The sequence below is a fragment of the Streptomyces sp. NPDC018947 genome, from assembly GCF_044390505.1.
Taxonomy (GTDB): Bacteria; Actinomycetota; Actinomycetes; order Streptomycetales; family Streptomycetaceae; genus Streptomyces.
On the sequence record NZ_JBIRZD010000007.1, the window covers coordinates 1 to 57,671 of the forward strand.

41 protein-coding genes, 2 tRNA genes and 1 riboswitch (1 of these 44 running past the window's edge) are annotated in these 57,671 nt (G+C 73.2%); of the genes, 15 read left to right on the forward strand and 28 right to left on the reverse strand.

What is annotated here, in order from left to right:
• Positions 1 to 355 precede the first annotated feature (355 nt).
• Positions 356 to 904: a MarR family transcriptional regulator gene (locus ACH499_RS15050; protein WP_356207358.1), complete on the reverse strand. Its 549-nt coding sequence runs from the start codon at positions 902 to 904 to the stop codon at positions 356 to 358.
• A 137-nt stretch (positions 905 to 1,041) separates the two neighbouring features.
• Here ACH499_RS15050 and ACH499_RS15055 point away from each other — a divergent pair, with 137 nt between their 5' ends.
• The gene (locus tag ACH499_RS15055; RefSeq protein ID WP_399016423.1) at positions 1,042 to 2,319 is read left to right on the forward strand and encodes an MFS transporter; all 1,278 of its coding nucleotides are present in this window, start codon (positions 1,042 to 1,044) and stop codon (positions 2,317 to 2,319) included.
• A gap of 53 nt (positions 2,320 to 2,372) precedes the next feature.
• On the opposite strand, the gene ACH499_RS15060 is transcribed toward ACH499_RS15055, so the two are convergent.
• Together ACH499_RS15060 and ACH499_RS15065 are read right to left on the reverse strand one after the other, a co-directional pair.
• Positions 2,373 to 4,022: a SpoIIE family protein phosphatase gene (locus tag ACH499_RS15060; protein WP_399016048.1), complete on the reverse strand. Its 1,650-nt coding sequence runs from the start codon at positions 4,020 to 4,022 to the stop codon at positions 2,373 to 2,375.
• A gap of 175 nt (positions 4,023 to 4,197) precedes the next feature.
• Complete coding sequence (locus ACH499_RS15065) at positions 4,198 to 5,568, reverse strand: NAD(P)/FAD-dependent oxidoreductase (RefSeq protein ID WP_356207352.1); 1,371 nt, start codon at positions 5,566 to 5,568, stop codon at positions 4,198 to 4,200.
• Positions 5,569 to 5,942: 374 nt separating this feature from the next.
• Here ACH499_RS15065 and ACH499_RS15070 point away from each other — a divergent pair, with 374 nt between their 5' ends.
• Both ACH499_RS15070 and ACH499_RS15075 read left to right on the forward strand, forming a co-directional pair.
• Positions 5,943 to 6,731, forward strand: coding sequence for a TetR/AcrR family transcriptional regulator (locus ACH499_RS15070; RefSeq protein ID WP_399016050.1), 789 nt, complete (start codon positions 5,943 to 5,945; stop codon positions 6,729 to 6,731).
• Positions 6,732 to 6,970: 239 nt separating this feature from the next.
• The gene (locus ACH499_RS15075) at positions 6,971 to 8,833 is read left to right on the forward strand and encodes a sigma-70 family RNA polymerase sigma factor (protein ID WP_399016052.1); all 1,863 of its coding nucleotides are present in this window, start codon (positions 6,971 to 6,973) and stop codon (positions 8,831 to 8,833) included.
• Positions 8,834 to 9,138: 305 nt separating this feature from the next.
• Here the strand turns inward: ACH499_RS15075 and ACH499_RS15080 are convergent, their stop codons facing one another.
• Positions 9,139 to 11,274: an asparagine synthase-related protein gene (locus tag ACH499_RS15080; RefSeq protein ID WP_399016055.1), complete on the reverse strand. Its 2,136-nt coding sequence runs from the start codon at positions 11,272 to 11,274 to the stop codon at positions 9,139 to 9,141.
• A gap of 710 nt (positions 11,275 to 11,984) precedes the next feature.
• Between ACH499_RS15080 and ACH499_RS15085 the strand changes: the two genes are divergently transcribed.
• The 4 genes from ACH499_RS15085 to ACH499_RS15100 all read left to right on the forward strand — a co-directional run bounded on the left by ACH499_RS15085 (position 11,985) and on the right by ACH499_RS15100 (position 17,389).
• A complete protein-coding gene (locus tag ACH499_RS15085) occupies positions 11,985 to 13,409 on the forward strand; it encodes an MFS transporter (protein WP_356207396.1) in 1,425 nt (474 codons plus the stop codon).
• Positions 13,410 to 13,481: 72 nt separating this feature from the next.
• Positions 13,482 to 14,702 (forward strand): L-2-hydroxyglutarate oxidase, encoded by a 1,221-nt coding sequence (lhgO, locus tag ACH499_RS15090; RefSeq protein ID WP_399016057.1) that lies wholly within the window; start codon positions 13,482 to 13,484, stop codon positions 14,700 to 14,702.
• A gap of 505 nt (positions 14,703 to 15,207) precedes the next feature.
• Entirely contained in the window at positions 15,208 to 16,026 is an 819-nt protein-coding gene (trmB, locus tag ACH499_RS15095) for a tRNA (guanosine(46)-N7)-methyltransferase TrmB (protein ID WP_399016059.1), read from the forward strand.
• Between the two features lie 10 nt (positions 16,027 to 16,036).
• The gene (locus ACH499_RS15100) at positions 16,037 to 17,389 is read left to right on the forward strand and encodes a PrsW family intramembrane metalloprotease (RefSeq protein WP_399016062.1); all 1,353 of its coding nucleotides are present in this window, start codon (positions 16,037 to 16,039) and stop codon (positions 17,387 to 17,389) included.
• Between the two features lie 40 nt (positions 17,390 to 17,429).
• On the opposite strand, the gene ACH499_RS15105 is transcribed toward ACH499_RS15100, so the two are convergent.
• From ACH499_RS15105 to ACH499_RS15135, 7 genes are all read right to left on the reverse strand, one after another.
• Positions 17,430 to 18,374: an aldo/keto reductase gene (locus ACH499_RS15105; protein ID WP_399016064.1), complete on the reverse strand. Its 945-nt coding sequence runs from the start codon at positions 18,372 to 18,374 to the stop codon at positions 17,430 to 17,432.
• A 149-nt stretch (positions 18,375 to 18,523) separates the two neighbouring features.
• Entirely contained in the window at positions 18,524 to 19,555 is a 1,032-nt protein-coding gene (locus ACH499_RS15110) for a M23 family metallopeptidase (RefSeq protein WP_399016066.1), read from the reverse strand.
• A gap of 11 nt (positions 19,556 to 19,566) precedes the next feature.
• Positions 19,567 to 19,723, reverse strand: a riboswitch (cyclic di-AMP (ydaO/yuaA leader).
• 224 nt (positions 19,724 to 19,947) lie between these two features.
• Positions 19,948 to 21,183, reverse strand: a complete 1,236-nt coding sequence (locus ACH499_RS15115; protein WP_356199200.1) for a PP2C family protein-serine/threonine phosphatase — start codon at positions 21,181 to 21,183, stop codon at positions 19,948 to 19,950.
• 165 nt (positions 21,184 to 21,348) lie between these two features.
• Positions 21,349 to 21,422 (reverse strand) — tRNA-Met (locus ACH499_RS15120).
• A 95-nt stretch (positions 21,423 to 21,517) separates the two neighbouring features.
• Positions 21,518 to 23,386 carry a tetratricopeptide repeat protein gene (locus ACH499_RS15125; protein WP_356199577.1) on the reverse strand — a complete coding sequence of 623 codons (1,869 nt, stop codon included), beginning with the start codon at positions 23,384 to 23,386 and terminating at the stop codon, positions 21,518 to 21,520.
• 232 nt (positions 23,387 to 23,618) lie between these two features.
• A tRNA-Met gene (locus tag ACH499_RS15130) sits at positions 23,619 to 23,692 on the reverse strand.
• 74 nt (positions 23,693 to 23,766) lie between these two features.
• Positions 23,767 to 26,730 (reverse strand): UPF0182 family protein, encoded by a 2,964-nt coding sequence (locus ACH499_RS15135; RefSeq protein ID WP_356199902.1) that lies wholly within the window; start codon positions 26,728 to 26,730, stop codon positions 23,767 to 23,769.
• Between the two features lie 164 nt (positions 26,731 to 26,894).
• Here ACH499_RS15135 and ACH499_RS15140 point away from each other — a divergent pair, with 164 nt between their 5' ends.
• Positions 26,895 to 27,437 carry a PPA1309 family protein gene (locus ACH499_RS15140; RefSeq protein WP_356199579.1) on the forward strand — a complete coding sequence of 181 codons (543 nt, stop codon included), beginning with the start codon at positions 26,895 to 26,897 and terminating at the stop codon, positions 27,435 to 27,437.
• A 42-nt stretch (positions 27,438 to 27,479) separates the two neighbouring features.
• Here the strand turns inward: ACH499_RS15140 and ACH499_RS15145 are convergent, their stop codons facing one another.
• The 4 genes from ACH499_RS15145 to ACH499_RS15160 form a co-directional block, all read right to left on the reverse strand.
• On the reverse strand, positions 27,480 to 28,574 hold the full coding sequence (locus ACH499_RS15145) for a PDZ domain-containing protein (RefSeq protein WP_399016069.1): 1,095 nt from the start codon (positions 28,572 to 28,574) through the stop codon (positions 27,480 to 27,482).
• 49 nt (positions 28,575 to 28,623) lie between these two features.
• The gene (locus tag ACH499_RS15150; protein ID WP_356199582.1) at positions 28,624 to 28,788 is read right to left on the reverse strand and encodes a hypothetical protein; all 165 of its coding nucleotides are present in this window, start codon (positions 28,786 to 28,788) and stop codon (positions 28,624 to 28,626) included.
• A gap of 162 nt (positions 28,789 to 28,950) precedes the next feature.
• The gene (locus ACH499_RS15155) at positions 28,951 to 29,412 is read right to left on the reverse strand and encodes a molybdenum cofactor biosynthesis protein MoaE (protein ID WP_356199584.1); all 462 of its coding nucleotides are present in this window, start codon (positions 29,410 to 29,412) and stop codon (positions 28,951 to 28,953) included.
• Between the two features lie 98 nt (positions 29,413 to 29,510).
• Positions 29,511 to 30,632 carry an SDR family oxidoreductase gene (locus ACH499_RS15160; protein ID WP_356199586.1) on the reverse strand — a complete coding sequence of 374 codons (1,122 nt, stop codon included), beginning with the start codon at positions 30,630 to 30,632 and terminating at the stop codon, positions 29,511 to 29,513.
• A gap of 193 nt (positions 30,633 to 30,825) precedes the next feature.
• On the opposite strand from ACH499_RS15160, the gene ACH499_RS15165 reads away from it, so the two are divergent.
• Positions 30,826 to 32,265: a zinc-dependent metalloprotease gene (locus tag ACH499_RS15165; RefSeq protein ID WP_356199588.1), complete on the forward strand. Its 1,440-nt coding sequence runs from the start codon at positions 30,826 to 30,828 to the stop codon at positions 32,263 to 32,265.
• Positions 32,262 to 32,783, forward strand: a complete 522-nt coding sequence (locus tag ACH499_RS15170; protein ID WP_356199589.1) for an NUDIX hydrolase — start codon at positions 32,262 to 32,264, stop codon at positions 32,781 to 32,783. The genes ACH499_RS15165 and ACH499_RS15170 overlap by 4 nt, the downstream gene beginning before the upstream one ends.
• Before the next feature lie 74 nt (positions 32,784 to 32,857).
• Here the strand turns inward: ACH499_RS15170 and ACH499_RS15175 are convergent, their stop codons facing one another.
• The 4 genes from ACH499_RS15175 to ACH499_RS15190 form a co-directional block, all read right to left on the reverse strand.
• Positions 32,858 to 33,613: an AIM24 family protein gene (locus tag ACH499_RS15175; RefSeq protein ID WP_399016073.1), complete on the reverse strand. Its 756-nt coding sequence runs from the start codon at positions 33,611 to 33,613 to the stop codon at positions 32,858 to 32,860.
• Positions 33,614 to 33,630: 17 nt separating this feature from the next.
• A complete protein-coding gene (locus tag ACH499_RS15180; RefSeq protein ID WP_077796505.1) occupies positions 33,631 to 34,311 on the reverse strand; it encodes an AIM24 family protein in 681 nt (226 codons plus the stop codon).
• Positions 34,312 to 34,324: 13 nt separating this feature from the next.
• Positions 34,325 to 36,028 carry a TerD family protein gene (locus tag ACH499_RS15185; RefSeq protein WP_399016076.1) on the reverse strand — a complete coding sequence of 568 codons (1,704 nt, stop codon included), beginning with the start codon at positions 36,026 to 36,028 and terminating at the stop codon, positions 34,325 to 34,327.
• 136 nt (positions 36,029 to 36,164) lie between these two features.
• Positions 36,165 to 36,761: a M48 family metallopeptidase gene (locus ACH499_RS15190; RefSeq protein WP_356199594.1), complete on the reverse strand. Its 597-nt coding sequence runs from the start codon at positions 36,759 to 36,761 to the stop codon at positions 36,165 to 36,167.
• 233 nt (positions 36,762 to 36,994) lie between these two features.
• On the opposite strand from ACH499_RS15190, the gene ACH499_RS15195 reads away from it, so the two are divergent.
• Together ACH499_RS15195 and ACH499_RS15200 are read left to right on the forward strand one after the other, a co-directional pair.
• Complete coding sequence (locus tag ACH499_RS15195; RefSeq protein WP_399016080.1) at positions 36,995 to 38,206, forward strand: TOMM precursor leader peptide-binding protein; 1,212 nt, start codon at positions 36,995 to 36,997, stop codon at positions 38,204 to 38,206.
• Positions 38,199 to 39,596 (forward strand): ABC1 kinase family protein, encoded by a 1,398-nt coding sequence (locus ACH499_RS15200; protein WP_399016082.1) that lies wholly within the window; start codon positions 38,199 to 38,201, stop codon positions 39,594 to 39,596. Before ACH499_RS15195 ends, ACH499_RS15200 begins: the two co-directional genes overlap by 8 nt.
• A 108-nt stretch (positions 39,597 to 39,704) precedes the next feature.
• Here the strand turns inward: ACH499_RS15200 and ACH499_RS15205 are convergent, their stop codons facing one another.
• From ACH499_RS15205 to ACH499_RS15220, 4 genes are all read right to left on the reverse strand, one after another.
• A complete protein-coding gene (locus ACH499_RS15205) occupies positions 39,705 to 40,028 on the reverse strand; it encodes a hypothetical protein (RefSeq protein ID WP_356199598.1) in 324 nt (107 codons plus the stop codon).
• Positions 40,025 to 40,393, reverse strand: a complete 369-nt coding sequence (locus tag ACH499_RS15210; RefSeq protein ID WP_356199600.1) for a WhiB family transcriptional regulator — start codon at positions 40,391 to 40,393, stop codon at positions 40,025 to 40,027. Before ACH499_RS15210 ends, ACH499_RS15205 begins: the two co-directional genes overlap by 4 nt.
• Positions 40,394 to 40,568: 175 nt before the next feature.
• Positions 40,569 to 40,901, reverse strand: coding sequence for a hypothetical protein (locus tag ACH499_RS15215; RefSeq protein WP_356199601.1), 333 nt, complete (start codon positions 40,899 to 40,901; stop codon positions 40,569 to 40,571).
• Positions 40,902 to 41,066: 165 nt separating this feature from the next.
• Complete coding sequence (locus ACH499_RS15220; RefSeq protein WP_356199603.1) at positions 41,067 to 43,268, reverse strand: ATP-dependent DNA helicase UvrD2; 2,202 nt, start codon at positions 43,266 to 43,268, stop codon at positions 41,067 to 41,069.
• Between the two features lie 178 nt (positions 43,269 to 43,446).
• On the opposite strand from ACH499_RS15220, the gene ACH499_RS15225 reads away from it, so the two are divergent.
• Entirely contained in the window at positions 43,447 to 43,689 is a 243-nt protein-coding gene (locus ACH499_RS15225) for a mycoredoxin (protein ID WP_356199605.1), read from the forward strand.
• Between the two features lie 84 nt (positions 43,690 to 43,773).
• Here ACH499_RS15225 and nudC read toward each other — a convergent pair whose 3' ends face one another.
• The 5 genes from nudC to ACH499_RS15250 all read right to left on the reverse strand — a co-directional run bounded on the left by nudC (position 43,774) and on the right by ACH499_RS15250 (position 54,152).
• A complete protein-coding gene (nudC, locus tag ACH499_RS15230; protein WP_356199607.1) occupies positions 43,774 to 44,730 on the reverse strand; it encodes an NAD(+) diphosphatase in 957 nt (318 codons plus the stop codon).
• 163 nt (positions 44,731 to 44,893) lie between these two features.
• Entirely contained in the window at positions 44,894 to 46,306 is a 1,413-nt protein-coding gene (locus ACH499_RS15235) for a dipeptidase (protein ID WP_399016087.1), read from the reverse strand.
• Positions 46,307 to 46,316: 10 nt separating this feature from the next.
• Entirely contained in the window at positions 46,317 to 49,979 is a 3,663-nt protein-coding gene (locus tag ACH499_RS15240) for a UvrD-helicase domain-containing protein (RefSeq protein WP_399016090.1), read from the reverse strand.
• 118 nt (positions 49,980 to 50,097) lie between these two features.
• A complete protein-coding gene (locus ACH499_RS15245; protein ID WP_399016092.1) occupies positions 50,098 to 53,499 on the reverse strand; it encodes an ATP-dependent helicase in 3,402 nt (1,133 codons plus the stop codon).
• A gap of 266 nt (positions 53,500 to 53,765) precedes the next feature.
• Positions 53,766 to 54,152 carry an MGMT family protein gene (locus ACH499_RS15250; RefSeq protein ID WP_356199614.1) on the reverse strand — a complete coding sequence of 129 codons (387 nt, stop codon included), beginning with the start codon at positions 54,150 to 54,152 and terminating at the stop codon, positions 53,766 to 53,768.
• Positions 54,153 to 54,337: 185 nt separating this feature from the next.
• Here ACH499_RS15250 and ACH499_RS15255 point away from each other — a divergent pair, with 185 nt between their 5' ends.
• Both ACH499_RS15255 and ACH499_RS15260 read left to right on the forward strand, forming a co-directional pair.
• On the forward strand, positions 54,338 to 57,076 hold the full coding sequence (locus ACH499_RS15255) for a lysylphosphatidylglycerol synthase domain-containing protein (RefSeq protein WP_399016094.1): 2,739 nt from the start codon (positions 54,338 to 54,340) through the stop codon (positions 57,074 to 57,076).
• Between the two features lie 83 nt (positions 57,077 to 57,159).
• A protein-coding gene (locus ACH499_RS15260; protein WP_356199617.1) for an alpha/beta fold hydrolase crosses the window boundary here: on the forward strand, positions 57,160 to 57,671 show its 5' portion. Its footprint extends 1,036 nt past the window's final position; only the first 512 of its 1,548 coding nucleotides appear in the window; the start codon lies at positions 57,160 to 57,162; its stop codon lies beyond the right edge, outside the window.

Here is a 57,671-nt window from a genome sequence, read left to right on the forward strand (position 1 = left end):
TTTCCAGGTTCCCGCTTTCGCGTTTCCCTTTCCGGCGGTTCCGACTCTATCAGATCCTTTCGGGCTCTGATTCCCCGTCAGAAGGGGTTGTCTTCGCGGCTGTTGGGCCGTTCCGACGTCCCAAACCTTAGCGGACTTTCCCGGCGTTTCCCAATCGGTGTCGAGTGGGTCGCAGAGTCCCGTCGGAAATTGAATTCGGACACGCCGAAACAGTCCCGAGGGAGAGTCGTGCTGGTGGTGTGGGGTGCCGCTGTCGCGGCGGAAGTCGTTGCCGGAGAACCGTTACGGCTCGGTGGCAACCCGGAGAACCTTACGGATCCACCAGGGGGCTGTCAAGCATCCCTGTCAAGATCTTTTAATCGAGGTCGCTGAGCCGGCCGCCGGCGTCGGGCTGGGCGTGCTCGACCCTGCGCAGAAGGCGGGTGAGGACCTCGCCGAGGGTGGTCCGCTCCTCGGCCGAGAGGTCCTGGAGGAGGTCCCCCTCGAAGACCGTGGCGAGGCGCATGGCCGCCATCCACTTCTCGCGCCCCTCCGCCGTCAGCTCGACGATCACGCGGACCCGGTTCGTCTCGTCGCGCTCCCGGGTGACCAGACCCTCCGCCACCATGCGGTCGATGCGGTGCGTCATGGCGGCCGGGGTCAGGCCGAGCCGCTTGGCGAGGTCGCCGGGGCCGAGCTGATAGGGGGCTCCGGACAGGACGAGAGCCTTCAGGACCTCCCAGTCGGTGTTGCTGATGCCGAGCTCGGCGGTCTGCCGTCCGTACGCGACGTTCATGCGCCGGTTGAGCCGGGAGATGGCCGAGACGATCTTCTCCACCTGGGGGTCGAGGTCCTGGAACTCGCGCTGGTAAGCGGCGATCTGTTCTTCGAGTGGCGGCTCGCCGGCGCCGGAGGTGTCGCCCATGGCCGCAGTATGGCACGCCCTTGCTTTGCCTTGAAGTCCTTCGTTATGTACTCTTTAGCTTCGAACTTTAGCTTCTAAGTCTTCAGCTCTAAGGGCTGGAGCTGGCGACCCAAGAGAGGGTGAACGTGACCAGGGCAATGGGCGCCGCGATGCGCCGGATCCACGTGGGCAACGCACTCAGCGCGTTCGGACTCGGCTTCACCGTCCCCTACCTGTACGTCTATGTGGCGCAGGTGCGGGGACTGGGTTCCGTGACGGCGGGTCTCGTGCTCGCCGTCTTCGCCGTGGCCGCGCTGATCGTCCTGCCGTTCGCCGGACGGGCCATCGTCCGGCGGGGTCCGTTGCCGGTGCTGCTGGCCGCCCTGGTCACCGCCGCGATCGGTGCGCTGAGCCTTGGTCTGGCGGCCACCGCGACCACGGTACTGGCGGCCGCCGCCGCGCTGGGTGCGGGCCAGGCCGTGATGCAGCCGGCGCTCGCCACGATGATCGTGGACTGCTCCTCGTCGGAGACGCGGTCACGGGCCTTCGCCATGCAGTTCTTCCTGCAGAACCTGGGGCTCGGCGTCGGTGGTCTCATCGGCGGCCACCTGGTCGACACCACGAGTGCCGCGTCCTTCACCCTGCTGTTCGCCATCGAGGCGGCGATGTTCCTGCTGCTGGTCGTGGTGATGGCGACCGTGCGGACGCCGCGTGCGCCGCACGTGGGTGACGCGCCGGGGCAGTCCGCCGGCGGGAGCTGGAAGCAGCTCCTGGGCAACCGCGCCATGGTCCAGCTCTGCGTGCTCGGTTTCGTGCTGTTCTTCGCGTGCTACGGACAGTTCGAGTCCGGCCTGAGCGCGTACGGCGTCGAGGCCGCCGGTATCTCGACCTCCGCACTGGGTACGGCGCTGGCGGCGAACACGCTGATGATCGTGGTCGCGCAGTTCGCGGTGCTGAAGTTCGTCGAGCGGCGGAAGCGGTCCCGTGTGATCGCCGCCGTGGGTCTGATCTGGGCCGTCGCGTGGGCGGTGGCCGGATACGCCGGGCTCGGGCACGGCAGCCAGACGATGGCGACGGCCGCGTTCATCTCGACGTACGCGCTGTTCGGACTGGGTGAGGCGATGCTGTCGCCGACGCTGGCGCCGCTCGTGGCCGACCTGGCGCCGACCGGGATGGCAGGGCAGTACAACTCCGCCTTCGCCCTGGTGAAGCAGCTCGCGCTGGCCATCGGGCCCGCCGTGGGCGGGCCGCTCGGTGCCTCGCTGCACGCTCCGTACATCGTGGCGTTCCTGCTGTTCTCGCTGGGCATCACGGTGCTGGCGCTGCGGCTGGGGCGGCAGCTCACGGACGTGCAGAACCAGCCGTCGCTGGCGCGGAGCCGGGTGGTCACGCAGGGCGGGGCGCCGGCCGGCGCCGTGGCGACCGCGGAGGTGTGAGCGAGGCCGTGACGGGCCGGTGCCCGTCACGGCTCACGGCTGGTACGCCGCGCTCACGTGCCCTGCTGCGGCAGGAGGAATTCGCACCAGACCGCCTTGCCGCCTCCCGGGGTGCGTCTCGACCCCCAGTTGGAGGCGATCGTGGCGACGATGGCGATGCCCCGGCCGGACTCGTCCGCCGGTTCCGCGCGCCGGCGCCGCGGCAGGTGGTCGTCGCCGTCGGTGACCTCGATGATGAGCCGGCGGTCGGTGCGGCGCAGGCGCAGCCGCATCGGGGGCGTCCCGTGCTGGAGGGAGTTGGCGACCAGCTCGCTGGCGGCCAGGACGCCCAGGTCGTGCAGGTCCGCGGGGAAGCGCCAGCTCGTCAGGACGCCGGAGGCGAAGGCCCGCGCGCGGGGAGCCGCCTCCACGCCGCCGAGCAGCTCCAGTGCGGCGTTGCGGAACAGCTCGGCCTCGGCGCCCTTGCGGGCGGGGTGCTGGAGGACCAGGACGGCGACGTCGTCGTCGTGGTCGGGGGTGACGCCTGACGAGCGGACCAGGCGGTCGCACATCACCTGGGGGCTGCCGGTCGCACCGGCCAGGGCGCGTTCGAGCGCGGCGATGCCCTCGTCCAGGTCCTCGTTGCGGCGTTCCACCAGGCCGTCGGTGTAGAGGACGGCGGTGGAGCCGGGGGTCAGGGAGATGGTGCCCGACGCGTGCATCCAGCCGCCGGTGCCGAGCGGGGGCCCGGTGGGTTCGTCGGCGCGCTGGACGGTGCCGTTCTCGTCGCAGACCAGGATGGGCAGGTGCCCGGCGGAGGCGTACACCAGCCGGCCCTCGTTGGGATCGTGGATGGCGTAGACGCAGGTGGCGATCTGGTTGGCGTCGATCTCGGTGGCGAGGCCGTCGAGGAGCTGGAGCACCTCGTGCGGGGGCAGGTCGAGGCGGGCGTAGGCCCGTACGGCTGTGCGGAGCTGGCCCATGACGGCCGCCGCGCGGACGCCCCGGCCCATGACGTCGCCGATGACCAGGGCGGTGCGTCCGCCGCCGAGGGTGATCACGTCGTACCAGTCGCCGCCGACCGCGGCCTCGGTGCCGCCGGGGTGGTAGGTGGCGGCGACGCGCAGGTCGTCGGGCTCCTCCAGTCCCTGGGGGAGCAGGGACCGCTGGAGGGTGACGGCGGTCTCGCGCTGGCGGCGTTCGCTCGCGCGGAGGCGTTCGGCGGCCTCGGCGTGGTCGGTGACGTCGGTGGCGAAGACGAGGACGCCGCGGCCGCCGTCGCCCTCGGTGACCGGCGTGCAGGTGAAGGTGTAGGACCGGCCGTCGGTGGCCTTGCGGGACTTGAGGGTGCGGGACCGGCCGCTGCGCTGCACCTGGTCGAGCAGCGGGAAGAGGCCGAGTTCGTCGAGCTCGGGGAGTGCCTCGCGGGCCCGGCTGCCCAGGGGGCGGGTGCCGAAGGCCGTGGCGTAGGCGTCGTTGACGTAGGAGATGCGGTGGTCGGAGCCGTGGAGGAGGGCGACGAGGGCGGGAACGCGGTCGAGGACGTCGCGCGCCGGCAGGTCGTCGACCGCCGGGACGGGCGGGGCCTCGTCGGTGAGCTGCTCGGCGCGGGCGGTGGGCACGGAGCCGTCTGCCCGCCGGTCCGGGGAGAGCGTCGTGTCGGTCCGCGCTGCGGCGCGGCGCTGCGTTCCGGGGAGTCGGGCGCTCCAGCGCGTGAAGTTCACGAATCCTTGCCTCGTGTAGTCGTCGGCGGCCGGTACCGGAACCGGCAGGGCCCGGGAGCCGCGCGGGGTGAGCGGCGGCCCGCCCGCGGTAATGGATCAGTCTGGCAGGGTGCCGACCGGGCCGACATCCGTCAGACGCCGGGCCGGTGCGGGGAGTTCCTGAGTCCGGTCAGGACTACCCCTTCGGGTTGCGCGGGGGTTCCTGGGAAGGCTTTCCACCGGCCGCGAGTTCGAACTCGGCGCGGGGATGTTCGAGTGACCCCAGCGAGACGATCTCCCGTTTGAAGAGTCCGGCGAGGGCCCATTCGGCCAGGACGCGGGCCTTGCGGTTGACGGTGGGGACCCGGCTCAGATGGTAGGCGCGGTGCATGAACCAGGCCGGGTAGCCCTTGAGCCTGCGTCCGTAGACGTGGGCGACGCCCTGGTGGAAGCCGAGGGAGGCGACGGAGCCGACGTACTTGTGGGCGTAGGTGTCGAGGGGCTCGCCGCGCAGGGCGTGGGCGATGTTGTCGCCGAGGACCCGGGCCTGGCGGACGGCGTGCTGGGCGTTGGGGGCGCACTCCCCGCCCGGCGCGGCGGTGACGTCGGGGACGGCGGCGGCGTCACCGGCGGCCCAGGCGTGGGGGGCGCCGTCGACGGCCAGTTGGGGGGTGCAGCGGAGCCGGCCGCGGTCGTTCAGGGGCAGATCGGTGGCGGCGAGCAGGGGGTGGGGTCTGACGCCGGCCGTCCAGACGACCGTACGGGTGGGGAAGCGGGCGCCGTCGCTGAGGACGGCGACGCGGTCCGCGCAGGATTCCAGGCGGGTCTCCAGGCGTACGTCGATGTTGCGGCGGCGCAGTTCGGTGACCGTGTAGCGGCCCATGTCCTCGCCGACCTCGGGCAGGATCCGGTCGGAGGCCTCGACGAGGATCCACTTCATGTCCTCGGGCGTGACGTTGTGGTAGTAGCGGACGGCGTAGCGGGCCATGTCCTCCAGTTCGCCGAGCGCCTCGACCCCGGCGAAGCCGCCGCCGACGAAGACGAAGGTGAGGGCGGCGTCGCGGAGAGCGGGGTCGCGGGTGGAGGAGGCGATGTCGAGTTGCTCGAGGACGTGGTTGCGCAGGCCGATCGCCTCCTCGACGGTCTTGAAACCGATGCCGTGGTCGGCGAGGCCGGGGACGGGCAGGGTGCGCGAGACCGAGCCGGGCGCGAGGACCAGTTCGTCGTACGTCAGCCGGCGGGGCCCGGTGCGCTCGTCCTCGGTGGCGAGGGTGCTGACGGTGGCGGTGCGGCCGGCGTGGTCGATGCCGTCGGCCTCGCCGACGACGACGTGGCACCGGCCGAGGACGCGGCGCAGCGGCACGACGACGTGGCGCGGGGAGATGGAGCCGGCGGCCGCCTCGGGGAGGAACGGCTGGTAGGTCATGTAGGGGTCGGGGGAGACGACCGTGACCTCCGCTTCGCCGCGCTCCAGTTCCCCCTTCAGGTTCCGCTGCAGCCGCAGGGCCGTGTACATCCCGACGTAGCCGCCGCCGACAACGAGAATGCGCGCACGTTCCTTCACCATCCCATGACGCACCCGCCGCCTGCGTTTGTCCACAGCCCCGGCAATTTGTGTGACCGGAGGCCGCTGCGGCCCCGGGTTGGCCGGATCCTCACGGTCGGCAGTGGCCGCGCAGGTCAGCGGGGGTGGAGCCGTGCAGGGAAGGGGGCATATTCCGGGCGTATACGACCCGTACTCCGATCGGGGGGCGCTCCGTGCGGAACCTGCCCCTTCTGAATTGACTCCCGCTCAACTATGTTCGTCCCACGGGGTGTAGGGGATGTGCTCAGGGGGGGTCCGCGACGGGCGGTCCGCCGCACCGGGTCCGTCCCGTGGCACCCGGCTTTCAATGGCGGGGAGAGTCTCCGGGGGGAGACGTCATTACCGGGGGATTGTCTATGCATGTTCAGGGCTCTCATTGGTCGTCCGCTGTCGCGCCCGGCGGTGCGGTGAGCACGGCGACGGGCGGCGGACGCGGGGACGGGTTGCGTACGGCGCCCCTGCGTGTGGACGCCCAGCGAAATCTGGAGCACGTGCTGCGCGCGGCGCGCGAGGTGTTCGGCGAGCTGGGGTACGGCGCGCCGATGGAGGACGTGGCGCGGCGCGCCAGGGTCGGGGTCGGCACGGTGTACCGGCGCTTCCCGAGCAAGGACGTGCTGGTGCGGCGGATCGCCGAGGAGGAGACGGCCCGGCTCACCGATCAGGCCCGGGCGGCGCTCGGGCAGGAGGACGAGCCGTGGTCGGCGCTGTCGCGGTTCCTGCGCACGTCGGTGGCCTCGGGTGCCGGGCGCCTGCTGCCGCCGCAGGTGCTGCGGGTGGGGGTGTCGGACGAGGGTGACGGCGCGTCCGCGGCCGGTGAGCCCCGGGTGCCGCAGCAGCGGGTGCAGCCGGGCTCCGGTGAGCTGCGGCTGGTGCCCGAGGAGGCGGCCCAGGCCGTCGCTCCGCCCGCCGGGACCTCCGTCGGCGCGGAGGACGACCACGGCGCGGCGGCGCTGCTGGAGGTGGTGGGCCGGCTCGTGGATCGCGCGCGTGAGGCGGGTGAGCTGCGGCCGGACGTGTCGGTGTCGGACGTCCTGCTGGTGATAGCCACGGCGGCGCCGGCGCTGCCCGACGCGGCCCAGCAGGCGGCGGCCTCGGCACGCCTGCTGGACATCCTGCTGGAGGGCCTGCGCTCGCGTCCCGCGTGATCCCGGGCGCTGCGGGGCGGGGCCACGGTCCCGTCCCGCACCCGGGGGAGCGGGCCTCGCCGCCGACGCCGGCTCCTTCCCGCCGAAACGGGGCCCTTTCCCCGAACGGGTGACCGTCATCCCCGCACCGTGGCAGGAGTCCACGGACGGGTGACCGCCCATCGCGCGGGTTTCTGACCAAAAGCCGATATGGCACGCTGGCCCGGTGTTCGGGTGGGCAGGCGGCGGGGGCTTCCGCGATGAGCGTTGACGGGCGGGACGGAGCACACGGTGACGGACCCGGTGAACCTCCACGGGTGCCGGGCCCGGGCGGCCCCGCGAGCGTCCCGCGGCAGGGCGGTGTCCCGGCCCAGCGGGGGCTGCACGAGGACAGCCTGCTGCCGCCGCCGCGCGAGACGCCGCCGTCCGACGCCGAGCTGATCGTCCTGTTGCGCTCGGGCGACGACACGGCCTACGCGGAGCTGTACCGACGCCACGCGGACGCGGTACGCCGGTACGCGCGCACGTGCTGCCGGGACGCGCACACCGCGGACGACCTCACCGCCGAGGTGTTCGCCCGGGTGCTCCAGGCGGTGCGCGGCGGTTCCGGCCCCGAGCACGCCGTACGCGCGTATCTCCTGACGGCGGTCCGGCGCGTCGCCGCGGGCTGGACGCAGTCGGCCAAGCGTGAGCATCTGGTCGACGACTTCGCGGTGTTCGCCGCGCAGTCCGCGCGCTCCGCCAAGCCGGCGGACGACGACACCCTGGAACTGGGCGCCGATGTGCGCGCCATGCACCGGGCCGAGCAGTCCATGGCCATGCGGGCGTTCCGGTCGCTGCCCGAGCGGTGGCATGCCGTGCTGTGGCACACCGAGGTCGAGGACGAGTCGCCGAGCGAGGTGGCGGTGCTCTTCGGGCTGGACGCCAACGGCACCCGCGTACTCGCCAGCCGTGCCCGCGAGGGCCTGAAACAGGCCTATCTCCAGGAGCACGTCAGCGACGCCATGGCCGCCGACGAGGAGTGCGCCCGCTACACCGACCTGCTCGGCACGTACGCCCGCGGCAGGCTGCGCACCCGGGCGGAGCGGGGGCTGCGCAAGCACCTGGAGGAATGCGCCAGGTGCCGGCTGGCGGCCATCCAGATCGAGGAGGTCGCGAGCGGCATCCCGGCCGTGGTCCCGGTCGCGGTCATCGGCTGGTTCGGCGCCGCCGGGTACGCCAAGGTGGCCGGGCTCGTCGCCGGAGGCGCGGGCGCGGCCGGCGCCGCGGCCGCGGCGGGAGGCGGCACGGCGACCTCGGAGGGCCTGGGCGCACCGGTGAAGGCCGGCATCACGACCGGTGTGGTGGCCGTGGCCGCCGCGGCGGCGCTGGTCTTCGCCCTGACGGGCAACGAGGCCCCGCCCAAGACCCCCGCGAAGGCGGCCCCGCCCGCCTCCTCCCCCGCGGCACAGCCGACCCCACCCACCCCCACACCCCCGAACCACACCCCCCGCCCCCCGGCGGCACCCCCCGCACCGTCCCCCACCCCCGCACCCTCCCGTCCCTCGGCGCCCTCCCCCGCCCCGGCCCCACCCCAGAAGCCCACCCCGAAACCGACCTCGCCCACACCCCCGAAGCCCACCCCGTCCCCCACTCCCTCCCCGACCCCGTCTCCGACAGAGCCACCGCCGCCACCGCCGCCGCCCGCCCCGACCGTCTACCGGTGGAGCGAACTGCCGTACGACATCACCGGCGACGGCACGGGCCCCGAGATGCGACTCGCGGAGAGCACCTGGGTGTGGCAGCGCTCCGCCCTGTCCGTCGACGACCGCCGGTACCCGCACGGCGTCACCGTCCACGGCCGCTCCTCCGTCACGATCGACCTCAACCGCACCTGCTCGTCCTACGACGCGCTGGTCGGGGTGGACGACCTGACGGCGAAGCTCGGCAAGGTCCACTTCTCCGTTGAGGCCGACGGCGTACGACTCTGGAACTCCGGAATGATCAAGGGCGGCGACGTGCCCGTACCGGTCCACGTGGACATCACGGGCCGCGCAACGATCCGGCTGGTGGTCGAACCGCACAGTCCCGTGGACACCATGGCGCTGGCGGACTGGGTGGAGTCCCGGTTCACCTGCGCGTAGGGAGACGACGGTCAGCCGCGTACGGCGGGAAGGGGACGGGTCGGGGGGTGTCCGCCCGCAGTGGTTGGCGCGTCAACGCCGACACATCTCGGCCAACCGATTCCGCGCCGTTCCGAGGACGGACACCCCCCCCGACCCGTCCCCGACCCACAAGACCACCGAACGCGCACCGCGCACCCCCACCGGAGCCGCACAGGCCGCCGCAGGCACCCCACCAAGCACCGAACCCCCACAGGCCCCGCAGGAACACCACGCACCGAACCGGCCCAAGCCGCCGCAGGCACCCGCTGGCACCCCCGGTCGCCCTACCCCCGCCGCACCACAGCCCCCGCCCCGCCCAGCGCCCCCCGCTGAGGCGCGATCCCCGCGGGCACCGCCCGCTGCCGCGCCGGCGTCCCGGTCCAGCAGGTCCCGCGCCGGGCGAGCAGCCGCCGCAGCCACAGCTCGAGGGAGACGAGCCCGGCCAGCCCGTCCAACGGCAACGGCTCCCCCGCGGCCGCCCCGCGCACCGCCTCGCGCACGACCCGCGCCTCGACCAGCCCCGCCTCCGCGAGCAGCGGCGTGTCGAAGAGCGCCAGCAGCGAGTCGGCCGCGCCCCGCAGCCCCGCCCGCGCGGCGGACACCGCCAGCGCCTGCGTCGGCGCCCCCCACCCGCTCGGCAGCCCGCTCACCCCGGCCCCCTCCAGCACCGACCGCAGGATCGCCGCCCGCGCCCCGGGCTGGACGCGCAGCGCCTCCGGCAGCGCACGGCAGGCCCGTACGACCTGGTTGTCGAGGAACGGCGCGTGCAGCCGCTGGAAGCGGATCTCGGCGGCCTGCTCCAGCACCCGCACCTCGGCCGCCTGCCGCGCGAGCGCAGCCCGCGCCCGGAAGTCACCGGGCCGCTGCCCCGGCCCGATCCCGGACCGCTGCGTCGACGCCTGGAGGCGAACCGATACTTCAGCGAGCGCCTCTCCGGTCAGCCACCGCGCCGCCGGCCCGGGCCCGGCCCAGGTGAGCACGGCGAGCGACGCCTCCATGGCCCCGCCGGCACCCCCGCCCGAGCCGCCGAGTTCGTCGAAGCGCCGCCGCAGCAGCCGCTCGGCGAGCCCCTCGACGCCCGCCCGGTAGGACGTACGGGACAGCCGCCGGGCGGCGGCGTACACGCGCGCGGGCACCAGCACCGAGCCGTCCGCCCTGGCCATGGCGGCGACGGGCCGTACGAGATGGCGCCGCTTGCGGTCCATCAGCAGGTCGGCCAGCCGCGCCGGATGGGCGTCCAGCACCTGCCGGGCCCCGTACCCGGTGAAGTGGTCCGCGCTGCCCGCGGCCAGCCGTGCCCGGTGCCGGGCCGCCGAGACCAGGCAGGAGCCGGGTTCGTCCGTCAGGGGAACGTCGAGCGCGGCGTACGGCAGGACGTCCTCGCCGCCCGTGACGACGACGTGGTGCAGCCGCGGGTTGGCGGCCAGTACGCCCGCCCGTTCCAGCTCGGACTCCCGCCCGCCGACGGCCAGGTCGTTGAAGGTGACGGCGAGCAGCCGCTCCCCCGCCCCGGTGCCGTGCCCGAGCAGGGTCCCCGGCATCCCCGGCAGCCCGGCGGCGAGCAGCGCGAGCGTTCCCGAGGCGGGGCCGCCCGACAGGTCGGCGCCGATGCCGGGCACCGGCATCCCGCGCGCCGCGCGCCGTTCGGCGGGCCCCATGCCGGGCACCGGACCCGGGTCGATGCCGTCCCCGGGGACGTGCCGGGGCGCGGCGAGGCGCGTCCGCACGGCTTCCACCAGCGCGTCGCGCACGCCGTCCACGGCCCGGTCGGGGTCCGCGGCGGGCGCCGCGACGGCGAGCGAGGCCACGGGCTCGTATCCGGCGATCTCCCTCGCCCCGGCGCGCAGGATCAGCGCGTGCCCCGGCGGAATGCGCTTCACGCCGTCGTACGGGGTGGAGTCGTCCAGCGCGGCCGGTACGTCGGGGGCGGCGAGCAGCGCGGCGAGGTGGCCGAAGTCGAGGTTGGCCTCGACGAGGTCTGCGAGGGGCAGCGCGGCGGTGGCGTAGGCGGTGCCGCCCGCCCAGGCGGTGTGGAAGACGGGGCGTGCGCCCGCGAGATCGCCGCAGACGGTGATGCGGCGGCCGACCTGGACGACGGCGGTGTAGCTGCCGGGCCAGGCGGTCAGGTGCCGCAGTGCTCCTCCGCGTGCGGCGAACAGCCCCACCCGGAGCTGCTCGTCGGTGGCGCCGCAGATGCCGAGGACGGCGATCCGGGTCTGGGGGTCGGCCGTGACGACGCGCACCTCGTCGGGCCGCCAGTCACCGACCGCCCACAGGGGGTCGGGGTCACCCCACAGGAGCTGGGATCCCACGGGCTGCACCGTCTCACCGTCGTACCCGGTGGCACCGGCGGAGCCGCCGGCCCCCGCGCTCCCCGCGGCTCCCACGGCGGTGCTGCTCCACCCCACCAACCACCGCATCGACGCCTCCACAGGCTGGGGAACCAGTGCACCGTACGAACTGGTTCCCCATGCTGCCATGAAGGGCACGCCGCGGAGCGTCGGCGGAGCCGTGTGTGCTCCCATGAATGCGCCCCCGCGGCTCCCCTCGCGAGGGCGCCAACTCCCGCCCGCCGCGCTCCGGTCGGGGAGCGAAGGCCGCTGGAGGGGTTCGATCGGCGACGCGAATGCGCCCCCAGAACGCGCCCCTTGACTACCCAACGCGCCCTCAAGTTCCGTGGTGAGGGCGCTGAAGCACCCCTCCATCGGGGGTGATTTTCGGCCAAATCGACGTCACACAGACAGTTTTGAACACGCTCCGTGCAGGTTCTGCGCACTGCCGGGCGTCGCGCAGTCCGGGAGACGGGCCACGCCTCCCGGACCGGTCCGCCGCCCGCGGGGATGTAGGCGGCGGCGTCCCCCAGCCCACTGGACCCAGTACAGCGGGCCGGCCCACGCACCGCCATGGAACCGCTCCCCCGATGGCCGGAGAAGAGCGCACGGGCGGGCGCACGGCCACACACCGGGAGCACGCCGCCACCGTCCGTACAGGAGGCGGACTTCCGTACGGACCACAATCCCGCCATCCGGAACAATGCCTCTTAACGCATGGGATGCGGCGAACTACGCTGGGTTTACGAATGCCGCGTGGTTATGCCAGCGCGGCAGCCGTCTGTGTCGAGGGGTGACGCATGTCCAGGGAGCAACGCGGGCCGAACGAAAAGCTCGGCGCCGTTCTCGCCCTCGCGGGAATCAGCAACGCAGGACTGGCCCGGCGCGTCAACGACCTCGGCGCGCAGCGGGGCTTGACCCTTCGCTACGACAAGACGTCGGTGGCGCGCTGGGTGTCGAAGGGCATGGTGCCGCAGGGTGCGGCGCCGCACCTCATCGCCGCCGCCATCGGCCAGAAGCTCGGGCGCCCGGTGCCGCTGCACGAGATCGGCCTGGCGGACGCGGATCCCGCCCCCGAGGTGGGCCTCGCGTTCCCGCGGGACGTCGGCCAGGCGGTCAAGTCCGCCACCGAGCTGTACCGCCTCGACCTCGCCGGCCGCCGGGCCGGCTCCGGCGGCATCTGGCAGTCGCTCGCCGGATCGTTCGCGGTGAGCGCGTACGCGACGCCCGCCTCGCGGTGGCTGATAACCCCGGCCGACAGTTCGGTGGCGCGCGAGGCGAGCCCGGCCGAGGGCTCCGGCGCACCGCTCAAAGTCGGCCACAGCGATGTGCAGAAGCTGCGGGAGGCCGCCGAGGACGCCCGGCGCTGGGACTCCAAGTACGGCGGCGGGGACTGGCGTTCGTCGATGGTCCCCGAGTGCTTACGCGTCGAGGCGGCACCCCTGCTGCTCGGCTCCTACTCCGACGAGGTCGGCCGCGCCCTGTTCGGCGCCTCGGCCGAACTGACCCGCCTGGCCGGCTGGATGGCCTTCGACACCGGCCAGCAGGAGGCGGCCCAGCGCTACTACATCCAGGCCCTGCGCCTGGCCCGCGCGGCGGCCGACGTCCCCCTGGGCGGATACGTCCTCGCCTCCATGTCCCTCCAGGCCACCTACCGCGGCTTCGGCGACGAGGGCGTGGACCTCGCCCAGGCCGCCCTGGAACGCAACCGCGGCCTGGCCACGGCCCGCACGATGAGCTTCTTCCGCCTGGTCGAGGCACGCGCGCACGCGCGCGCGGGTGACGCACCGGCGGCGGGCGCCGCCCTGAAGGCCGCCGAGAGCTGGCTGGAACGCGCCCGACCGGGCGACAACGATCCGTCCTGGCTGGGTTTCTACTCCTACGACCGGTTCGCCGCCGACGCGGCCGAGTGCTACCGCGACCTGAAGGCACCACGCCAGGTGCGCCGCTTCACCGAGCAGGCCCTGTCGAAACCGACGGAGGAGTTCGTACGCTCGCACGGACTGCGGCTCGTCGTCTCGGCGGTGGCCGAGCTGGAGTCCGGCAACCTGGACGCGGCCTGCGAGCAGGGCGTGCGGGCGGTCGAGGTCGCCGGGCGTATCTCCTCGGCCCGTACCACCGAGTACGTGAGGGATCTCCTGCACCGCCTGGAGCCCTACGGCGACGAGCCCCGCGTGGCCGAGCTCCGTGAACGCGCCCGCCCGCTCCTGGTGACCCCGGCCTGACCCCGCGCCCACGGGTTTGAGGGCATTGTCAGTGGCGCAGTGCACTATCGGAGCCGGGAGGTGGGCCGGGAGATGGAACGAGTGCGGACCGGCATCGCGTACGACTGCGACGTGCTGGTGATCGGCGGCGGGATCGTCGGCCTGTCGACGGCGTACGCGATCACCCGCGCCGCGCCGGGGACGCGCGTGACGGTGCTGGAGAAAGAGCCGGGCCCGGCCCGCCACCAGACGGGCCGCAACAGCGGCGTGATCCATAGCGGCGTCTACTACCGCCCCGGCTCGCTGAAGGCCCGCTACGCGGTGCGGGGCGCCGCCGAGATGGTCAAGTTCTGCGCCGAGTACGGCATCGACCACGCGGTCACCGGAAAGCTGATCGTCGCCACGGACCGGTCGGAGCTGCCCCGGCTCCACGCGCTCGTGCAGCGCGGCCGGGAGAACGGCATCCCGGTGCGTGAGCTGGGCGCCTCCCAGATCCAGGAGTACGAGCCGGAGGTCCGGGGCCTGGCCGCCATCCACGTCGGGACGACCGGCGTCTGCGACTACGTGGGCGTGGCCCGGCAGCTCGCCGGTGCCTCGGGGGCGGAGATCCGCTACGGCGCCCAGGTGCTGCGCGTCGACCGGCGGCCGGATCTCGGCGTCGCCGTCCGCATCCGCTCCGGCGAGGTGCTCCGCGCCCGGGTCCTGGTCAACTGCGCCGGGCTGCACTGCGACGAGGTGGCGCGGATGACGGGGGACGACCCGGGGATGCGGATCGTGCCCTTCCGGGGCGAGTACTACGAGCTGGCGCGGCCGGAGCTGGTGCGGGGACTGGTGTACCCGGTGCCGGACCCGGCGTTCCCGTTCCTCGGCGTGCATCTGACCCGCGGCATCGACGGGGGCGTGCACGTCGGGCCCAACGCGGTGCCGGCGCTGGCCCGCGAGGGCTACGGCTGGGGCGTCCTCCGGCCCCGCGAGCTGGGCGCGACGCTCGCCTGGCCGGGCTCGTGGCACATCGCCCGCCGGCACTGGAGATACGGCGCCGGGGAGCTGCGGCGGTCGCTGTCCAAGGGGGCGTTCACCTCGGCGGTGCGCAGACTGCTGCCGGCGGTGACGGAGGACGACCTGGTGGAGGCGCCGGCGGGGGTGCGGGCACAGGCGGTGCTGGCGGACGGGACGCTGGTGGACGACTTCCTCGTCCGCGAGGGCGCCCGCGCGGTGCACGTCCTGAACGCACCGTCCCCCGCCGCGACGGCGGCACTGCCGATCGGCCGGGAGGTGGCCCGCAGGGCACTGGCCGTGCTGGCGGCAGGGTGAGCCCCGCCACGTGAGCCGGCGTCGCCCCGCCGCCCGGCGTGGGTGCGGGCCGGGGGTGGGTCGCGCGCCCGGCGCTGGAAGGGTGCCTCCCCCACTCCCGGCTTCGCTCGAGCGGGGGTACCCCCACCGCCCGCCCGACTGCCCGCAGCTAGGACGGCGCGGCGGCCCGTAGCTACGGCGGCGCAGCGGCCCGTAGCCACGGCGGGACGGCGGGAGCCGGGGGCAGGCGACGACGGCCCGCAGCCGCGTACGGCGGGAAGGGGACGGGTCGGGGAGTGTCCGCCCGCAGCGGTTGGCGCGTCAACGCCGGCACATCTGTGGCCGACCGATTCCGCGCCGTTCCGAGGACGGACACCCCCCGACCCGGCCCCGACCCACAAGACCACCGAACGCGCACCGCGCACCCCCACCGAACCCGCACAGGCGCCGCAGGCACCCCCACCCAGGCGCCGCAGGCACCCGCAGGCACCCCGCACACCCACCCCCGCCGTAAAATCGACGCACTGTGTCTGATTCCCGCCACGCCCCCGACTCCCCGCCCCCCTCCCCCCGTGCCAAGGGCGAGCCCCGGTTCCCCGACGGGCCGAAGCCCGACCCCGCGGGGTCGCACTTCGAGCGGCGGATCCGCAGCTTCCAGCCCCGCCGCAGCCGGGTCACCGCCGGCCAGGCGGACGCGCTGCAGCGCCTGTGGCTGAAGTGGGGCCTGGACATCGACGGCCGGCACGTCATCGACCTCGCCGAGATGTTCGGCAACACCAACCCCGTCGTCCTGGAGATCGGCTTCGGCATGGGCGAGGCCACCGCCCAGATGGCCGCCGCCGACCCGGACACCAACATCCTCGCCGTCGACGTCCACACCCCCGGCCAGGGCAATCTCCTCGGCCTCGCCGACCGCGACCACCTGTCCAACATCCGCGTCGGCAACGGCGACGCGATCATCCTCCTGCGCGAGATGCTCGCCCCCGACTCCCTCGCCGGCCTGCGCGTCTACTTCCCCGACCCCTGGCCGAAGAAGCGGCACCACAAGCGCCGCCTGATCCAGCCCGAGTTCCTGACCCTGGCCGCGTCCCGCCTGGCGCCGGGCGCCCTCCTGCACTGCGCCACCGACTGGGAGCCGTACGCGGAGCAGATGCTCGAGGTCCTCACCGCGCACCCGGACTTCGAGAACACCGTGCCCGACGGCGGTTTCGCGCCCCGCCCGGCCCACCGCCCGCTGACCCGTTTCGAGGGCCAGGGACTGGACAAGGGACATGTCGTGAACGACCTGCTCTTCCGTCGCGTACCCCACCGCGACCAGCACAAGGAGCTGCCCCCCACCAGTTAGGGTCCATGCCGTGGCCACCTGTCCCCCGTATCCGACGCACCCGCCGTATACGACGTGCCCGCGGCGCCCGCACTGGTGGCAGCGCACCTGGGTGCGCTACGGCGCGCTGTCCACCCTGCTCGCGCTCTCCGGCCTGGTCATCCTGGCCCTGGTGCGCGAACAGACCGGCACCGAGGGGTTCCTGGTGGGCCTGGGACTGGCGGTCTTCCCGGTGCCGCTGCTCATAGCCGCGTTCCGCTGGCTGGACCGGGTCGATCCGGGCCCCTGGCGGAACCTGCTCTTCTGCTTCGCCTGGGGCGCCTGCGCTGCGGCGCTGATAGCGATCGTCGCCAACAGCTTCGCGACGAGATGGATAGCGACGGCGACAGCGGACCCCGCGAGCGCGGACACCCTGGGCGCCACGGTGATAGCGCCGGTCGTGGAGGAGTCCGCCAAAGCCGCGGCGATACTGCTGCTCTTCCTCTTCCGCAGAAAGAACTTCACCGGCATCGTCGACGGCGTCGTCATCGCCGGCGTCACCGCCACCGGCTTCGCGTTCACCGAGAACATCCTCTACCTGGGCACCGCGTTCGGCACCGACCAGCTCACCGGCGACCGGGGCGTCGCCTCGGTCACCGCGGCGACCTTCTTCGTCCGCGTCGTCATGTCACCGTTCGCGCACCCGCTGTTCACGGTGCTCACCGGCATCGGCTTCGGCATCGCCGCCCTGCGCGCCGACGGCCGGCACCCCGTGCGCCGTGCCCTGCTCCCGGCGTCCGGCCTGCTGCTCGCGATGGGCATGCACGCCCTGTGGAACGGCTCGGCAGCGCTCGGCGAGTACGGCTTCTTCGCGGTGTACGGGGCGTTCATGGTGCCGGCCTTCGGCCTGCTGACCTGGCTGGCCATCTGGACCCGCCAGCGCGAACTGGCCACCGTGCGCGCCGAGCTGCCCGTCTACGCCGTGGCCGGCTGGCTGGCACCGGCGGAGCCGTTCGCGCTGGCCTCGATGCGGGCGCGGCGCATCGCGCGGCGGCACGCACGCCGGCACGCGGGGAAGCCGGCGGCGCGGGCGGTGGCGGAGTACGAGGCGTACGCGACCTCGCTGGCGTTCCTGCGGCAGCGGGGCACGCGCGGCCGGGCGGGTGCCGACTACGTGGTCCGGGAGCGGGAGCTGCTGACCGAGCTGTGGCGCCGCCGGGAGGTGGCGCGCCCGGCGCTGGACCACGCGGCCCGCGCCACGGCACCGCCCGCCCCGCGGACCGTACCGCCCTGGGCGGCCTACGGGGCGCACCCGGCGCCCCACCCGTACGCCCCGCATCCGCCCTACGCCTACGCCTACGCCTACGCCCCGTACGTCCCGCCCCCGAACCCGTACCGGTCCTAGCGTCCGCAAGGGTCGTGGCGACCGCGGCGCGGAACGCCGCTCAGGCGGACGCCTCCGTCAGCCTGAGCACCTCGGCCTCCGTCAGCTCCAGCTCCGCCACCCCGAGCAGCGCCGGAAGCTGCTCGACGGTCCGCGCCGACGCGATCGGCGCGGCCACCGTCGGCTGGGCGGCCAGCCAGGCCAGGGCCACCGTGGCGACCGGCACGCCGTGGGCCTCGGAGATCTCGTCCAGGACGGTGAGCACGCGACGCCCCCGCTCGCTCTCCAGGTGCGTGGCCGCGCCCCCCGCCCGGGGGCTGTCGACGGTGGTCCCCGGCCGGTACTTGCCCGTGAGGAAGCCGGACGCCAGGGCGTAGTACGGGACGGCGGCGAGTCCGGACCGCTCGGCGAGGTCGCGCAGCCCGCCCTCGTACGTGTCGCGCGACACCAGGTTGTAGTGGGGCTGCACGGCCACGTACCGGGCGAGGCCCTCCCGGTCGGAGAACTCCAGGGAGGCCGCCAGCCGCTCGGGGGAGATGTTGGAGGCGCCGATGTGCCGCACCTTGCCCGCCCTCACCAGCTCGTCGAGCGCGCCGACGATCTCCTCGACCGGCACCTCGGGCTTGTCGAAGTGGGTGTAGTAGAGGTCGATGTGGTCGGTGCCCAGGCGGCGCAGGGAGGCGTCGGCGGCGGCCTTGATGTTGGCCGCCGACAGGCCGGGGTACTCCGGGTGCTGGCTGACCTTGGTGGCGATCACGACGTCGGCGCGGTTGCCGCGCGCCGCGAGCCACGTGCCGATGAGGGTCTCGGACTCGCCGCCGCTGTTGCCGTCGACCCACGCGGAGTAGGAGTCGGCGGTGTCGACGAAGTTGCCGCCCGCGGCGGTGTAGGCGTCGAGGACGGCGAAGGAGGCCTCCTGGCCGGCGGTCCAGCCGAACACGTTGCCGCCGAGGGCGAGCGGGAAGACCTCGAGGTCACTGGAGCCGAGTTTGCGCAGAGAAGTCATGCCCTACGACAACGAACGCGCCGCACCGGCTCATTCCGGAACGGCGCGGAGGATCGCGCGGACCGGCAGCCCTGACGTCGGGGGGTTGTCGTCAGGACCGCCGGGGTCTCGGGTACGCGCCCCGGCTCCGGGAGGGAGCCGGGCGGTGGTCAGAGGCTGAGGCCCTTGCCCATCAGCCATGCGGCCGGGTCGACGCCGCCCTCGGCGCCGCCGACGTGGACCTCGAAGTGCAGGTGCGGACCGGTCACGTTGCCGGTGGCGCCCACGCGGCCGATGACGTCACCGGTGCTGACCTTCTGGCCCACGCTGACGTTGATCGACGACTGGTGGCAGTACCAGAGTTCGGTGCCGTCCTCGAGGGTCAGGACCGTGCGGTAGCCGTAGGAACCGGCCCAGCCGGCCTCGGTGATCGTGCCCGTGTGGACGGCCTTGATGAGGGTACCGGTGGGGGCGGCGAAGTCGAGGCCGGTGTGGTGGCCGGAGGACCACATGGAGCCGGCCTGACCGAAGGTGGAGGTGATCGTGTACGAGGAGGTCGGCAGCGTGTACTGCCTGGCCAGTTCGGCGAGCCGCTCGGCCTCGGCCTTCTTCGCGGCTTCCTCCTCCGCCTTCTTCTTGGCGGCGGCGGCCTTCTCCTCGGCCTCCTTCGCCGCCTTGGCGGCGGCCTCGGCGGCCTCCTTCTCGGCGGCGGCCGCGGCCTGCGCGGCGGCCTTGTTCTCGACCTGGACCTGCTGCTGCTCGGCCTGGGCCATGATGCGCTCCCGCAGGGCCTCACCGGCGTCGGTGGTGCCCTCGGCGGTCTCGGCGGAGGTCACGAGACTGCTGAGCGGGGTGGCGGAGCCCTCGGGCTCCTCCGGCTCGTCGTCGGAGATGAGCGAGCCGACGTTCGGCAGATCGGGCATGGAGATCGGCACCGGCGGCTTGCCGGTCTGCGCGCTGGCCATGCCGCCCGCTCCCACGGCCGCGATGACGCCGACGCCGAGGACGGTGGAGCTGCGGGCGAGTCCGCCGCGCTGCTTGGCGACGCGGTGCCTGCCGCGTACGGGACGGACGGACTCCGCGGTGGGATTCCACTCCTCCCAGGGGCCCTCTTCGGCGCGGTGGAGGTCGTAGCCGAAGGTCTCGGTGTCGTGCCGGGAGGGCATGAACGGGGCCTCGGGGACAGGGCGGTTGGACGCCACGTGGGCGCGCTCCTTTCCTTCCTTCCGCCTACCGGGTTAGCTGACGGGTTCGGAGCAGGAAGGTCTCCTACGCGCGTAACCGGACCGTGTCTCCACGGCGGTGTACGCCCGATTCACCCCAAGGTGGTGGTTCCCCGGTTCCCTCACGGGATTCGGCGCGTGCGCACGGAGCCGCCTTCTGTGACGGCTGGGACGACCGCGCTGCGTTATCGAACGTTAATAGAAGCGAGGCGTGGATTCCAAGCCGTTCCGGCTGATCATTAAGTCTTCCGGCCGGAACACAAGGCTCACGACCAGTCAAAACGGGGCGAGTTGACCACGTTTCAGGCCACTTCCTCAAACCCGTTCTTTCTGATGGTGTGTCAGTTGTTATGCGGAGGGCGGTCGCGCCGTCACCACCCGTGACGCTGATCAAGGTCGCCGGGGCAGGGGCGCCGTACGGCGAGGAGCGCCATGTCGTCCGCCATGCCGTCCCCGGAGTGCCGGCGCACGTCGTCGGCGAGCGTGTCGAGCAGATGGGCCGGGTGCCGGAAGACGCGGCCGGCCAGCCTGGCTTGGGGGTCGTAGAACCGGCCGTGGGCGTCACGGGCCTCCGACAGTCCGTCGGTGTGGAGCAGCAGCGTGGCACCGCCGGGGAACCCGGTCTGCTCCGCCCGGTCGGGCCACACGCCCAGCTCGCCCATCCCGAGCGGCAGCGCGGAGTCCCGGGCCTGGAGCGGGCCGACGGTGCCGTCGGCATGGAGCAGCAGGGGCGGCGGATGGCCGCGGTTGACGATGCGGACGACGCCGTCGCCGTGCGGGAGTTCGGCGAGGACGGCGGTGGTGAACCCCTCGAAGGCGTCCAGCCCGTCCCGCCGGGTGCCCTCGCGCGCCAGCGCCCGCTCCAGCCGCTGCGCCACCGCCTCCAGCGTGGCCTCCTGCTCGGCGGCCTCCCGGAACGCCCCGATCACCACGGCGACCGCGGCGACCGCGCCCATGCCCTTGCCACGCACGTCCCCGACGATCAGTCGGACGCCGTACGCGCTGTCCTGCACGGCGTACAGGTCGCCGCCGATGAAGGCGTCGGCCTGGGCCGCCTCGTAGCGGGCGGCGATCTCGAAGCCGCCGATGCGGTCGGCCGGTTCGGGCAGCACGGCGCGCTGGGCGGCCTCGGCGATCTCGCGGGCGGAGGCGAGGCGCTCGTCGCTGCGGCGGACGAAGGCGTTCACGAAGACGGCGAGGGCCGCGACCGTGGCGATGGTGATCAGTTCGGTGAGCGAGTCGACGTAGTGGACGACGCCCTTGCCCGCCTGGAGCGCGATGACGGCGGCGACGGCGGCGGCCCCGGTGAGCGCGGTGCCGCGCCGGGAGTAGAGCGGCGCCGCGACCAGGGGCGCGGCCGTGTAGAGGGGCCCGGCGGTGAAGTACCGGGGGGTGAAGAGGTCGTAGGCGACGGCCACGACGAGCAGCAGCACGGGGAGGACGCGCACGAGGCCGCGGCCGTACGCACCCCATCCGGGGCCGCGCGGCGCGGCCGGCGGTACGGGCGCCCGGGCGTGACCGAGCCCCGGGTCGGGCACGGGGTCGCCGGGCAGCCGGCCGCCGGGTGTGGCGTACGGTCCCTCGTCCTCCACCTCACTCGGCCGCACCACCACTCGTCTCCCGCCGCCCCGCACCTCGACGCCGCACACCGTCCCGCCCTCCAGGGTTCCGGGAGGGGGCGCGGGGAGCGAGCCGTGGCGGCCGGTCGGGTGACATGCACGCGGAAACACCGAGGGCCGGAACCCTTTCGGATTCCGGCCCTCGGCCTTCAGTAGCGGGGACAGGATTTGAACCTGCGACCTCTGGGTTATGAGCCCAGCGAGCTACCGAGCTGCTCCACCCCGCGTCGATGAATGGAACAGTACGTCACCCCCGCCGACGGAAGCAAATCGCTTCGGCCGGCGATGCCGCGGGGGCACCGCGGCCCGGCCTCGCGCGGCGTCACGCGGACAGCTCCTGCCGCAGCGCGTCCCGCAACCGCGCCGCCCGCTCGCCGACCTCCCGCGGCCCCAGCGACACCGCGAGGTCCGCCCAGCTCTGCCCCTCGTCCAGCTCGCCCCGCCGCGCGCACACCAGCGCCAGCCGCAGCGCGGCCCGCCCGTGCCCGGCGTCGGCCGCCCGGCGCCACCACACGACCGCCTCGGGCTCGCTGCCCTCCCGGGCCAGCAGCAGCCCGAGATTGAAGGCCCCGTTGCGGGACCCGGCCTCGGCCGCCTCCCGGTACCACCGCGCCGCCTCCAGCACGTCGCCCCGCGCCGCGGCCAGCATCCCGACCCGCACCTGGGCCCGGCGGTGGCCCTGCGAGGCCGCCCGCTCGTACCACTCCTCGCACTCGGTCTTCTCCTGAGCCGGCCCGCCCAGCTCGTGCGCGGGCGCCGGCGGCCGGCGCGCGTCGAGCAGCGCGGCCAGGCGGTACGCCGCCTCCGGGCTGCCGCCCCCCGCCGCGCACCGCAGGAACCGCTCCGCCCCGGGCTCGTCGCCGTCGCGCAGCCGGGCCATGCCCACCTGGAGCGCCGCCTCGGTGTGCCCGGAGGCGGCGGCGCGCTCGTACCAGCGCAGGGCCGCCCCCTCCTCGCCCCGTCCGGCGTGCAGGATGCCCAGGTTGAAGGCGGCGTCCACACTGCCGGCCTCCGCGGCCTTGGAGAACCACGGCTCCGCCCCGGCCTCGTCCCCGCCGCGCAGCAGCAGGATCGCCAGCGCGTTGGCGGCCTCCCGGTGCCCGGCGTAGGCGGCGCGCCGGTACCATTGCTCGGCCTGCGCCGTGCGCCCCTGCTCCGCGCAGAGCAGCCCGAGGTTGTAGGCGCCGTTGTCGTCACCGGCGTCCATCGCGGCCCGGTACCACCGCTCGGCGGTCTGCGGCTCGCCCCGTTCGGCGTGCAGCGCGCCCAGCGCGTTGGCGGCGTTGCCGTCCCCGCTCTGCGCGGCCCGCAGCCACCACACGGCGGCGCTCTCGGTGTCCCCGGCGTCGCGCAGGAGGAAGCCCAGCGCGCAGGCCGCGCGGGGCTCGCCGTCCTTGGCGGACGTGAGGTACCAGCGTCCGGCCTCCTTGAGCTCGCCCCGCCTCTCCAGGATCGACCCCAGGTGCAGGGCGGCCCTGCGGTGCCCCCGCGCGGCGGCCTGCCGGTACCACTGCTCGGCCTCGTCGCCCCCCTCGGTCCGCGCAGCGCTGTCGGCCCGTCCGGCCGGGGAGCGCAGAAGGCCGATCCCGTCGTCGGCGTCGAGGTCCCGCCCGGCGCGCCGGTCCAGGGTCCGGGCCAGCCGGTAGGCGGCCTCCCGGTGCCCGCGCTCGGCGGCGGCCCGCATCCACCGCTCGGCCCCGGCATGGTCGGCGCGGTGCTCCAGGAGGTCGGCGAGCGCGTAGGCGCCCAGGACATGGCCCTGCTCGGCGGACTGGCGCAGCCAGTACTCGGCGGCGGGCTCGTCCCCGCGTTCCCGGAAATGCCGCCCCAGCGCGTGGGCGGCCGCGGCCGATCCGGCGACGGCGGCGATGCGCCACCATCCGGCGGCCTCGTCGGCATAGCCCCGCTGGTGCAGCAGGACACCCAGGTTGTTGGCGGCGGCGCGGTCCCCGGCGGCGGTGGCGGCACGCAGGTGGGACTCCGCTCCGTCGAGATCCCCACGGCGCAGCAGCATGGCCCCGAGCACGCTCATCGCCTCGACGTCACCGGCCTCGGCGGCGATGCGCCTGCGTACCTCCTCGGCGGCCTCGTCGGCGGCCTCCTGAGCCTCGTCCCCGGCAATGTCCCGGCCGGGCGGCTGCACAAAACGCCCTGTCTCGAACAGATTTGCCATGTCCCCCATAACGTCCATCGTCGCACCACCCGCAACCCGGGTACACCTGGATAACCAAAGCCAGTGAGGTCACTTCAGCGTTTTGTCGACATGCCCACAGGGAGACAAGTCAAACACAGATCGCCCCAACTCCCGTCACCGGCGCGGCCGTCGGCGTGGTCGGCACACGTGTTCGCATAGCACGAAGGCCCGGATTCCTTGGGGGAATCCGGGCCTTCGTGGTGTCGTCGTATCCATCGGACGACTTCAGTAGCGGGGACAGGATTTGAACCTGCGACCTCTGGGTTATGAGCCCAGCGAGCTACCGAGCTGCTCCACCCCGCGCCGTTGTGTGCACCACCGTACCACGGCGCGGGATGGGCATCCGCCCAGCTCGGAGGGCGTCAGGGCCGGCTCGGTCAGCCGCCGCCCGAACCGCTGCCGGCGCTTCCGCTCGGCGTGGGAGTCGCACCGGCCTTGCCGTCCTGGCCCTTGCCGTCCTCGCCGGCACCGCCGCCACCGGCCCGCGCCTGCGCGTCCTCGGCCCGCTGGAGGGCGTCCTCCAGATCCTTCTGCGCCTTGCCGTAGGCCGCCCAGTCGTTCTTCTTCAGGGCTTCCTGGCCGGCGTCGAACGCCTTCTGGGCGTCGTTCAGCGCTTCCTGGACCGTCGCGTTGCCGGACGGAGGCGGCGGCGGTGTGGTGGTGTCGCCCTGGTCCGGTGGCTCGGTGGCCGAAGCCTCGGCTCCGAAGACCTTGTTGAGGGCCTCGTCGAGCGTGTCCTCGAAGGCGGTGTTGCCTCCGTAGGAGACCAGCACCTTGCGCAGCAGCGGGTACTTGAGGTCGCCACCGCGCACGTAGACCGGTTCCACGTAGAGCAGTCCGCCGTCGAGCGGCACCGTGAGCAGGTTGCCGTACTCGACCTCCGAGTCGCCGCCTCTCAGCAGCCTGATGGACTCGGCGATGTCCTGTTCGGAGTTGAACTGGCTCTGGACCTGCTTGGGCCCGTTCACGGTCGTGCTGGTCTTCAGCTTGAGGACTCTGATCTTGCCGTAGTCCTCGGTGCCCGCCTCCGCGTCGACCGCCATGAACGCGCTGAGGTTGTCGCGCCCGATGGGCGTGAACGTCGTCGTCAGCGAGAACGCCTGCTGCTTCTGGTCGGGCATCTTCATGCTCAGGTAGTACGGCGGCACCGCGTCGCCCGACTTGTTGGTCGGGTCGTCCGGCACCTGCCACACCTCGCTGCCGCTGAGGAAGGTCGTGGCGTCCTTCACGTGGTAGCGGGTGAGCAGTTCACGCTGCACCTTGAACAGGTCCTGCGGGTACCGCAGGTGGGCCATCAGCGCGTCGGAGATCTCGCTCTTGGCCTTGACCGTGTCCGGGAACGCCTTCATCCAGGTCTTGAGGACCGGGTCCTCGGTGTCCCACTGGTACAGCTTGACGTCGCCCGTGTAGGCGTCGACGGTCGCCTTGACCGAGTTGCGGATGTAGTTGACCTGGTTCTGCTGGGCCACCACGGCGCGCGAGTCGTTGCGCGCGGTCAGCGAGTCGGCGGTCGTGTCGCCGAGCGTCGTACGCGACGCGTACGGGTAGCCGTTCGTCGTCGTGTAGGCGTCCACGATCCACTGGATCCGGCCGTCCACCACCGCCGGGTAGGCGTCGCCGTCGATGGTCAGCCACGGGGCGACCGCCTCGACGCGCTCCTTGGGCGTGCGGTTGTAGAGGATCTTCGACCCCTCGCCGATGGCGCCGGAGTAGAGGATCTGCGGCTCGCTGAACGCCAGCGCGTACGCGGCGCGGTTGACGGGGTTGGAGAGGTCCACCCCGCTGTCGCCCTTGTAACTGGTGGTCTTCTCACCGCTGTCGTCGGAGTAGTCGATCTCCTTCTGGGGACCGCCGACGATGGAGTACGTGGTGGTCTTCTCGCCGTAGTAGACCCGCTGTTCGTACGTCCCGAGGTCGCCCTTGGAGGGCAGGTCGGACTCGGTGAAGACCGGGCGTCCCTCGGAGTCGACCTGGGTGCCCTTGGCGGCGACCACTCCGTAACCGTGGGTGTAGCGGAAGTGGTTGTTGATCCAGTTCTTCTTCGGGATGCCGGCCAGGTTCAGCTCGCGCAGGCCGATGACCGTGTCCTGGTCCTTGCCGTCCTTGGAGTAGCGGTCGACGTCCAGGTTGTTGGGGAACGCGTAGTAGTTCCGCATCTGCTGGAGCTGCTGGAACGTGGGCGAGATGATGTTCGGGTCCATGATCCGGATCGAGGCCGTCGCGTCGACGTCGTCACGGAGCTTGGTCTTGTCCTCGGTCTCGCTCACCCCGGCGTACTCGGTGACCTGGGTGCCCTCGATGTCGTACGCCTTGCGCGTGGCCTCGAGGTTCTTCTCGACGTACGGCGCCTCCTTGGCCTGTTCGTTCGGCTGGACCTGGAACTTCTGGACCAGCGCCGGGTACAGACCGCCGATGAGGATGGCCGACAGCACCATCAGGCCGAAGCCGATGACGGGGAGCTGCCAGGTGCGCCGCCACAGGGTGGCGAAGAACAGCAGCGCGCAGATGACGGCGATGCAGAACAGGATCGTCTTGGCCGGCAGGTACGCGTTGGCGTCGACGTAGCGCAGGCCCGTCCAGTTGTCGGTGGCCTTGAAGTCGCTGGACTTCACCGCCAGTCCGTACCGGTCGAGCCAGTACGCGACCGCCTTGAGGGCGACGAAGACGCCGATGAGCACCGACAGGTGACCGGTCGCCGCGGCCGTGGCGCGCGCGCCGGGACTCGTGACGCGCAGTCCGCCGTAGAGGTAGTGGGTGAGCGCGGCGGCGATCACCGAGATGATCACGGTTGCGAAGCCGAAGCCGAGCAGGAACCGGTACCAGGGCAGGTCGAAGGCGTAGAAGGAGACGTCCAGCTTGAACTGGGGGTCCTTCTGCCCGAAGGGCACGCCGTTGACCCACATCAGCCATGTGCGCCACTGGCCCGAGGCCGAGGCGCCGGCGATCAGGCCGACCAGCGCGGTGATGCCGAGCAGCAGCCACTTCTTGTACGGGGCGATGCCCATGCGGTAGCGGTCGAGGTTCTGCTGCTCCATCGACATGGCGCTCAGCGGCGGCCTCAGCCGGTGGGCCAGCCAGATGTTGAACCCGACGGCGAGCGCCATGAGCAGGCCGAAGACGAAGAAGAGACCGATCTTGGTCCACAGTGTCGTCGTGAACACCGACGAGTAGTGGACCGACCGATACCAGAGCCAGTCCGTCCAGAAGCCCGCGAACATGGTGAACGCCATGCCGAGCACGGCGAGGACACCGAGTGTCATCAGCAGGGTTCGGACACGCCGGGACGGGCGGCCCACTCTCATCCGCGGCCCCGTCGGGGGGCCTCCGCCGCGGTCCGGCATCTGGAAAGCCAAGGTGCGCACCTCGAAGTTCGCTGTTGATCCGTCAGGCCCTCGGGTTCGCGGGCCCCCCGTGCGCCCCCGTGATCGTGGGCCCACACCTATGCAACTTACTCACCGTTTACTCGGTTCCCGATTCGGCCCAGGAACGAGGCAGGATTGTGACCATGTCCAACACCCCCATGGCAGCGAGCCCCCTCACCCGGGCCGTGCTCGAGATCGACGAGTACGTCTCCGGCCTCGGCTGGGACCAGCCCGCACGCCTCTTCGCCCTCGTCGACACCGCACGTCTGCGGGCCGACCAGCCCACGCTCGCGGACCGGCTCGGTCTGCAGGAAGACTCGGAGAGTTCCGGCCTCACCCCGATCGAACAGGACGAGATCCCGGCGGACCGGCCGCTGGACGAGTTCCTCGGCACCATCGCCTGGCCCGACGCGGTGGTCGGCTGCGCGCTGGCCGTGGAACGCCTGATGCTGCCGCCGTCCGCCGAGGCCCAGGTGCCGGCGGGCCTGGACGGCGCCAAGCTGACGCGGTGGGTCGCCGAGCACCCGGACCGCCAGGAGGTGCGGATGACCGTCGCGGTGCTGCGTGACGGCGCCCGCGAGTCCGCTCTGCGGCTGCGCGAGAAGGACTCCGCCACCGAGGTCCTCACGGGTTCCGATCTGGTGCCGGGTCTGGCCGAGGCGCTGACGGCGACCTTCGAGGAGTAGTCCCGGACGGTGCCGGGCGGCCCGGCGGCGCTGCTCGGACCGCTAGCCCACCGTGCACTTCGGCAGGCTGCCGGTCTTCCCCGACCGGATGTCCGCGAGGGCGCCGAGGGCGTCGCCGATGGTGTTCACCTTCACGAGGGTGAGCCCGTCGGGGATGTCCGCGGCGGCGGACGCGCAGTTTTCGGCGGGCGTCAGGAAGTACCGGGCGCCCTTCTCCCGCGCGCCGATGGTCTTCATCCCGATGCCGCCGATCGGCCCGACCTTGCCCTCGTCGTCGATCGTCCCGGTGCCGGCGACGAACGTGCCGCCGGTGAGGCTGCCCGGCGTGAGCTTGTCGTAGATGCCGAGCGCGAACATCAGGCCTGCGCTCGGGCCGCCGACGTCGGCGAGCTTGATGTCGATGGAGAACGGGAAGGTGTGGTCGGTCCCGGCGGAGATGCCGACGATGGCGCGCTTCTCCCCGGCGTCGTCGGAGGTCGTGGTGGTGATCCTGACGTCCTCGGTCTTCGTGGGCGTCCGGCCCTCCTTCTCCGCGGCGGCCTGCTCCTTGGCCGGCACGATGGTGAACACCACGTCCTGGCCGGGCTTGTGCCTGGTCACCAGATCGGCGACGTCACCGGGCTCTTCGACCGTGGTGCCGTCGACGGCCCTGATCACGTCGCCGGCGTGCAGTCTGCCCTGCGCCGGGGAGTCCTTGACGACGGTGGAGACGATCACCCAGGACTTGACCGGGATGTCCAGGGCCTCGAGTGCCGCCACCTTGGCGCTCTCCTGGGACTGGCTGAACTCCTCGGCGTTCTCCTGGGTGGCCTCCTCCTCGGTCTTGCCGTCCGGGTAGAGCGTGTCGTGCGGCACCACGCGGTTGTCGTGCGAGAACCACCCGTAGACGGCCTCCACCAGGTTCATCCGGTAGTCCGCGCTGGTGACCCGGACGGTGGTCATGTTCAGATGACCGCTCGCCTCGTACGTCCTGTGCCCGGAGATCTGCAGCACCGGCTCGCCGTCGTGGTCCCCGAGGGTGTTCACCGTCGGCCCCGGTGACATCTCCGAGTAGGGCACGGGGATGAACACACCCGCGCACAGGAGCGCGATCAGCATCAGGGTGGAGGCGAGCATCGTCGCGGTGCGGCGTGGCATGGGACGACATTACGGGACGCGGCTGTCGGGGCACCGTCCGGCGGTCCGCTCAGGCTCCGGTGCGGGACCTCTCCATCGCCTCGCGGAACCGGGCGTACCCGTCGAGTTCCGGGCCGTCGCCGCGTACCTTGCGCGTCCGGTTGGCCCAACTGCCCCACAGCCCCGCGCCGACCGCGGCCACCAGCGGAATCAGCAACCAGGCGAGCGCCGCCATGCCGACCTCCCAACCCCATGAGCTCCGTCGACTGACTGATCAGCAGATTAACCATCCGCAGTGACAACGCTCACGCCGGGGGCCCGGTTACGCAACCGGAGTCACGAGCCCGGCGGCAGCGGTACGGGGGGGCGCGGGCGGGGTCCTCGCGCGCCGGGGACGTCAGCAGGCCCCGACCCACTCCTCGGTGCCGTCGGAGAAGGTCTGGTGCTTCCAGATGGGCACTTCGTGCTTCAGGTCGTCGATCAGCTTGCGGCAGGCGTCGAAGGCCTCGCCCCGGTGCGGACACGACACGGCGACGACCACGGCGAGGTCCCCGACCTCCAGGTCCCCCACCCGGTGCACGGCGGCCAGCGCGCGCACGGGGTACTCGGCGACGACCTTCTCGGCGATCCGCCGCATCTCGGCCTCGGCGCTGGGGTGGCACGAGTAGCCGAGCCGGTCGACGTCGGTGCCGCCGTCGTGGTTGCGCACGGTCCCCACGAACAGGGCGGTGCCCCCGGCCGCGTCGTCGCCGACGGCCCGGAAGACCTCGTCCACGGACAGGGGCGTCTCGCGGATGCCGATCAGCTTGACGGGGTCCGGCGCTGCCTGCTCACCGGGGTGGTCGTTCGTGGTTGCCATGTGCCCATCGTGCCCCAGAGCGCGGACGGCGTGGAATAGCGTTATCGCCCGGCACGCGCGCGTGACGCTTTGGAGCCTCCTACAGACCGGCGCCCGCGTCAGATCCTGCGCCGGGCCTTGCGCGCCCGCCGCACCACCGCGGCCGCGCCCAGCAGCGCCACCGTCGCACCCGCGGCACCGGCCGCCGTCGCGTCCTTGCGGCCCAGGCGCCGCCCGGCGACCGTGTGGCGTCCGGCGACCTCCTCCAGCAGCTCCGCGAGGACCTCCTCGTTGGTGTACTTGGGTCGCCACCCGGCGTCGTGCAGCCGGCTGCCGCTCACCACCCACGGGTACATCGTGTAGGCCAGGTCACCGGCCGGGGAGGGCGTCAGGCCGATCCGGTGCAGGCGGGCCGCCGCGCCGAGGGCGACGGCCGACGGCAGCTCCATGCGCCGGATCCCGCTCAGTTCCTCGACCTCCTCCTGCTCCAGCCAGCCGTCGCACCCGACCGCCAGTTCCCCGTCGGCCTTCTCCAGGACGGCGTACTCGAGGGCACTGCACAGGTCCTCGACGTGGCAGAACTGCCAGGCCGGCCGCGACCCGGCCACCACGAGCAGCCGGGGCGACTCGAAGTACCTGGTCAGCGCGGTGTCCACGCCGCCGACGAGCACGGCGGGGCGGACGACGGTCACGTTCAGCCCCGGATGGGCGCGCGGGGCGCGGCGCGCGAGGCGTTCGATCTCCAGCAGGTCCCCGACGCCCGTGGCCTCGGCCGTGGCGCGCAGCTCGGCGTCCTCGGACAGGGGAAGCTCGTTGTCCGGCAGCGCGCCGTAGACCATCGCGGAGGTGCACAGCACGACGCGGTGCACTCCGGCCGCCGCGGCGGCCGTCAGAACGGTCTGCGTCCCCCGGACGTTGTAAGCGGTCCGCGCGGCCGCGTCGGTCTCCAGGTCGAGGTCCAGCGCGAGGTGCACCACGACGTCCGCGCCGCGCAGTTTCTCGGCGATCGCCGGGTCCCGCACGTCCAGGATCTGCCAGCGCGCCTCGGCGCACTCACCACGCCGCTCGTCGATGGCCACGACCTGTCTGACCTCGGCGGACGCGGCCAGACGGGCCGTGAGCAGGGCACCGATGCCGGTCGCGGCACCGGTGACCGCGACGACGGGTCCGCGCGCGCCGGGGGCGGGGGAACTGGTTGACTGGTTTCGCGCTGCGCGAACCTGCGGATCTGGGGAACTCACCGGGCGTCTCCAGCGGTTGTCTTCAGTACGGGCGCGAGTGACGCGTACGTACCAGGTGGCATCCATCCTGCCGCAGGCCTTCAGTCGGCGAAGCACCGAGGCCCGAACCGCCGCGGGTGTCTACGCTGGGTGGTGAATGTCGGGCAGCCGTGCCGCCGGAAAGAACCGGCGGCCCTACCAGCCGAGGAACCCCGTGAGTGACACCCCATTCGGATTCGGCCTTCCGCCGGAGGAGCCGGACGACGGCGACGAGGGCAAGAAGAAGGACCAGCAGAGCGGCGGTGGTCAGGGACCGGCCAACCCGTTCGGTTTCGGGCTGCCCGGAGCCGGTGGCTTCGGCGGCGCCGGTGCGGACAACCCGTTCGCTGCCATGTTCGGTTCCATGAACCCCACCGACCTGGGCGCCGCCTTCCAGCAGCTCGGGCAGATGCTCTCCTACGAGGGCGGCCCGGTGAACTGGGACATGGCCAAGCAGATCGCCCGCCAGACGGTCGCCCAGGGCACCCCTGACGGCACCAAGGACGCCAGCGTCGGTCCCACCGAGCGCAATGCCGTCCAGGAGGCCGTCCGCCTGGCCGACCTGTGGCTGGACGACGCGACCGCTCTGCCCTCGGGCGCGGGCTCCGCCGTGGCGTGGAGCCGCGCGGAGTGGGTCGAGGCGACCCTGCCCGCCTGGCGTGAGCTGGTCGACCCGGTCGCCGAGCGCGTCGGCACCGCCATGGGCGACGTGCTGCCGGAGGAGATGCAGGCCATGGCCGGCCCGCTGATCGGCATGATGCGCTCCATGGGCGGCGCCATGTTCGGTACGCAGATCGGACAGGCCGTCGGCGTGCTGGCCGGCGAGGTCGTCGGCTCGACCGACGTGGGTCTGCCGCTCGGCCCGGCCGGCAAGGCCGCGCTGCTGCCGGCGAACGTCGAGGCGTTCGGCAAGGACCTGGGCGTCCCCCAGGAGGAGGTACGGCTGTATCTCGCCCTGCGCGAGGCCGCCCACCAGCGCCTGTTCGCGCACGTGCCGTGGCTGCGCTCGCACCTGTTCGGCGCGGTCGACGGCTACGCCCGCGGCATCAAGGTCGACACGGCCAAGCTGGAGGACGTGGTCGGCCAGTTCGACCCGCAGAACCCGGAGCAGCTCCAGGAGGCTCTCCAGCAGGGCATGTTCCAGCCTGAGGACACCCCGGAGCAGAAGGCCGCCCTGGCCCGTCTGGAGACGGCTCTCGCGCTCGTCGAGGGCTGGGTGGACGCCGTGGTGCACGCCGCCGCCAAGCCGCGCCTGGGTTCGGCCGACGCGCTGCGCGAGACGCTGCGCCGCCGCCGCGCCTCCGGCGGCCCCGCGGAGCAGACCTTCGCCACGCTGATCGGCCTGGAGCTGCGCCCTCGCCGCCTGCGGGACGCCTCGCGTCTGTGGGCGTCCGTCACGGACGCCCGTGGTGTCGACGGCCGGGACGCCCTGTGGGCCCACCCGGACATGCTGCCGACGGCCACCGACCTGGACGATCCGGACGGTTTCGTGCACCGGGAGCAGATGGACTTCTCCGAGCTGGACAAGATGCTCGGTGAGGCCGCCGGCAAGCCGGACCTCAGGAAGAAGTCCGAGGACTCCAAGCCCGAGGACAAGGGCGACGGCAGCGAGTGAGCCTCCACGACGACGCGGTCCTGGTCCTCGAGGGACACGAGGGCCAGGACGAGCTGCGCCAGGTCTACCTGGACCATCTCGCGGCGCACCCGGACGGCATGTGGAAGGCCTGCCCGGACGGGCACGTCACCGCGAGTGCCCTGGTGATCGACCCGTCGCGCGAGCGGGTGCTGCTCACCCTGCACAAGAAGATCCGGATGTGGCTGCAGATGGGCGGCCACTGCGAGCCGGTCGACGGGACGCTGGCGCGCGCGGCGCTGCGCGAGGCGACCGAGGAGTCGGGCATCGACGGACTCACCCTCGTCGCCGGCGGCCCGGTCCGGCTGGACCGACATCACACGCCGTGTGCCTGGCACCTCGACGTGCAGTACGCGGCGGTGGCGCCGGCGGATGCCGTGGAGGCGATCAGCGACGAGTCCCTCGACCTGCGCTGGTTCCCGTACGCCGAGGTGGCGGACGTGGCCGACGAGTCGGTGGTCCGGCTGCTGGAGGCCGCGCGCGCGAGGCTCCGGGCCTGATGGCCGGATGAGGGGCGATCCGTCTTCGGGACCGCCCCTCACCCGCGTGGACTCCTCGCCCCGCCGCGGAGCACTCAGCTCCAGACGTTGCCCTGGTTCTGGCCGCGGGCGCCCTGCTGCCCCATGCCGTACTGCGCGGCGACGCCCGACCCGATCTGGGCGTTCTGCGGCGGCAGCAGCTCACTGGGCTGCACCAGCGCGAAGCCGCTGCCCATGAAGCTGAGCTCCCAGCCCTCTCCGGTGTTGCCCCGGCGCCGCCACACCCCCGAGGAGTGCGTCTGGGCCTGCATCTGCACGCGCAGACCGGTGGACCAGGCGACGATCGCGTCGGCGTCGCAGTTGACGTACTTGTCGGGTGTCACCTGCATCAGCAGCGGGGCACCCGAGGTCATCAGGGCGACCCGGCCGCGGCCGGTGATGTTGAGCTGGTACTTCCCCGAGCCGGAGATGCCGTACAGGCTGTCGACGGCGATGACCTCGTGGTGCAGGGACGAGTCCATGGCCAGCACATAGCCGCTGTCGACGGTGAGGCCGTCCTGCTCGACCTCCATCACGTGGATGTACTGGGCGAGGTTGGCGAAGTAGACGGTGCCCTGCCCGTGGCAGCGCATCAGGTCCAGGCCCTCGCCGGTGTGCGCACGCGCGCGTGACTGGCTGTTGCTCTGGTACTCGGCGTCGAACTCGACGAGGCCCTGGTAGGCGACCATCGTGCCCTTGCGGGCGAGCACGTCGTCGTGGCCCTGGAGCGCGACGCGGAGCATGTGCTTGTTCTGCAGGCTCCAGGCTTCCTGGTTCTGCTGGTCGTTGTAGGCGAAAATCGGGCTCTGCATGATGTTCTGGCTCCCCCTCAGCCCCGGATCCGGAGGCGGTCGGTGCTGTCCTCGCTGGGCTGGACGACGACGATGCCCTGACCGGAGAAGGCCATCTGGTAGGCCTCGCCGCTGCCGCGGCCGATCAGCGACTGCGCCTTGAAGCTGCGCTTGCCCTTGACCTTGAGGTTCGGGGACCAGGCGACGAGCGCGTCCGGGTCGACGTACGTCTCGTCCTCGCCGCCGCCGCAGTCGACGACGATCGGCTTGCCGCGGGAGGTGAGGGCCACCCAGCCCTGGCCGGAGATCTTCGTGTTCCACAGGCCCTGCCCGGCGAACTTCGCCAGGCCCTTCACCCGCTCGACGCCCCAGGTGAGGTGGGCGTCGAAGGCGAGAAGGTTGGTGGCGTTGACGGAGATGCCGTCGCCGTTGAGGTTGATCACGACGACGTTCGCGCCGTAGTCGGCGAGGTAGAGCAGTCCGTCGCCGGAGCACTTCATCAGGGGCGCGCCCTCGCCGGTCATCCAGTCCTTGGCGATCTGGCGCACGGCGGGCGGGTTGGGCTCGTACTGCACGAAGCCCTCGTAGGCGACCATCGAGCCCACGCGCGCGAAGAGGTCGTGCCCGGTCTGCATGGCTACCTTCAGCATGTGGTTGCCGTGGTTCTCCATGCGGGCGGTGACCGGTGCGGGGGCGTAGCCCGCGAGCGGCTGGTTCATGTCGGGCTCTCCCTCAGATCTCGTACGGCTGGACGACGACGAAGTTGCCGGGGGCCGCCCGGAACTGCAGGTTGACGCTCTCCCCGGTGTCGCCCGCGTAGGAGTTGCGGCGCATCCGGACCTGGCTGGAGACGACCACCTGGGCCGCGGCCGACCAGGCGACCACGGCGTTGCAGTCGGCGAACGTCGTGGGCGTGACCGGCAGCACCACGGGCACGCCGCGGGTCTTGACGACGATCGTGCCGGTGCCCTGGAACTGCATCGTGAACAGCGCGCCGCCGGGGATGCCGTGGCCCTCGATGCGGCGGACCTCGTACTGGAGGCTCTCGTCGAAGGCGAGGACGTTCTCCGCGGAGACGCAGATGGCGTCGCCCTGGAGCTCGATGGGGTGCAGCATCGCGGAGTTGTCGGCGAGGAAGACCTGTCCCTTGCCGGTACAGCGCATGAGCTGCATCTCCTGGCCGGTGGCGTTGCCGACGACGCGGCCGGCGAATCCGGCGCCCTTGTAGCTGAAGTCGACCTTGCCCTGGTAGAGCACCATGCTGCCCTGCCGGGCCAGGACGGGCAGGCCCTCGGCGCCGAGGTCGACGCGGACCAGCTTCTTGTTCTGCTGGGTCCAGCGCTGCCCGGTCGCGGTCTCGCGGAACTGCTGGAGGGCGGCGGCCACGCCCGCGCCCTGCGGGGCACCCTGGGGCATGCCCTGGGGTGCGCCGTAGGGGGCCTGCTGTCCGTAGCCCGGGGGCGGGGTCGGCCGGCCGTAGCCGGGCGGCGGGGCCGGGGCGTGGGGCGGCTGGCCGTAGCCGGGGGGCGGCGGGGCGGTCTGCCCGGGGACCTGGCCGTACGGCGGCTGCTGCTGGCCCGGGTGGCCGTGGGGAGCGGGCGCCGGGGCGGGGGGCGGGAGGGGGGAGCCGCCGGGCGGGGTGTGCAGGGGCGCGACGATGGTCGGCGCGGCGTGCACGTTGGGGGCGGGCGCCGGGGGCGGGGTGGCTCCGGGCGGCGGGGCGAAGCCCTGCGGGGCCGGGGCGGGCTGCGGGGCCGGCGCCGGGGCGGGCTGCGGCGCGGGAGCCGGGGCGGGTGCGGGGGCCGGGGCGGCGAAGGCGGGCGGGGGCGATGCCTGGGCCGGCGGGGCGAATCCCGGGGCGGCACCGGCCTGCGGCTGCGGGTCCTGCTGCGGCGCGGGCGCCTCGTCCTCGGCCACCTCGCCGCCGAAGTTCCTCAGCAGCGCTTCGAGACCGCCGTCGAAGCCCTGTCCGACGGCGGCGAAGCGCCACACGTCCTTCAGGTAGAAGTCGCCCAGCATCACGGCGCGCTCGGTCGAGAACTCCGACCCGTCGAACGGGTACCGGGCCACTTCCTCGCCGCCCGCGACGATCCGGAGGTAACCGGGTCCGGCCTGCGACATCTGTCCGGCGCCGTCGATCGTCGCCGTGAAGGAGAGCTTCCGGATGTGCGACGGGATCTTGTCGAGGGTGACCCGGAAGGACTCCGTGTCACCCGCCTGCGCACCCAGGAGCTGGATGGACTCCTCGGGGGTCTTCGGCTGGTTGAAGAACACGAAGTACCGGTCGTCGGACAGCCGTTCCTCGGCGTCGAGTCCGAAGCAACTGATGTCGAAGGTCAGACCGGGGCCGGAAATCTGCACGCCTACGTACAGATCCGTGCCGGCGGTGAGGTCACTGATCCTGGCCTTGTGGCCGCGTTGGAATTCCCTGGCCATGCGTTACGACCGTCCCCCATCCGAATGTGAGTGCGTCGCGTCAGGCTAACGGCAAACGCCGACACCGGAGGTTGTCGGTACAGACCCGGTACAGAACCCTGGCACGCCCGTACCGGACGCCTCAGCGGGACGGGCGTCACTCGCTCCGGGCGCCGGGCACGTGCGGCAGCCGGTCGGCCGCGACCACTCCTTCGAGGTAGCCCCGGGCCCGCTCGGTGCGCGGGTACGCCTCCAGCAGCCGCCAGAAACGGGGCCCGTGGCCGGGGACGAGCAGATGGGCCAGCTCGTGGAGGAGGACGTAGTCGACGACGTACTCGGGCATGCCCTGGAGCCGGTGCGAGAGGCGGATGCTGCCCTCCGCCGGGGTGCACGAGCCCCAGCGCGTGTTCTGGTTGGTGACCCAGCGGACCGAGGCGGGCCGGGCCCGGCCGCCGAAGTACTGGGCGGACAGCCGCCGGGCGCGCTCGGCCAGCTCGGCGTCGCCGAGGACGCGCTTGCTCTCCTGGGCGGCCAGCTTGTCCAGCATGACGCTCACCCAGCGTTGCTCCTCGGCCTCGGACATCCGGGCGGGGATGAGCACGATGGTGCGATCGCCCTCGCGGTAGGCGGAGACCGTCCGGCGTCGGCGGGTGCTCCTGCGGACCTCGACCGGGCTCGCCCCCGTGCCGCTCGGCGGCGGATTCTTCGGCTTGCGCTGAGGCGCTCCGGCGCGGTGCAGTGGGTCGGCGGACACGCCCCGACGTTACCCGGTGTGCACGGGGAAGTCCCGGCTCCGGAGCGTTCCGCGCCGATCCGCACGACAGCTTGTACGACAAGCATCCACTGCCTGTGGACAACTTTCGGCGCCCTCACGCGGAACCGGGCATCCTGGCATGCGCCGGCGGAGACGTGACCGGCCGCACAGCCGTCGTGCGACCGCGCGTCCGCCGGCCCACGGGGACGTTCGAGGACTTACGGGGGTCTGTGATGCATCCGATGGTGAAGCCCGCGCTCCGGCGAGGCTGGCGCGATCTGAACACCGTGCAGTTCGGGATGACCCCGGCGCACGCGGTGACGCTCGGTCCGGTGGACACGGCCACGGGCAGCTTCCTCGACCTGCTCAACGGCACCCGCGGCGGGGCTCTCCTGCGCGAGGAGGGGCGCCGCATGGATCTGCCGGACGGCCACGTCGACCGGCTGGTGGAGCGGCTGGCCAGGGCCGGGCTCCTCGACGACTCCCGGGGCGGCGGGCCGGCCGCCGACGCCCTGAGGGAGAAGAAGGGGGTCCTCGACCGGCTCCGCCCCGACCTGGCCTCGCTGTCCCTGACGACCTCCGGGCCGGGGGACGCGATCCGGCACCTGGCCGCCCGGCGGGCGATGCGCGTGCGGGTGCGGGGCGCCGGCCGGGTGGGCGCCGTGCTGGCCTGCCTGCTGTCGGGCGCGGGCGTCGGCGAGGTCGACGTGCGGGACGTCGGGCGCGTCGAGCCGTGGGACGTCGCGCCGGGCGGGCTGCCCGCCGGGGCCGTCGGCGAGCGCAGGGACGAGGCGGCGCGCCGAGCCGCACGCGGGGCCGGCCCGGACCGGCCGCCGCGCCGCGGCCCCGGCGGGCAGCCCGACGAGGGCCTCGGCCTCTCCCTGGTGGTGCTCGCTCCGCGCGACGACGTCGCCGCGCACGCTCCGGACCCGGCGCACGCCGAATCCCTCATGGCGTCGGGCACGCCCCATCTGTACGCCGGAGTGGTGGAGGGGACGGGGATCGTCGGGCCCCTGGTGCTTCCCGGGGAGACCGGCTGCGCGGGTTGTCTGCACGCCGACCGTGCCGACCGCGACCCCGCGTGGCCGCGGCTGGTCGCGCAGTGGCGTTCCGGAAACCGGCGCCAGGTCGCCTCCTGCGACCTGACGCTGGCCACGACCGTCGCCGGGTTCGCTGCGGCACAGGCCCTCGCCTTCCTCGACGGCCGGACACCCTCCGGCGCCGGCACGCGCTGGGAGGTCTCGCTGCCCGCCCTGCGGTGGCACGCGCGGCCGGTGCCGGGGCATCCCGCGTGCCCGTGCGGTGCGGCCGGAAAAGGTAAGCGAGAACACGTCTCCGGGAACGGGGACGGGCGCGCGACAATGGCTGGGCAATGGCCGTCAGCGGAAGCTCGCCGTGAGGCAGGCGCGGCGCGGCCGGCTGGGACTTGGAGGGCGCATGTCTGATCTTCCCCGGAAGGCGGTCACCCGGACCGCCAAACTCGCCGCGCTCCCGCTCGGCTTCGCCGGGCGGGCGACCTGGGGACTGGGCAAGCGGATCGTGGGCGAGTCCGCGGAGATCGTCGGCCAGCAGCTTCAGCAGCGCACCGCGGAGCAGCTCTTCAAGGTGCTCGGCGAGCTCAAGGGCGGGGCGATGAAGTTCGGACAGGCCCTGTCCGTCTTCGAGTCGGCGCTGCCGGAGGAGGTCGCCGGCCCCTACCGGGCCGCGCTGACCAAGCTCCAGGAGGCCGCGCCCCCGATGCCGACGCGCACCGTGCACTCGGTGCTCGCGCAGCGGCTCGGCGAGGACTGGCGCGATCTGTTCCTGGAGTTCGAGGACAAGCCCGCCGCCGCGGCGTCGATCGGCCAGGTGCACCGGGCGGTGTGGCAGGACGGCCGTGAGGTGGCCGTCAAGGTGCAGTACCCGGGCGCCGGGGAGGCCCTGCTGTCCGATCTGAACCAGCTCAGCCGCTTCGCCCGGCTCCTCGGCCCGCTCGTCCCCGGCATGGACATCAAGCCGCTGATCACCGAGCTGAAGGACCGCGTCGCGGAGGAGCTGGACTACGACCTGGAGGCGCAGGCACAGCACGCCCACGCCGAGGAGTTCGCGGACGACCCCGACATCGTGGTGCCGGACGTGGTCCACCAGTGCGAGCAGGTCCTGATCACCGAGTGGATCGACGGCATCCCGCTGTCGGAGGTCATCACGGACGGCACACCGGAGCAGCGGGACCGGGCCGGCCAGCTCCTCGCGCACTTCCTGTTCTCCGGCCCGGCCCGCACCGGTCTGCTGCACGCCGACCCCCACCCGGGCAACTTCCGTCTGCTGCCGGGCGGTCCGAACGGCGAGGACGACTGGCGGCTCGGGGTCCTGGACTTCGGCACGGTCGACCGCCTCCCGGGCGGGCTGCCGGAGCCCATCGGCGAGGCGCTGCGCATGACGCTGGACGGCGAGGCGGAGGCCGTCTACGAGATGCTCTGCGCGGAGGGCTTCGTCAAGGAGTCCATAGAGCTGGACCCCGACGCGGTCCTCGACTACCTGCTGCCGATCATCGAACCGGCCCGGGTCGACGAGTTCACCTTCACCCGCGGCTGGATGCGCGGCCAGGCGGCCCGGATCGCCGACCCCCGCTCCCCCGCCTACCAGCTCGCCAAGCGGCTCAATCTGCCCCCGGCCTACCTCCTGATCCACCGGGTGACGCTGAGCACCATCGGTGTGCTGTGCCAGCTCGGCGCGACGGTGCGGCTGCGCGAGGAGCTGGAGGACTGGCTGGTGGGCTTCCTCCCGGAGGACGAGGACGACGCCGGGTACGCGGACGACGGGGACGAGGCGGAGGAGACGGCGGTCGAGGCGTGAGCCGCCGGTTCCGAACGCGCCGTGGGGGCCGGTCCGTTCGTACGGACCGACCCCCACGGGGAAGGCTTCGCCTCCGGTGCCGGAGGCCACCGCTTCGGGTGCGGGCGGTTACTGCATGACCGCCATGGCGAGCGCGCGCCGGGCGCGCATCGAGGCGCGCTCGGCCCGGCGTTGCATCCGGCGGGCGGTCGCCAGGCGCAGGGCCCGGCGTTCCTGCTCCGCCTCGTGCAGGCGCTCGTGCATATGCGCACGCGCCAGGGCTTCTGGGATGAGTTGCATCTCGCGGGTCCTGTTCTGACGCGAGTCCTTCGCGTCGCTGGTGGTGAAGTCCTCAGGCGTGGTGCCTGCGATGTCGTGGGTGGACGGCTTCATCGGGGCCTGCTTCTTGGGGTCGTGCGTGAGGGGACGGTCGATCGTTCCGGTGATGTTCATGCCGTGACCGGGTTCTTGCGCGGGCGACCACGCGGCCGCTTCCGGGCGACGACGACGCCCTGGACGAACAGCTCGCCGCCCCAGACGCCCCACGGCTCACGGCGCTCCTTGGCGCCGGCGAGGCAGGCCTCGACCAGCGGGCAGGTGCGGCAGAGGGACTTGGCGTACTCGACGTCCGCCGGCGACTCCGCGAAGAAGACCTCCGGGTCGTAGGAACGGCAGGGGACGGGTACGCCGAGGTTCTCGATGGCGTCGTCGAGCGCGGTGAGCGCGGTGAGCGGGGTCAAGGTGGAGTCCTCCGTGGAGCCGGGCTTGGGGATCGTGTCGGAAGGCGGTACGGACGGGGCGTGCGCTTCGAGTTGCACGGTTGGTCTTCCTCGTCTGGTCGTTCCGGCCGGTCGGCCGGGCTGCGGCTTGGTACCGGGTTCTTTTGTTGTCCCGAGGCGCCTTCGTGCCGTCCTCCCCCGTTCGGGGAAAACAGAAGGGCCGCGGATCCCGGATGGGGTTCCGCGGCCCTGAAGGCGCCGGCCTGATCGGCGATCAGGCTGGATCACTCCAGGGTTCTGGCCCACGGAAGGCCCACATCAGGTGGTGCTGCGTCGTCTGCTTCCGGAATCCGGCACCGGTCGCCGTAAAGGCATAGGCCTGGGCCTGTGCCGCTACTGCTGCTTCCAGTGCCTGGGTCGGTCGCTCATTGCGCTCACGGACGACAAGGTCCACGGAGGCAAGGGAGGGGGACGCCGGACGCACGGCACGAATGCCGGACAGACCGGTGCCCGGGTTCGAGGAGCCGAGCATGCACAGGGAGACGGCCGAGCGATCGGTCAGTTTGGCGGTGGAACCGGCGGTGGTGCTGAAGTTGATGCTGATCACTGGACTCGCCTCCTCTCGGCGTCTCGGGGGACCGGTGCGAACCGGTCCGCGGATATGCAAGTACAACACGGGGGCAGGGCCTTCGGGAAGGCCGTCGTTCCCCGTGACCAAGAACCTATGGGGATTCCCGGGGCATGCGCAAACTATTTTTTCGACGAGTTCGCCTCAGTCGGCTTCGTCAAGTCCGCCAACGTCCCGGCCTGCGCAGATGGCCAGAACATCGGCTCCGTAACGGTTGAACTTGCGTGCCCCGACGCCCGGGATCCGCGCCAGCTCGTGCTCGTCCTCCGGGACGGACTCGGCGATCGCCATCAGCGTCTTGTCGGTGAAGACGCAGAACGCGGGCTGCCCGCTGCGCCCCGCCTGGACCGCGCGCCACTCGCGCAGCCGCTCGTAGACGCCCTCGTCCATGTCCGAGGGGCAGTCCTCGCAGCGCATCAGCTTCATCTCGCCGGCGTCGGTCAGCGTCCGGCCGCAGACCCGGCAGCGGGCCACGGTCCGCTGGGTTCTGCGCGGCGCGGCGGCCGTCGTCCCGCGCCCGGAGCCGCGCACCACCCCGCCGGGGCCGCCGCCGGACAGGGCGCGGGCGGCCGCCGGGCCGGAGCCGGACCGCAGTCCCTGGAGGAAGCGGCTGGGGCGCCGGTTCGGGCGGCCGCCGGGCGAGCGGGCCAGCGCCCAGGAGACGTGCAGGCGCTCGCGGGCACGGGTGACGCCGACGTAGAGGAGGCGGCGTTCCTCCTCGATCTGCTCGTCGGTCTTTGCGTAGGTGATCGGCATCATGCCCTCGGCGACACCGACCAGGAAGACGACGTCCCACTCCAGGCCCTTCGCCGAGTGCAGCGAGGCGAGCGTGACGCCCTGGACGGTCGGGGCGTGCTGGGCGCCCGCCCGTTCGTCCAGCTCCGCGACGAGGGCGGCCAGGGTGGCGCCCGGCTGGGCGGCGGCGAAGTCCTGGGCGAGGGCGACGAGCGCGGCCAGCGACTCCCAGCGTTCGCGGACGGCGCCGGACCCGGCCGGCGGCTGCGGTGTCCAGCCCTCGCCCGACAGCACCGCGCGCACCTGGGACGGCAGGTCGACGGCGTCGTCGAGGAGGTGGTCGTTGCCGCCGAAGCGTGCCGCCGCTCGCAGCGCGCTGCCGGCTTTGCGCACCTCGGGGCGGTCGAAGAAGCGTTCCGCGCCGCGGAGCTGGTAGGGCACGCCGGCGTCGGCGAGGGCCTGCTCGTAGGTCTCGGACTGGGAGTTCGTACGGAACAGGACCGCGATCCCGGCGGGGGCGACGCCCGAGTCGATCAGCTCGCGGATGCGGCGGGCGGCGCCCTCCGCCTCGGCGGGCTCGTCGGTGTACTCGGTGAAGACGGGCTGGGGGCCCGGGGGACGCTGCGAGACCAGTTCCAGGCGGTGGTCGGCGGCCCGGCCGCGGGCCTGGGCGAGCAGGCCGTTGGCGAGGCGCACGACCTGCGGGGTGGAGCGGTAGTCGCGGACCAGCTTGACGACGGTGGCGTCCGGGTACTTGACGCGGAAGTCGAGCAGGTGGTCGGGGGTTGCTCCCGTGAACGAGTAGATGGTCTGGCTGGCGTCGCCGACGACGCACAGGTCGTCGCGGTCGCCGAGCCACAGTTCCAGCAGGCGCTGCTGGAGCGGGCTGACGTCCTGGTACTCGTCGACCACGAAGTGCTGGTACTGGGCGCGGACCTGGTCGGCGACGTCGTGCCGGTCCTGGAGAACGGCCACGGTCAGCAGCAGCACGTCCTCGAAGTCGATGACGCCGCGGTGGCGCTTGAGGTCCTCGTAGGCGGAGTAGAGCTGGGCGATCTCGGCCGCGTCGCGGGGGGCCTCGCGGCCGGCCTTGGCGGCGGCGGGGGCGTAGTCGGCGGGGACGGTCTGGGTGACCTTGGCCCATTCGATCTCGGCGGTGACGTCGCGCAGCTCCCCCCGGTCGAGGCGGAGGTGGCAGGCGGCGGCCGCGTCGGCGACCAGCTGGATCTTGCGGTCGACGAGCCGGGGCAGGGAGCCACCGATCGCTTTCGGCCAGAAGTACTGGAGCTGGCGCAGCGCCGCGGAGTGGAAGGTCCGGGCCTGGACACCGGCCGCTCCGAGCTGGCGCAGCCGCCCCCGCATCTCTCCGGCGGCACGGTTGGTGAAGGTGACGGCGAGCACGCTGGAGGGCTGGAGGATCCCGGCGCGGACCCCGTAGGCGATGCGGTGGGTGATCGCCCGGGTCTTGCCGGTACCGGCGCCGGCCAGCACGCACACCGGACCGCGCAGGCTGGTGGCCACCTCGCGCTGCTCGGGGTCGAGCCCTTCGAGCACCGCGTCGGCAGAGTCCGGTACCTGCGGGAAGAGGGTGGAGTGCGTTGCTGCTGTCACACAGCCATGCTGCCAGGTCCCGCGAAACGGCTGTGCCGGTTGTCCACAGGCGCGTACGGATCGTCGTACTGATGCGACAGTCGTCACGGGCAAGGCGGTGGGCGGGAATGACGGCGCCTGCGTGAACGTTCAACTCCCTGCGACCTCATCCCCGAGCCGCCGAAGGAGCACGAGAGACATGCCGGGCACTGTGACGATGTACAGCACCACGTGGTGCGGCTACTGCCGTCGGCTGAAGAGCCAGATGGACCGCGAGGGCATCGAGTACACCGAGATCAACATCGAGCAGGACCCGGAGTCGGCCGCGTTCGTGGAGAAGGCGAACGGCGGAAACCAGACAGTCCCGACCGTGCTCTTCCCCGACGGTTCCACGCTGACGAACCCGTCGCTGGCGCAGGTCAAGCAGAAGGTCGGCGCCTGAGCGGCCCGGTGGCCGGAAGGTGAGTGAAGGGGTGGGCCCTTCCCCGTGCGGGGAAGGGCCCACCCCTTGCTCGTGCGCCGTCGCTCACGCGCCTTCGCGGACGAAGCCGCGGGTCGGCAGCGGCTTGCCGTACCAGAGCTCGATCAGGCGGGCCGCGATCGAGATGCCGTAGGGCGGCAGCACCTCGCCGGACTCGAACGCGGCGGCCATCTCGTCGCGCGAGAACCAGCGGGCCTCGTGGATCTCGTCGCCGTCGACATCGATCTCGGTGGAGACGGCGCGGCCCATGAAGCCCAGCATCAGGCTGGACGGGAAGGGCCAGGGCTGGCTGGCGACGTACTCGACGGGGCCGACGGTGATGCCGACCTCCTCGAAGACCTCGCGGCGCACCGCCTGCTCGATGGACTCCCCGGGCTCGACGAAACCGGCGAGCGTGGAGAAGCGGCCCTCGGGCCAGTGGACCTGGCGGCCGAGCAGGATCCGGTCCTCGGCGTCGGTGACGGCCATGATCACGGCCGGGTCGGTGCGCGGGTAGTGCTCGGCGCCGCAGGCGGGGCAGCGGCGGATGTGGCCGGCCGCGGCGATGACGGTGCGCTCGCCGCAGCGGGAGCAGAACCGGTGCAGGCGCTGCCAGTTCTCCAGGGCCACCGCGTGCGCCATCAGGCCCGCGTCGCGGGGGGACAGCAGCAGACCGGCCTCGCGCAGGCCCGCGGGGCGCGCGGACTGGTCCATGCGGCCCGGCAGGGAGTCCTTCTGGAGGGCGAAGTAGCTGACGCCGTCCTCGTCGGTGCCGAGGAAGTACCGGTGGGCCTCGGTGAGCGGGGCCTCGAACGAGGGCGTCATGACCAGTTCGGTGCGCCCGTCGGGCGTCTCGTCGATGAGGACCTGGCCGCCGGAGACGACGAAGCAGCGCGTCGAGGGGTGGCTCCACGCCGCCGCGAGCCAGGCCTCGTCGAGCCGGTGGTGGGCGGCGCGGTCGATGCCGCTCGGGGCGGTGAGCGAGATGGGACGGTCGGCGGTGTGATCGGTCCAGGTGGTCACGGGTGCTTCCAACTCCCCCGGTGAGCGGTTGTGGTTCGGCAGGCGGTTCAGCGGGTGGTGCGGCGGACGGCGACGGGGTCCGGGAGTGCTCTCGGCGGTGCGGCGCGGCCCCTCCAGTGTGCCGCGCACGCCTGACCGGTCCGGACCCGGGCCGCGCGGGCGCTCAGGGCGCGTTGCGCCAGTGCTCCGCCAGGTCGCCCCACAGGTGGGCCGAGGTCTCGACGCCCTTGAGCAGAAGGTCCAGCTCGACCTTCTCGTTCGGGGCGTGCCAGCCGTCGGACGGGACGGAGATGCCGAGGAAGAGCACCGGTGCGCCGAGGACCTCCTGGAGGTCGGCGGCCGGTCCGGAGCCGCCCTCGCGGGTGAAGCGGACCGGGGTGCCGAAGGCCAGGCCCATGGCGCGGACCACGGACTGCAGCGCCGGGTGGTCCAGCGGCGTCAGGCACGGACGCGTGGCCGAGCCGAAGGTGATCTCGCAGCGGATGCCGGCCGGCACCTGCTCGGCGGCCCAGGCGCGGACGGCCTTCTCGATGTGGTCGGGGTCCTGTCCCGCGACCAGGCGGAAGGAGAGCTTCACCATGGCGGAGGACGGGATGATCGTCTTGCTGCCGGGGCCCTGGTAGCCGCCGCCGATGCCGTTGACCTCGGCGGTGGGCCGGGCCCAGATGCGCTCCAGGGTGGTGTGTCCGGCCTCGCCGTGGGCGGCGTACGACTTGGCCGTGCGCAGCCACCGGTCCTCGTCGAGGGGCAGCTCGGCGAAGAGGGCGCGTTCGCGGTCGGTGAGTTCGATCACACCGTCGTAGAAGCCGGGTATCGCCACGCGCGCGTGCTCGTCGTGGAGGGCGGCGACGAGGCGGGCGACGGCCGTGGCCGGGTTGGGGACCGCGCCGCCGAAGGAGCCGGAGTGGATGTCCTGGTCGGGTCCGTGCAGCCGGATCTCGCACTCGGCGAGGCCGCGCATGCCGGTGCACACCGTCGGGGTGTCCTCGGACCACATGCCGGTGTCGGAGACGATCACCGCGTCGGCGGCGAGCCGCTCGGCGTGCTCCTCGACGAGCCCGCGGAAGTGCGGGGAGCCGGACTCCTCCTCGCCCTCGATCAGCAGCTTGAGGTGCACGGCCGGGGCGGTGCGGCCGGTGGCGGCGAGGTGGGCGCGGACGCCGAGCGTGTGGAAGAACACCTGGCCCTTGTCGTCGGCCGCGCCGCGCGCGTAGAGGCGGCCGTCGCGGACGACGGGCTCGAAGGGGTCGCTGTTCCAGCCGTCCTCGCGGGCCGCCGGCTGGACGTCGTGGTGCCCGTAGACGAGGACCGTCGGTGCCGCGGGGTCGTCCGCGGGCCACTCGGCGTAGACGGCCGGGGCGCCCGCGGTGGGCCAGGTCTCGACGGTCGGGAAGCCGGTCTCCGTCAGCTTCGCGGCGAGCCAGTCGGCGCTGCGGCGGACGTCGTCCGCGTGGCCGGGCTGGGCCGAGACGGACGGGATGCGCAGCCACTCGGCGAGGTCGTCGAGGAAGGCGGCACGGTGCTGCTCGATGTACGTACGGACAGCGCTGACGGCATTGTCAACGGGATGGCTCATGTCCACGAGCCTATCGGCCCGCGCGGACACCGTGACCGTGCGCTTCGTCACCGACGGGCTCGGCCGCCAGCAGCCGCTCCAGCGCGGCGCGGTCGGGCAGACCCTCCGGTCGTACGGCCTCTCCGGTGCGTACGTAGAGGAAGGTGGCCGTCACCGACTCCGGAGGGACCCGCTGCTGCTCGGCCCAGGCCAGGCGGTACACCGCGAGCTGGAGCGGGTCGCCGGACGCCTCCCGGCCCGTCTTCCAGTCGACGATCTCGTACGTCGCCGCCCGGCCCTCGCCCTGTTTGTAGACGGCGTCGATCCGGCCGCGGACGACGCGTCCGGCGAGCGTGAGCTGGAAGGGCACCTCGACGCGGTAGGGGGTGCGGTGCGCGTACTCGGTGCGTTCGAAGGCGTCCTTGAGGAACTCCAGGTCGCGTTCGTCGGCGATCTCGGCCTCGCCGCCGGGCAGCTCCTCGGGCTCCAGCATGGGCAGCGTCAGCGCTTCGAAGCGGGATTCGACCCACGCGTGGAAGCGGGTGCCGCGGCGTGCGGCGGGCTGCGGCGGGCGGGGCATGGGGCGGGCCAGCTCCTGGGCGAAGCCGTCCGGGTCGGCGGCCAGGCGCAGGAGCTGGGACGCGGTCAGCGACGCCGGGAGCGGCACCTCGGTCACGCTCCGGCGGGCGCGCAGCAGCTCTCCGGTGAGGGCCTCCAGGTCGCGGTCCCAGGAGGCGACGGTGCGGGCCTCCTCGGGGGTGAGGCGGGAGGTGCCGGTGCGCGGGGGCTCCTGGGGGCGGGGGATGCCGGTGGTGGCGGGCTGCGGCGGGGGCGGCGCCTGGTGCGGGACCGTCGGGCGCGTGGCGGGGCGGTCCGGGGTCGCGGGGCGGTCCGGGGTCGCGGGGCGGTCCGGGGTCGCGGGGCGGTCCGGGGTTGCGGGCTCGTGGTCTCCCGTGGCCGTGGGGCGGTCCGGCGTCCAGGAGTCCCAGTCCGCGGCGTCCTCCGGCCAGGCGGGGTCCTCGGCGTCGGGGAAGGGGGCGTCGCCCGGAGGGAAGGGCTCCTCGGGGAACAGGTCGGCGTCCAGGGGGTCGCCCGGGGGAAAGGCTTCGTCGTCCGCCGGAGGCGCCGGCCAGTCCGGGTCGTCGTGGGTGTCCGGGTCGTGGGTGGCGGTGGGCCGCCCGTCGGCCTCGGCGGCGAGGGCGTCCAGGTGGTCGAGGACCGTCTCTGCGGCGGCCCGGCGCAGGGCGAGGGCGGTGTCGTCCAGGGGCAGCGGCCAGGCCCGGTCGACGGCGTCCTCGACGAGTGCCGGGTTCTCCTCGTCCTCGGCGGGTTCGTCCGCCCACGCCTCGATCTCGCCGTACCCGGCGGCGCAGTGGTCGTACAGGGCCCGGAGGAAGTCGGAGGGTCCGCGCGGCTTCTTCTGGCTGGGCCCCCACCAGTGGCCGGAGCCCAGGAGCAGGGAGCGGGGCCGGGTGAAGGTGACGTAGCCGAGGCGGATTTCCTCGGTGTGCTGGTGTTCCTTCATGGCCTCGTGGAAGGCCTTCAGGCCCCGTGAGTCCCAGGAGTCGACGTCGGGCAGGGTGTCGGCGTCGCCGCGCAGCCCGTGGGGCAGCACCTTGCCCTGCGCGGTCCACTTCTCGCGGCCCTGCCCGCTGGGGAAGGTGCCGGTGACCAGCCCGGGGACGGCGACGACGTCCCACTCCAGGCCCTTGGACTTGTGCGCGGTCAGCACCTTGACGGTGTTCTCCCCGCCGGGCAGGGCGTTGTCGAGGCCCTTCTCGTACTGGGCGGCGGTGCGCAGGAAGCCCAGGAAGGCGAGCAGGGTCGCCTCGCCGTCGCTCGCGGCGAAGGAGGCGGCGACGTCCAGGAAGTTCGACAGGGTCTCGCGGCGGCGGGCGGCCAGGGCGTGCGGCGACGCCGACAGCTCGACCTCCAGGCCGGTGGTGGCGAGGACGCGGTGCAGGACGTCCATGAGGGGGTCGGACAGGGCTCGGCGCAGGTCGCGCAGCTCGGCGGCGAGGCGTGCGAACCGTACGCGCGCGTCCGGCGAGAACGGCAGCCCGTCGTCGTCCCCGCTGCCGTCCAGGGGTGTCTCCAGGAAGGTGTCGAGGGCGTCCGCGAGGGAGATCACCTCGGACGGGTCGACGCCCTCGACGGCCTCGGCGAGCCGCCGGTCGGGGTCGTCGTCGCCGTCCACGCGCGCGTGACTCACCAGAAGCCGGGCCCGGCGGCCGAGGAGGGCGAGGTCGCGCGGGCCGATGCGCCAGCGCGGGCCGGTGAGCAACCGGACGAGGGAGGCGTTGGCGCCGGGGTCCTGCAGGACCTCGCAGACGGCGACCAGATCGGCCACCTCGGGCAGGTGGAGCAGCCCGGACAGGCCCACCACCTCGACAGGGACGTCGCGGGCCACCAGCGCGCCCTGGATCTCGGCGAAGTCGGTCGCCGTGCGGCACAGGACGGCGATCTCACCGGGCGCCTTGCCCGTGCGGACCAGGTGGGCGATGGAGTCGGCGATCCAGTCGGTCTCCTCGGCGTGCGTGCGCAGGAGGGCGCAGCGGACCAGGCCGTCGCGCTCGGCGCCGGGCGCGGGGCGCAGGGCCTCCACGCCCGCGTGCATGGCGCGCAGGGGCTCGGCCAGGCCGTTGGCGAGGTCGAGGAGGCGGCCGCCGCTGCGGCGGTTCTCGCTGAGTGCCTGGCGGGTGGCCGGGCGGCCGTCGGCGTGCGCGAAGTGCTCGGGGAAGTCGTCGAGGTTGGCGACGGAGGCGCCGCGCCAGCCGTAGATCGCCTGGCAGGGGTCGCCGACCGCGGTCACGGGGTGGCCCGTGCCGCCGCCGAACAGGCCCGCCAGGAGGATGCGCTGGGCCACCGAGGTGTCCTGGTACTCGTCGAGCAGCACGACCCGGAACTCGTCGCGCAGCAGGCGGCCTACCTCGGGGAGCCGGGCGAGCCGCGCGGACAGGGCGATCTGGTCGCCGAAGTCGAGCAGGTCGCGTTCGCGTTTGGCGGCCCGGTAGCGGATCACCAGGTCGGCCAGTTCCCGGCGGGCGGCGGCGGCCTCGGGGACCTTGCGCAGGTCGGCGTTGGTGAGCTTGACGTTCCCGAGGGTCGTGAGGAGGTCCGCGTCCCAGGCGCGCAGGTCCTCGGGGCGCACGAGGTGTTCGGACAGCTCGGCGTCGAGGGCGAGGAGGTCGCCGACCAGGTCGGCGAAGGAGCGGGTGAGCGCCGGATACGGCCCCGGCGCCTCGCGCAGCACCCGCGCGGCCAGTTGGTAGCGGGTGGCGTCGGCGAGCAGGCGGGACGTCGGCTCCAGCCCGAGGCGCAGGCCGTGGTCGGTGAGCAGGCGGCCGGCGAAGGCGTGGTACGTGGAGATCACCGGCTCGCCCGGCGGGTTGTCCGGGTCGATCACGTCGGGGTCCGTGACGCCGGCCCGGACCAGGGCCGTACGGACACGTTCGGCGAGTTCGCCGGCGGCCTTGTTGGTGAAGGTGAGGCCGAGCACCTGCTCGGGGGCCACCTGCCCGGTGCCGACGAGCCACACCACGCGCGCCGCCATCACGGTCGTCTTGCCCGACCCGGCTCCGGCCACGATCACCTGCGGGGCGGGCGGCGCCACGATGCAGGCCGTCTGCTCCGGGGTGAAGGGGATTCCGAGGAGTTCTTTGAGCTGCTCGGGATCGGTGATACGGGCGGGCACGTCGAAGAGGCTAGCCGCGCCCACTGACAGCGGTCGCCGCGCGAGCCCCGTGAGCGGGAAGAAACGCAGGTCGGCGGGGGTGGTGCGACTGGTCACACCGGTCGGCGCGCGCTGCGTGTCACTCCACCACGTGGCGTCCCTCGGGCCGTGCGCTGCACGACGCGCGGAAGGCGCAGTGCGTGCAGTGCTGGCCGGCGGTCGGGCCGAACCGTTCGTCGAGGACCTTGCCGGCGGCCGTGGCCAGCAGGTCCCCGACCCACTCCCCCTCCGGGCCCGCCAGGGAGTCCTGGGCCTGCACCTTGGGCAGCGTCTCGCCGCCGTCGCGCTTGGCCGCGCCCTGGCGCAACTGGACCAGTTCGGCGCCGCCCGGTTCGGGGCGCGCCCCGCCGAAGGCCTCGTCGACGGCGCCCTCGCGCACGGCGAGCTGGTAGACGGCGAGCTGGGGGTGGCGGGCCACCTCGGCGGAGCTGGGCGCCTGCTTGCCGGTCTTGAAGTCGACGACGTAGGCGCGGCCGTCGCCGTCGGACTCGACGCGGTCCATCTGGCCGCGGATGCGAACCTCGTACTCCCCCGCCTCCAGGGTCACGTCGAAGTCGTGCTCGCTGGCCACCGGCGTGCGCCCGGCGCGGTCCATCACGTGCCACTTCAGGAAGCGTTCGAGCGCCACGCGCGCGTTGGCCTTCTCCTGCGCGGACTTCCACGGCGCGTCGAAGGCGAGCGCGTTCCACACCGAGTCCAGGCGCTCCATGAGGACGTCGAGGTCGGCCGGGGTGTGCCCGGAGGCGACCTCGTCGGCGAGGACGTGCACCACGTTGCCGAAGCCCTGCGCGGCGGTGGCGGGCGCGTCCGCCTTCACCTCCCGGCCGAGGAACCACTGGAGCGCGCACGTGTTGGCGAGCTGGTCGAGGGCGCTGCCGGAGAGGGTGACGGGCCGGTCGCGGTCGCGCAGCGGCACCCTGCTCTCGGTCGGGTCCCACATGCCCCACCAGCGGTAGGGGTGGGCGGAGGGCACCAGGGGGCGGCCGTCCTCGTCGGCGAGGGCGGCGAGGCGGGCCAGGCGGCGGGCGGCGGCCTGGCGCAGGGGCTCGGAGACCCGGGGGTCGACCGTGGTGGCGCGCAGTTCGGCGACGAGGGCCGCGACGGCGAGGGGGCGCCGGGGGCGGCCCGTGACGTCGGCGGGCTCGACGCCCAGCTCGGTCAGGAAGCGGGAGGGCTGGTCGCCGTCGTCGGCGGGTGCCTTCACGGCGGTCACGACGAGGCGTTCACGCGCGCGCGTGGCGGCCACGTAGAACAGCCGGCGCTCCTCGGCGAGGAGCGCGCCGGGGGTGAGGGGCTCGGCGAGTCCGTCCCGGCCGATCCGGTCGGCCTCCAGCAGGGAACCGCGGCGGCGAAGGTCCGGCCACAGGCCCTCCTGGACGCCCGAGACGACGACCAGCCGCCATTCCAGGCCCTTGGAGCGGTGCGCGGTCATCAGGCGGACAGCGTCGGGGCGCACGGCACGCCGGGTGAGGGTGTCGGCGGCGATGTCCTCGGCCTCGATCTCCTCCAGGAAGTTCAGCGCGCCGCGCCCTCCGGTGCGCTCCTCGGCGCGGGCGGCGGTGGCGAACAGCGCGCACACGGCGTCCAGGTCGCGGTCGGCGTTGCGCCCGGCCGCGCCGCCGCGCCTGGCCGACCGTTCCAGGCGGCCGGGCCACGGAGTGCCCTCCCACAGGTCCCACAGCGCCTCCTCCGCGCTGCCGCCGCCGGCGAGCCGCTCCCGGGCCTTGCGCAGCAGCGCGCCGAGCCGTTGTGCGCCGCGCGCGTAGGCGGGGTCGTGCACGGCGAGACGCTCCGGCTCGGCGAGGGCCCGGGCGAGCAGTTCGTCCGAGGGCGGCGGCAACGGGTTCCCGGCGGCCCGCTCCTCGTCCCGCAGGGCGCGCCCGAGGCGACGCAGATCGGCGGCGTCCATGCCGGCGAGGGGGGAGGTGAGCAGGGTGAGGGCGGTCTCGGTGCCGAGCCAGGAGGAGTCCCCCGCCCGTACGCCTTCACCGCCCTCGGAGTCCGCCTCACCCTCGGCGTCGTCGTCACCCGCGTCCGCCGTGCCGGCCGGGGCGCCCGCGAGCGGCCCGCCGCGCGGCCGCTCCTCCGCCACCGCCGTCGCCACCGCCCGCAGCGCCGTCAGCAGGGGGGCCACCGCCGGCTCGTGGCGCAGGGGCAGGTCGTCGCCGTCGACGTCCAGGGGGACGCCCGCCGCGGTGAGGGCGCGGCGCAGGGTCGGGATGCTGCGGGAGCCGGCGCGTACGAGGACGGCCATGTCGCTCCACGGGACGCCGTCCTCGAGGTGGGCCCGGCGCAGGATGTCGGCGACGTTGTCCAGCTCGGTGCCGGACGTCGGGTACGTGTACACCTCGACGCGGCCCCCGTCCCGTACGGGAGTCAGCTCCCGGTGGGCGCGCACCTTCTCGGCGGGGAGGCGGGTCAGCGGCATGCGCTGGGTCAGCAGCCGGGTGGCGGCGAGCAGCGCGGCCGCGGACCGGCGCGAGGTCCGCAGCACCTCGACCGGCGCGGGGCGGCCGTCCGCGCGCGGGAAGGCGTGCGGGAAGTCGAGGATGCCGTTCACGTCGGCACCCCGGAAGGCGTAGATCGACTGGTCGGGGTCACCGAAGGCGACGAGGGTGCGCCCGCCGCCGGCCAGGGCGTGCAGCAGCCGTGTCTGCGCGGGGTCGGTGTCCTGGTACTCGTCGACGTACACGGCGTCGTACCGCGCGGCGAGCTGCGCGGCGACCTCGGGGCGCCGGGCGAGCAGCACCGCGCGGTGGACGAGTTCCGCGTAGTCGAGGACGCCCTGCAGGTCGAGCACGTCCAGGTACTCGGCGAGGAAGACGGCGGCGGCCCGCCAGTCGGGGCGGCCGATGCGGCGGGCGAACGCCTCCAGGGCGTCGGGGCCGAGGCCCAGCTCGCGGCTGCGGGCGAGGACCGCGCGGACCTCGTCGGCGAAGCCCCGGGTGGTCAGACAGGCGCGCAGTTCGTCGGGCCAGCGCACGTGCGCGAGGCCGAGGCGCTCCAGGTCCACCTGCCCGGCGAGCAGTTCACGCACGGTGACGTCCTGCTCCGGGCCGGACAGCAGCCGCAGCGGCTCCACGAACAGGTCGCTGTCCTGGTGGGCGCGGACCAGGGCGTAGCCGAAGGAGTGGAAGGTCGTCGCCCGGGGGGCGCGGGCGGCGCCCATGCGCAGCGCCATCCGGTCGCGCAGTTCGACGGCGGCCTTGCGGCTGAAGGTGAGGACCAGGATCCGTTCCGGGTCGCCGCCGCGGGCGATCCACTCCGCCACCGACTCGACCAGGGTGGTGGTCTTGCCGGTGCCCGGACCGGCGAGGACGAGCAGCGGCCCGGCCCGGTGGTCAACCACGGCGCGCTGGGCGGCGTCCAGACGAGGGGGGTCCACGCGGGCCGGCGCGGTACGCACCAGCCGGTAGGCGCCCGGGCTCCCCCGTCGCACCTGGGCGTGCGACGGGCGTCCGGAGGAGGAAGAGGAGCTCACGTGGTTCGCCGGTCCTGGTGGGTGTGCTGGTGGGCTGTCCGTCCTGCGGGGACGGCGGTGGCCGCGGGATGAGGCGGAGGCGCGCGGCCGACGCTACGCCGACGAACGAGGCGGAAGCAGGGCTTCCCCTTCATCCCCCGGGTCGCTCCCGGCTCGCGAGTCCCCCGCCCCTCGAACGTACGTCATGTCACGGAGGTGCCCGGTGTGTCCCGTTTCCCTCGTACGGATCACGTGTCACACGCCGGGTCGTCCGATGGCGGAAGCTGTCAGGTGTGACCCTGCGCGCGTTCGCCGCCGTCCCACCGGGCCCGTCTCATGTCGAGGCGCGGCACATGGCCCTCCGCGGCTCTGCCCGCCTCCTTCAGCGGCGTGCCCTCCGCCCGGTAGCGGCCGAGCGCCTCCAGCTCGTGGCCGGGCAGCAGGGTGCCGTCCGCGCGGACGACCCGCCACCAGCAGACGGCCCCACCGTAGAGGGACATCACGCGGCCGACCTGCCGGGGGCCTCCCTCCTCCAGCCATTCGGCGACGTCCCCGTACGTCATGACGCGGCCCGGCGGAATCAGCTCGGCGACCTCGAGGACCCGCTCGGCGTACTCGGGCAGCGCGTCCGGGTACTCCACGACGGCCTCGTCCGGAAGGCTCTGCTCGCTCATCCGTCCCATCCTGCCCCACCCCACCGACAACGCGGCGCGCTCGCGAGGATGCGGTCCCTCGCCCGCGCAAGGGCGCTTCGGGCAGACTGTGCGGCCCGCACGGGCACCCTGATGCCGTCGGTTGTCGGTACGACATGCCACCATCGTGCGGTCGGTGACCAGTGATACGAGAGCAAGAAGAGGCGATGAAGCAGCAGGGTGTGCACCCCGAGGACGCCGAGGGCACCTCTGACTCTTCGTCGCGCCCGGGGAGCGGCGAGGGCGGGAAGTCCGGCCCGAGCGGGGCGGACGCCCCGGGGGCGACGGCCGCCGATCCGGGTGATGTGGCGCACATCGACGAGGTGGAGGGCGACGAACCGCTCCTCCCCGCGCGCGTGCACCGTCCCTCCGACCTGATGCGGCTCCTGGTGGGCGTGCTCGCGGTCGCCGTGCTCCTCGCGGTCGCGGCCTTCGCGCACGGCACCACGTCGGGGCTCGAACAGGACATCACCAAGGGCACCGGGCAGGCGCCCGATCTGCTGATCAAGGTCGCCGGCCTGGCCTCCAGCATCGCGATCCTCCTGGTGCCGGTGGCGTTCGCGGTCGAACGGCTGATCAAGCGGGACGGGCTGCGGATCGCCGACGGCGTGCTCGCGGCGGTCCTCGCCCACGGCGTGACCCTCGCCACCGACCTGTGGGTGGCGAAAGCGGCCCCCGATTCCATCCAGGACGCGCTCACCCAGCCCTCACCGGGCGACGTGCACGCGCTCACCGACCCCGTGCACGGCTACCTGGCCCCGGTCATCGCGTACATGACGGCCGTCGGGATGTCCCGCAGGCCCCGCTGGCGCGCGGTGCTGTGGATCGTGCTGCTCCTCGACGCGTTCTCGATGCTGGTCACCGGCTACACGACGCCGTTCTCGATCATCCTGACGGTCCTGATCGGCTGGACCGTGGCCTACGGCACGCTGTACGCGGTCGGCTCCCCCAACGTCCGCCCCACCGGCCGGACGCTGATGGCGGGGCTGCGGCACGTCGGGTTCCGTCCGGTGACCGCCGCGCGCGAGGAGGCGCAGACGGACACCTCCGAGACCGGTGACCGGGGGCGGCGGTACTTCGTCACCCTGGAGGACGGCCGGCCGCTGGACGTCACGGTCGTGGACCGCGAACAGCAGGCACAGGGCTTCTTCTACCGCGCGTGGCGCAACCTGACGCTGCGCGGCTTCGCCACCCGCAGCAGTCTTCCCTCGCTGCGCCAGGCGCTGGAGCAGGAGGCGCTGCTGGCCTACGCGGCGATCGCGGCCGGCGCCAACGCCCCGAAGCTGATCGCCACGTCCGAACTGGGCCCCGACGCCGTGATGCTCGTCTACGAGCACACCGGCGGCCGCACCCTCGACTCGCTGTCGGACGACGAGATCACCGACGATCTGCTGCGGGACACCTGGCAGCAGGTACGCGCCCTGCAGTCCCGGCGCATCGCGCACCGCAGGCTGGTGGGCGACGCCATCCTGGTGGATCGTTCCGGCACCGTGATCCTCACCGAGCTGCGGATCGGCGAGATCGCCGCGGGCGACCTCCTGCTGCGCATGGACATCTCCCAGCTCCTGGTGACGCTCGGCCTGCGGGTGGGTGCCGAGCGCGCGGTCGCCTCGGCGGTCGACGTCCTCGGACCCGACGCCGTGGCGGACTGTCTGCCGATGCTCCAGCCCATCGCGCTCAGCCGCACCACCCGCGCGACCCTGCGCAGGCTGGCCCGGGAGCGGGCCCAGCGCGAACGCGAGGCGGTCCTGGAGGCGTCCCGGCAGGCCAAGGCGGCCCGCTCGGAGGCCGGCACCGACATGGAGTCCGCCTCGGCGAAGCCCGACAAGAAGGCCGTACGAGCGGAGCAGCGGGCCGAGAAGCGGGCCCTGGACGACGCCCTGGAGGAGGCCCGCGAGGAGGACCTGCTGACGCTGATCCGGCACGCGGTGCTGCGGATCAGGCCGCAGGCGCCCGTGGAGCCGGCCCGGCTGGAGCGGGTGCGTCCGCGCACGCTGATCAGCTTCATCGCGGGCGCGATCGGCGCGTACTTCCTGCTGACGCAGCTCACCCACATCGAGTTCGGTCCGCTGATCGCGAACGCCCAGTGGGGCTGGGTCGCCGCGGCCGTGCTGTTCTCGGCGGCGAGCTACGTGGCCGCCGCGATGGCGCTGCTGGGCTTCGTGCCCGAGCGGGTGCCCTTCGTGCGGACCGTGGCCGCACAGGTCGCCGGGTCCTTCGTGAAGATCGTCGCGCCGGCGGCGGTCGGCGGTGTCGCGCTGAACACGCGGTTCCTCCAGCGGGCCGGGGTGCGGCCGGGGCTCGCGGTGGCGAGTGTCGGCGCCTCGCAGCTCTTCGGCCTGGGCTGCCACATCCTGATGCTGCTGTCCTTCGGCTATCTGACCGGTACCGAGAAGACCCCGTCGCTGTCGCCGTCCCGGACGGTCATCGCGGGTCTGCTGACGGTGGCGGTGCTGGTCCTCGTGGTGACGTCCGTGCCGTTCCTGCGGAAATTCGTCGTCACGCGCGTGCGGTCGCTCTTCGCCGGCGTCGTGCCCCGGATGCTGGACGTGCTCCAGCGGCCGCAGAAGCTGGTCACCGGGATCGGCGGCATGCTGCTGCTCACCGCCTGCTTCGTGATGTGCCTGGACGCCTCCATCCGGGCCTTCGGCGACGACTCGACGTCGATCAGCATCGCCAGCGTCGCCGTCGTCTTCCTCGCGGGCAACGCGCTCGGGTCCGCGGCGCCCACGCCCGGCGGTGTGGGCGCGGTGGAGGCGACCCTGACGGTCGGCCTCATCGCCGTCGGCCTGCCCAAGGAGGTCGCCGCCCCCGCGGTGCTGCTGTTCCGTCTGCTCACCCTGTGGCTTCCGGTGCTGCCGGGCTGGCTGGCCTTCAACCACCTGTCCCGGAAAGAGGCCCTGTAGGTCCCGCCGGTACGCCGGCCCCCGCGTCCCTCGTACGGCTCGCGCCCCGGGCGCACGACCCGGCGCACCCGCACGATGGGGACATGCCGAATCCTGCCCGGCTGCGCGCTGCCGCCCTCACCGCCACCGCCGTCCTGCTGTCCGCCCTGCTGGCGGGCTGCGGCGACGGCTCCAAGGACGACGAGGACCTCACGGAGCAGAAGCTCGACTGGAAGGACTGCCCGGCACCGTCCCAGGCCGAGGGCGGCGGCAGCGCGCCCTCTCCCCTGCCGGACGGCGACGCGTGGCAGTGCGCCACCATGAAGGCGCCGCTCGACTGGGACGACCCCCGGGGCGACAGGATCGGCCTGGCGCTGATCCGGGCGAAGGCCAGCGGCGCGCCGGACCGGCGGATCGGCTCGCTCGTCTTCAACTTCGGCGGCCCCGGCGGCTCGGGCGTCACCACCCTGCCCGCCTTCGGCCAGGACTACGCGACCCTGCGCACCCGCTACGACCTCGTCAGCTTCGACCCGCGCGGCGTCGGCCGCAGCGCCCCCGTGGAGTGCCTGGACGACGAGCAGCTCGACACGTACTTCCAGCAGGACGCCACCCCGGA

Excerpts from the sequence above, each read along its gene's own strand:
- ACH499_RS15050 (WP_356207358.1), bottom strand. The coding sequence starts at position 904 with ATGGGCGACACCTCCGGCGCCGGCGAGCCGCCACTCGAAGAACAGATC.
- ACH499_RS15055 (WP_399016423.1), top strand. The coding sequence starts at position 1,042 with ATGGGCGCCGCGATGCGCCGGATCCACGTGGGCAACGCACTCAGCGCG.
- ACH499_RS15065 (WP_356207352.1), bottom strand. The coding sequence starts at position 5,568 with ATGGTGAAGGAACGTGCGCGCATTCTCGTTGTCGGCGGCGGCTACGTC.
- ACH499_RS15070 (WP_399016050.1), top strand. The coding sequence starts at position 5,943 with ATGCATGTTCAGGGCTCTCATTGGTCGTCCGCTGTCGCGCCCGGCGGT.
- ACH499_RS15075 (WP_399016052.1), top strand. The coding sequence starts at position 6,971 with ATGAGCGTTGACGGGCGGGACGGAGCACACGGTGACGGACCCGGTGAA.
- ACH499_RS15080 (WP_399016055.1), bottom strand. The coding sequence starts at position 11,274 with ATGCGGTGGTTGGTGGGGTGGAGCAGCACCGCCGTGGGAGCCGCGGGG.
- ACH499_RS15085 (WP_356207396.1), top strand. The coding sequence starts at position 11,985 with ATGTCCAGGGAGCAACGCGGGCCGAACGAAAAGCTCGGCGCCGTTCTC.
- lhgO (WP_399016057.1), top strand. The coding sequence starts at position 13,482 with ATGGAACGAGTGCGGACCGGCATCGCGTACGACTGCGACGTGCTGGTG.
- ACH499_RS15105 (WP_399016064.1), bottom strand. The coding sequence starts at position 18,374 with ATGACTTCTCTGCGCAAACTCGGCTCCAGTGACCTCGAGGTCTTCCCG.
- ACH499_RS15125 (WP_356199577.1), bottom strand. The coding sequence starts at position 23,386 with ATGGACGTTATGGGGGACATGGCAAATCTGTTCGAGACAGGGCGTTTT.
- ACH499_RS15135 (WP_356199902.1), bottom strand. The coding sequence starts at position 26,730 with ATGCCGGACCGCGGCGGAGGCCCCCCGACGGGGCCGCGGATGAGAGTG.
- ACH499_RS15140 (WP_356199579.1), top strand. The coding sequence starts at position 26,895 with ATGTCCAACACCCCCATGGCAGCGAGCCCCCTCACCCGGGCCGTGCTC.
- ACH499_RS15145 (WP_399016069.1), bottom strand. The coding sequence starts at position 28,574 with ATGCCACGCCGCACCGCGACGATGCTCGCCTCCACCCTGATGCTGATC.
- ACH499_RS15150 (WP_356199582.1), bottom strand. The coding sequence starts at position 28,788 with ATGGCGGCGCTCGCCTGGTTGCTGATTCCGCTGGTGGCCGCGGTCGGC.
- ACH499_RS15155 (WP_356199584.1), bottom strand. The coding sequence starts at position 29,412 with ATGGCAACCACGAACGACCACCCCGGTGAGCAGGCAGCGCCGGACCCC.
- ACH499_RS15175 (WP_399016073.1), bottom strand. The coding sequence starts at position 33,613 with ATGCAGAGCCCGATTTTCGCCTACAACGACCAGCAGAACCAGGAAGCC.
- ACH499_RS15180 (WP_077796505.1), bottom strand. The coding sequence starts at position 34,311 with ATGAACCAGCCGCTCGCGGGCTACGCCCCCGCACCGGTCACCGCCCGC.
- ACH499_RS15185 (WP_399016076.1), bottom strand. The coding sequence starts at position 36,028 with ATGGCCAGGGAATTCCAACGCGGCCACAAGGCCAGGATCAGTGACCTC.
- ACH499_RS15195 (WP_399016080.1), top strand. The coding sequence starts at position 36,995 with ATGCATCCGATGGTGAAGCCCGCGCTCCGGCGAGGCTGGCGCGATCTG.
- ACH499_RS15200 (WP_399016082.1), top strand. The coding sequence starts at position 38,199 with ATGTCTGATCTTCCCCGGAAGGCGGTCACCCGGACCGCCAAACTCGCC.
- ACH499_RS15205 (WP_356199598.1), bottom strand. The coding sequence starts at position 40,028 with ATGAACATCACCGGAACGATCGACCGTCCCCTCACGCACGACCCCAAG.
- ACH499_RS15225 (WP_356199605.1), top strand. The coding sequence starts at position 43,447 with ATGCCGGGCACTGTGACGATGTACAGCACCACGTGGTGCGGCTACTGC.
- ACH499_RS15235 (WP_399016087.1), bottom strand. The coding sequence starts at position 46,306 with ATGAGCCATCCCGTTGACAATGCCGTCAGCGCTGTCCGTACGTACATC.
- ACH499_RS15250 (WP_356199614.1), bottom strand. The coding sequence starts at position 54,152 with ATGAGCGAGCAGAGCCTTCCGGACGAGGCCGTCGTGGAGTACCCGGAC.
- ACH499_RS15255 (WP_399016094.1), top strand. The coding sequence starts at position 54,338 with ATGAAGCAGCAGGGTGTGCACCCCGAGGACGCCGAGGGCACCTCTGAC.